57 protein-coding genes, 1 other RNA gene and 2 pseudogenes (1 of these 60 running past the window's edge) are annotated in these 57,671 nt (G+C 51.6%); 26 read left to right on the top strand and 34 right to left on the bottom strand.

Translation table 11 applies throughout. From position 1 onward, the window contains the following. On the bottom strand, window positions 1–1,483 hold the 5' portion of the coding sequence (gene uxaA, locus BEG40_RS10740; protein ID WP_001199401.1) for an altronate dehydratase. Its footprint begins 5 nt before the window's first position; the window shows 1,483 of its 1,488 coding nt (coding positions 1–1,483); its start codon is at window positions 1,481–1,483; its stop codon lies off the left edge, out of view. Between the two features lie 14 nt (window positions 1,484–1,497). After that, a complete protein-coding gene (uxaC, locus tag BEG40_RS10735; protein ID WP_000187442.1) occupies window positions 1,498–2,910 on the bottom strand; it encodes a glucuronate isomerase in 1,413 nt (470 codons plus the stop codon). 478 nt (window positions 2,911–3,388) lie between these two features. Here uxaC and exuT point away from each other — a divergent pair, with 478 nt between their 5' ends. From exuT to BEG40_RS10680, 12 genes are all read left to right on the top strand, one after another. After that, window positions 3,389–4,687 carry a hexuronate transporter ExuT gene (gene exuT, locus BEG40_RS10730; protein ID WP_016159739.1) on the top strand — a complete coding sequence of 433 codons (1,299 nt, stop codon included), beginning with the start codon at window positions 3,389–3,391 and terminating at the stop codon, window positions 4,685–4,687. 129 nt (window positions 4,688–4,816) lie between these two features. Further along, entirely contained in the window at window positions 4,817–5,593 is a 777-nt protein-coding gene (exuR, locus tag BEG40_RS10725) for a transcriptional regulator ExuR (RefSeq protein ID WP_000406484.1), read from the top strand. 187 nt (window positions 5,594–5,780) lie between these two features. Beyond that, on the top strand, window positions 5,781–5,915 hold the full coding sequence (locus tag BEG40_RS22340; RefSeq protein ID WP_423779528.1) for a hypothetical protein: 135 nt from the start codon (window positions 5,781–5,783) through the stop codon (window positions 5,913–5,915). 21 nt (window positions 5,916–5,936) lie between these two features. Beyond that, on the top strand, window positions 5,937–6,599 hold the full coding sequence (gene yqjA / locus BEG40_RS10720; RefSeq protein WP_000422149.1) for a DedA family general envelope maintenance protein YqjA: 663 nt from the start codon (window positions 5,937–5,939) through the stop codon (window positions 6,597–6,599). Between the two features lie 3 nt (window positions 6,600–6,602). Further along, on the top strand, window positions 6,603–6,986 hold the full coding sequence (gene mzrA / locus BEG40_RS10715) for an EnvZ/OmpR regulon moderator MzrA (protein WP_001166775.1): 384 nt from the start codon (window positions 6,603–6,605) through the stop codon (window positions 6,984–6,986). Window positions 6,987–7,132: 146 nt separating this feature from the next. Beyond that, a complete protein-coding gene (gene yqjC / locus BEG40_RS10710) occupies window positions 7,133–7,501 on the top strand; it encodes a DUF1090 family protein YqjC (RefSeq protein WP_010346332.1) in 369 nt (122 codons plus the stop codon). 37 nt (window positions 7,502–7,538) lie between these two features. Next, window positions 7,539–7,844 carry an ElaB/YgaM/YqjD family protein gene (locus tag BEG40_RS10705; protein ID WP_000031409.1) on the top strand — a complete coding sequence of 102 codons (306 nt, stop codon included), beginning with the start codon at window positions 7,539–7,541 and terminating at the stop codon, window positions 7,842–7,844. Window positions 7,845–7,846: 2 nt separating this feature from the next. Further along, window positions 7,847–8,251 (top strand): phage holin family protein, encoded by a 405-nt coding sequence (locus BEG40_RS10700; protein WP_000785727.1) that lies wholly within the window; start codon window positions 7,847–7,849, stop codon window positions 8,249–8,251. Next, the gene (locus tag BEG40_RS10695) at window positions 8,241–8,540 is read left to right on the top strand and encodes a YqjK-like family protein (RefSeq protein ID WP_105285385.1); all 300 of its coding nucleotides are present in this window, start codon (window positions 8,241–8,243) and stop codon (window positions 8,538–8,540) included. Before BEG40_RS10700 ends, BEG40_RS10695 begins: the two co-directional genes overlap by 11 nt. 185 nt (window positions 8,541–8,725) lie before the next feature. Beyond that, the gene (locus BEG40_RS10690) at window positions 8,726–9,118 is read left to right on the top strand and encodes a DoxX family protein (RefSeq protein ID WP_000732237.1); all 393 of its coding nucleotides are present in this window, start codon (window positions 8,726–8,728) and stop codon (window positions 9,116–9,118) included. Window positions 9,119–9,189: 71 nt separating this feature from the next. Continuing rightward, window positions 9,190–10,176, top strand: a complete 987-nt coding sequence (yqjG, locus tag BEG40_RS10685) for a glutathionyl-hydroquinone reductase YqjG (RefSeq protein WP_000531183.1) — start codon at window positions 9,190–9,192, stop codon at window positions 10,174–10,176. A 292-nt stretch (window positions 10,177–10,468) separates the two neighbouring features. Beyond that, window positions 10,469–10,837 carry a DUF805 domain-containing protein gene (locus BEG40_RS10680; protein ID WP_001314179.1) on the top strand — a complete coding sequence of 123 codons (369 nt, stop codon included), beginning with the start codon at window positions 10,469–10,471 and terminating at the stop codon, window positions 10,835–10,837. A 33-nt stretch (window positions 10,838–10,870) separates the two neighbouring features. Here BEG40_RS10680 and yhaJ read toward each other — a convergent pair whose 3' ends face one another. Continuing rightward, on the bottom strand, window positions 10,871–11,767 hold the full coding sequence (gene yhaJ / locus BEG40_RS10675; protein WP_105285384.1) for a DNA-binding transcriptional regulator YhaJ: 897 nt from the start codon (window positions 11,765–11,767) through the stop codon (window positions 10,871–10,873). A gap of 104 nt (window positions 11,768–11,871) precedes the next feature. Between yhaJ and BEG40_RS10670 the strand changes: the two genes are divergently transcribed. Continuing rightward, the gene (locus BEG40_RS10670; protein WP_032226353.1) at window positions 11,872–12,573 is read left to right on the top strand and encodes a pirin family protein; all 702 of its coding nucleotides are present in this window, start codon (window positions 11,872–11,874) and stop codon (window positions 12,571–12,573) included. 22 nt (window positions 12,574–12,595) lie between these two features. Beyond that, window positions 12,596–12,760: a protein YhaL gene (locus tag BEG40_RS10665; RefSeq protein ID WP_010346326.1), complete on the top strand. Its 165-nt coding sequence runs from the start codon at window positions 12,596–12,598 to the stop codon at window positions 12,758–12,760. Window positions 12,761–12,907: 147 nt separating this feature from the next. Here the strand turns inward: BEG40_RS10665 and cyuA are convergent, their stop codons facing one another. From cyuA to tdcA, 9 genes are all read right to left on the bottom strand, one after another. Next, on the bottom strand, window positions 12,908–14,218 hold the full coding sequence (cyuA, locus tag BEG40_RS10660) for a cysteine desulfidase (RefSeq protein WP_000460495.1): 1,311 nt from the start codon (window positions 14,216–14,218) through the stop codon (window positions 12,908–12,910). 27 nt (window positions 14,219–14,245) lie between these two features. Next, window positions 14,246–15,577: an SLC5/6 family protein gene (locus BEG40_RS10655; protein WP_000401617.1), complete on the bottom strand. Its 1,332-nt coding sequence runs from the start codon at window positions 15,575–15,577 to the stop codon at window positions 14,246–14,248. 276 nt (window positions 15,578–15,853) lie between these two features. Further along, window positions 15,854–17,218: an L-serine ammonia-lyase gene (gene tdcG / locus BEG40_RS10650; protein WP_000622148.1), complete on the bottom strand. Its 1,365-nt coding sequence runs from the start codon at window positions 17,216–17,218 to the stop codon at window positions 15,854–15,856. 69 nt (window positions 17,219–17,287) lie between these two features. Next, the gene (locus BEG40_RS10645) at window positions 17,288–17,677 is read right to left on the bottom strand and encodes an enamine/imine deaminase (RefSeq protein WP_105285383.1); all 390 of its coding nucleotides are present in this window, start codon (window positions 17,675–17,677) and stop codon (window positions 17,288–17,290) included. A 13-nt stretch (window positions 17,678–17,690) separates the two neighbouring features. Next, a complete protein-coding gene (tdcE, locus tag BEG40_RS10640; RefSeq protein ID WP_000861697.1) occupies window positions 17,691–19,985 on the bottom strand; it encodes a 2-ketobutyrate formate-lyase/pyruvate formate-lyase in 2,295 nt (764 codons plus the stop codon). A gap of 33 nt (window positions 19,986–20,018) precedes the next feature. Further along, complete coding sequence (tdcD, locus tag BEG40_RS10635; RefSeq protein ID WP_010352086.1) at window positions 20,019–21,227, bottom strand: propionate kinase; 1,209 nt, start codon at window positions 21,225–21,227, stop codon at window positions 20,019–20,021. 25 nt (window positions 21,228–21,252) lie between these two features. Then, complete coding sequence (gene tdcC, locus BEG40_RS10630; RefSeq protein WP_000107716.1) at window positions 21,253–22,584, bottom strand: threonine/serine transporter TdcC; 1,332 nt, start codon at window positions 22,582–22,584, stop codon at window positions 21,253–21,255. 21 nt (window positions 22,585–22,605) lie between these two features. Further along, window positions 22,606–23,595, bottom strand: coding sequence for a bifunctional threonine ammonia-lyase/L-serine ammonia-lyase TdcB (gene tdcB / locus BEG40_RS10625; RefSeq protein WP_000548355.1), 990 nt, complete (start codon window positions 23,593–23,595; stop codon window positions 22,606–22,608). A 98-nt stretch (window positions 23,596–23,693) separates the two neighbouring features. Beyond that, on the bottom strand, window positions 23,694–24,632 hold the full coding sequence (gene tdcA, locus BEG40_RS10620) for a transcriptional regulator TdcA (protein ID WP_105285382.1): 939 nt from the start codon (window positions 24,630–24,632) through the stop codon (window positions 23,694–23,696). A gap of 313 nt (window positions 24,633–24,945) precedes the next feature. On the opposite strand from tdcA, the gene tdcR reads away from it, so the two are divergent. After that, window positions 24,946–25,164, top strand: a complete 219-nt coding sequence (gene tdcR, locus BEG40_RS10615; RefSeq protein ID WP_032159882.1) for a transcriptional activator TdcR — start codon at window positions 24,946–24,948, stop codon at window positions 25,162–25,164. Between the two features lie 477 nt (window positions 25,165–25,641). Here tdcR and rnpB read toward each other — a convergent pair. From rnpB to garL, 4 genes are all read right to left on the bottom strand, one after another. Further along, window positions 25,642–26,018: RNase P RNA component class A (rnpB, locus tag BEG40_RS10610), an RNA gene on the bottom strand. Between the two features lie 32 nt (window positions 26,019–26,050). Further along, window positions 26,051–27,196 (bottom strand): glycerate 2-kinase, encoded by a 1,146-nt coding sequence (gene garK, locus BEG40_RS10605; protein ID WP_105285381.1) that lies wholly within the window; start codon window positions 27,194–27,196, stop codon window positions 26,051–26,053. A gap of 96 nt (window positions 27,197–27,292) precedes the next feature. Then, complete coding sequence (gene garR / locus BEG40_RS10600) at window positions 27,293–28,183, bottom strand: 2-hydroxy-3-oxopropionate reductase (protein WP_016159730.1); 891 nt, start codon at window positions 28,181–28,183, stop codon at window positions 27,293–27,295. 29 nt (window positions 28,184–28,212) lie between these two features. Beyond that, entirely contained in the window at window positions 28,213–28,983 is a 771-nt protein-coding gene (gene garL, locus BEG40_RS10595; protein WP_001058059.1) for a 2-dehydro-3-deoxyglucarate aldolase, read from the bottom strand. Window positions 28,984–29,526: 543 nt separating this feature from the next. On the opposite strand from garL, the gene garD reads away from it, so the two are divergent. Continuing rightward, entirely contained in the window at window positions 29,527–31,098 is a 1,572-nt protein-coding gene (gene garD, locus BEG40_RS10590) for a galactarate dehydratase (protein WP_105285380.1), read from the top strand. Window positions 31,099–31,149: 51 nt separating this feature from the next. Here garD and agaR read toward each other — a convergent pair. Next, window positions 31,150–31,434 (bottom strand): annotated as a pseudogene (agaR, locus tag BEG40_RS10585) (aga operon transcriptional regulator AgaR); the annotation flags it as partial. On the opposite strand from agaR, the pseudogene BEG40_RS10580 reads away from it, so the two are divergent. Next, window positions 31,423–31,881: pseudogene (locus BEG40_RS10580) on the top strand (galactosamine-6-phosphate isomerase); the annotation flags it as partial. The pseudogenes agaR and BEG40_RS10580 overlap by 12 nt on opposite strands. 50 nt (window positions 31,882–31,931) lie before the next feature. Here the strand turns inward: BEG40_RS10580 and rsmI are convergent. Next, window positions 31,932–32,795: a 16S rRNA (cytidine(1402)-2'-O)-methyltransferase gene (gene rsmI, locus BEG40_RS10575; protein ID WP_000809263.1), complete on the bottom strand. Its 864-nt coding sequence runs from the start codon at window positions 32,793–32,795 to the stop codon at window positions 31,932–31,934. A gap of 64 nt (window positions 32,796–32,859) precedes the next feature. On the opposite strand from rsmI, the gene lpoA reads away from it, so the two are divergent. From lpoA to dolP, 4 genes are read left to right on the top strand one after another with little or no spacing between them, the layout of a single operon-like run. Next, entirely contained in the window at window positions 32,860–34,896 is a 2,037-nt protein-coding gene (gene lpoA, locus BEG40_RS10570) for a penicillin-binding protein activator LpoA (RefSeq protein WP_105285378.1), read from the top strand. Beyond that, window positions 34,854–35,249, top strand: coding sequence for a YraN family protein (locus BEG40_RS10565; RefSeq protein ID WP_000246838.1), 396 nt, complete (start codon window positions 34,854–34,856; stop codon window positions 35,247–35,249). The genes lpoA and BEG40_RS10565 overlap by 43 nt, the downstream gene beginning before the upstream one ends. Window positions 35,250–35,268: 19 nt before the next feature. Then, window positions 35,269–35,859, top strand: coding sequence for a DnaA initiator-associating protein DiaA (gene diaA / locus BEG40_RS10560; RefSeq protein WP_001158034.1), 591 nt, complete (start codon window positions 35,269–35,271; stop codon window positions 35,857–35,859). Window positions 35,860–35,868: 9 nt separating this feature from the next. Then, window positions 35,869–36,444 carry a division/outer membrane stress-associated lipid-binding lipoprotein gene (gene dolP / locus BEG40_RS10555; protein ID WP_000646033.1) on the top strand — a complete coding sequence of 192 codons (576 nt, stop codon included), beginning with the start codon at window positions 35,869–35,871 and terminating at the stop codon, window positions 36,442–36,444. Window positions 36,445–36,547: 103 nt separating this feature from the next. Here the strand turns inward: dolP and BEG40_RS10550 are convergent, their stop codons facing one another. Next, window positions 36,548–37,588, bottom strand: coding sequence for a permease (locus tag BEG40_RS10550; RefSeq protein WP_105285377.1), 1,041 nt, complete (start codon window positions 37,586–37,588; stop codon window positions 36,548–36,550). Between the two features lie 72 nt (window positions 37,589–37,660). After that, window positions 37,661–38,296, bottom strand: coding sequence for an NAD(P)H-binding protein (locus BEG40_RS10545; protein WP_001385509.1), 636 nt, complete (start codon window positions 38,294–38,296; stop codon window positions 37,661–37,663). Window positions 38,297–38,423: 127 nt separating this feature from the next. On the opposite strand from BEG40_RS10545, the gene yhbO reads away from it, so the two are divergent. Next, the gene (yhbO, locus tag BEG40_RS10540) at window positions 38,424–38,942 is read left to right on the top strand and encodes a protein/nucleic acid deglycase (RefSeq protein WP_105285376.1); all 519 of its coding nucleotides are present in this window, start codon (window positions 38,424–38,426) and stop codon (window positions 38,940–38,942) included. Here the strand turns inward: yhbO and BEG40_RS10535 are convergent. After that, on the bottom strand, window positions 38,922–39,365 hold the full coding sequence (locus tag BEG40_RS10535; protein WP_105285375.1) for a YhbP family protein: 444 nt from the start codon (window positions 39,363–39,365) through the stop codon (window positions 38,922–38,924). The two genes, yhbO and BEG40_RS10535, sit on opposite strands and share 21 nt — an antisense overlap. Window positions 39,366–39,415: 50 nt before the next feature. On the opposite strand from BEG40_RS10535, the gene yhbQ reads away from it, so the two are divergent. Further along, window positions 39,416–39,718 (top strand): DNA damage response exodeoxyribonuclease YhbQ, encoded by a 303-nt coding sequence (gene yhbQ, locus BEG40_RS10530; protein ID WP_010350072.1) that lies wholly within the window; start codon window positions 39,416–39,418, stop codon window positions 39,716–39,718. On the opposite strand, the gene BEG40_RS10525 is transcribed toward yhbQ, so the two are convergent. Then, the gene (locus tag BEG40_RS10525; protein ID WP_000908554.1) at window positions 39,705–40,208 is read right to left on the bottom strand and encodes a GNAT family N-acetyltransferase; all 504 of its coding nucleotides are present in this window, start codon (window positions 40,206–40,208) and stop codon (window positions 39,705–39,707) included. The genes yhbQ and BEG40_RS10525 overlap by 14 nt on opposite strands. Next, window positions 40,202–40,726, bottom strand: coding sequence for a ubiquinone anaerobic biosynthesis accessory factor UbiT (gene ubiT / locus BEG40_RS10520; RefSeq protein WP_001517154.1), 525 nt, complete (start codon window positions 40,724–40,726; stop codon window positions 40,202–40,204). The genes BEG40_RS10525 and ubiT overlap by 7 nt, the downstream gene beginning before the upstream one ends. Before the next feature lie 208 nt (window positions 40,727–40,934). Between ubiT and ubiU the strand changes: the two genes are divergently transcribed. From ubiU to BEG40_RS10505, 3 genes are all read left to right on the top strand, one after another. Then, window positions 40,935–41,930, top strand: a complete 996-nt coding sequence (gene ubiU, locus BEG40_RS10515; RefSeq protein WP_000421305.1) for a ubiquinone anaerobic biosynthesis protein UbiU — start codon at window positions 40,935–40,937, stop codon at window positions 41,928–41,930. 8 nt (window positions 41,931–41,938) lie between these two features. Next, window positions 41,939–42,817: a U32 family peptidase gene (locus tag BEG40_RS10510; RefSeq protein ID WP_105285374.1), complete on the top strand. Its 879-nt coding sequence runs from the start codon at window positions 41,939–41,941 to the stop codon at window positions 42,815–42,817. An 80-nt stretch (window positions 42,818–42,897) separates the two neighbouring features. Continuing rightward, the gene (locus BEG40_RS10505; protein WP_105285373.1) at window positions 42,898–43,905 is read left to right on the top strand and encodes a luciferase-like monooxygenase; all 1,008 of its coding nucleotides are present in this window, start codon (window positions 42,898–42,900) and stop codon (window positions 43,903–43,905) included. A 72-nt stretch (window positions 43,906–43,977) separates the two neighbouring features. On the opposite strand, the gene mtr is transcribed toward BEG40_RS10505, so the two are convergent. From mtr to rimP, 11 genes are all read right to left on the bottom strand, one after another. Further along, on the bottom strand, window positions 43,978–45,222 hold the full coding sequence (mtr, locus tag BEG40_RS10500; protein ID WP_105285372.1) for a tryptophan permease: 1,245 nt from the start codon (window positions 45,220–45,222) through the stop codon (window positions 43,978–43,980). 153 nt (window positions 45,223–45,375) lie between these two features. Further along, window positions 45,376–47,265, bottom strand: coding sequence for an ATP-dependent RNA helicase DeaD (gene deaD, locus BEG40_RS10495; RefSeq protein WP_010350076.1), 1,890 nt, complete (start codon window positions 47,263–47,265; stop codon window positions 45,376–45,378). After that, the gene (gene yrbN / locus BEG40_RS10490) at window positions 47,258–47,338 is read right to left on the bottom strand and encodes a protein YrbN (RefSeq protein ID WP_010723222.1); all 81 of its coding nucleotides are present in this window, start codon (window positions 47,336–47,338) and stop codon (window positions 47,258–47,260) included. Before yrbN ends, deaD begins: the two co-directional genes overlap by 8 nt. Before the next feature lie 106 nt (window positions 47,339–47,444). After that, window positions 47,445–48,329: a lipoprotein NlpI gene (gene nlpI / locus BEG40_RS10485; RefSeq protein WP_000802080.1), complete on the bottom strand. Its 885-nt coding sequence runs from the start codon at window positions 48,327–48,329 to the stop codon at window positions 47,445–47,447. A 108-nt stretch (window positions 48,330–48,437) separates the two neighbouring features. Beyond that, on the bottom strand, window positions 48,438–50,573 hold the full coding sequence (gene pnp / locus BEG40_RS10480; protein ID WP_000933927.1) for a polyribonucleotide nucleotidyltransferase: 2,136 nt from the start codon (window positions 50,571–50,573) through the stop codon (window positions 48,438–48,440). A 246-nt stretch (window positions 50,574–50,819) separates the two neighbouring features. After that, window positions 50,820–51,089: a 30S ribosomal protein S15 gene (rpsO, locus tag BEG40_RS10475; RefSeq protein ID WP_000059470.1), complete on the bottom strand. Its 270-nt coding sequence runs from the start codon at window positions 51,087–51,089 to the stop codon at window positions 50,820–50,822. Between the two features lie 148 nt (window positions 51,090–51,237). After that, entirely contained in the window at window positions 51,238–52,182 is a 945-nt protein-coding gene (gene truB, locus BEG40_RS10470) for a tRNA pseudouridine(55) synthase TruB (RefSeq protein ID WP_016159710.1), read from the bottom strand. Then, window positions 52,182–52,583, bottom strand: coding sequence for a 30S ribosome-binding factor RbfA (gene rbfA / locus BEG40_RS10465; protein WP_001040205.1), 402 nt, complete (start codon window positions 52,581–52,583; stop codon window positions 52,182–52,184). The genes truB and rbfA overlap by 1 nt, the downstream gene beginning before the upstream one ends. 162 nt (window positions 52,584–52,745) lie before the next feature. Then, window positions 52,746–55,418 carry a translation initiation factor IF-2 gene (gene infB / locus BEG40_RS10460; protein WP_000133059.1) on the bottom strand — a complete coding sequence of 891 codons (2,673 nt, stop codon included), beginning with the start codon at window positions 55,416–55,418 and terminating at the stop codon, window positions 52,746–52,748. 24 nt (window positions 55,419–55,442) lie between these two features. After that, window positions 55,443–56,930 carry a transcription termination factor NusA gene (gene nusA, locus BEG40_RS10455; protein WP_001031044.1) on the bottom strand — a complete coding sequence of 496 codons (1,488 nt, stop codon included), beginning with the start codon at window positions 56,928–56,930 and terminating at the stop codon, window positions 55,443–55,445. 27 nt (window positions 56,931–56,957) lie between these two features. Beyond that, window positions 56,958–57,410, bottom strand: a complete 453-nt coding sequence (rimP, locus tag BEG40_RS10450; protein ID WP_001300397.1) for a ribosome maturation factor RimP — start codon at window positions 57,408–57,410, stop codon at window positions 56,958–56,960. Window positions 57,411–57,671 lie beyond the last annotated feature (261 nt).

The raw sequence follows: 57,671 nt of genomic DNA, 5'->3' as shown, positions 1-57,671 counted from the left end.
GCGTTACGCCGCTTTTGAAGATCGCCAGTTCGCGGAAGTCGTTACGCTCGTTGCAGGTTTGCTTACCGTTGGCAAACTCAACGATGGTATCGATAAATTCTTCCAGCAACTGCGGCATCGCTTTACCGTGGATCAGCTGACCCGCGTCAAAGTCGATCCAGTGTTTTTTCTTCGCCGCCAGTTCACTGTTGGTGGCAATTTTCACTGTCGGCACAAAACCACCATACGGCGTACCGCGACCGGTACTGAACAGCACCATGTGACAGCCTGCGCCCGCCAGGGCGCTGGTCGCTACGGCATCGTTACCCGGCGCGCTTAACAGGTTCAGTCCCGGCGTTTTCAGACGCTCGCCGTAACGCAGCACGTCAACCACTTCGCTGGAACCCGCTTTCTGAGTACAACCAAGTGATTTATCTTCCAGCGTGGTGATACCGCCCGCTTTGTTCCCCGGTGATGGGTTTTCGTAAATCGGCTGGTCATGAGCAATAAAGTACTGTTTGAAATCGTTGACCATGGTGACCAGTTTTTCAAACGTTGCTTCGTCACGGCAATGACTCATCAGCAACTGCTCTGCGCCGAACATCTCCGGCACTTCGGTCAGTACGGTCGTACCGCCGTTAGCAATCACGTAGTCAGAGAAACGCCCCAACATTGGGTTAGCGGTAATACCAGAAAGACCGTCAGAACCGCCGCACTCCAGACCAAACTTCAGTTCGCTGAGTTTGCCTGGCTCGCGTTTATCGTTGCGCATCACGTTATACAACTGATGCAGATGTTCGATCCCGGCCTCGATTTCATCGTCCTGCTGTTGGCAGATCATGAAATGGACACGTTCAGGATCGATATCGCCCAGCGTTTCACGGAAGACATCGACCTGATTGTTTTCACATCCCAGACCAATTACCAGCACCGCACCTGCGTTCGGGTGACGCACCATGTTTTGTAGCATAGTACGGGTATTGATGTGATCATCGCCCAGTTGCGAACATCCGTAGGTGTGGCTGAAGAGGAACACGCCGTCAGTACCTTCGGCATTGTTGGTCTCTTTCAGGAAACGATTCTGGATCTGCCGCGCGATGCCGTTAACACAGCCCACGGTTGGCAGGATCCACAGCTCATTACGCACCCCGACATCACCATTCGCGCGACGATAGATCTGCACTTCACGATCTGCCGCTTGCGCAGGCAGATCGTGAAAATCAGGTTGATAGCGATACTGATCCAGATCGCTCAGATTCGTGCGCGTATTGTGGGCGTGAACGTGTTCACCTGCCGCAATATCCGCCAGTGCATAACCAATCGGCAGGCCGTATTTAATAACGTTGGCCCCTTTTGCGATATCCGTTAACGCAAATTTATGTCCTCGAGCGACATCCTGGCGCAGCGTAACGGTTTGGTTATCGACACTGACTTCTGTGCCTTCAGCCAAATCAGCTAAAGCAACCGCGACGTTATCCAGTGAATGGATCTTGATGTATTGCATATCAACCCCAGACCTTAGTTCAGTTCAATGGCGAAGTAGTCACGCGCATTGTTAAAGCAAATGTTTTTCACCATCTCACCCAGCAGGTTGATGTCCGCCGGTGCTTCGCCCGCTTCCACCCAACGACCGATCATCTGGCACAGAATGCGGCGGAAGTATTCGTGACGGGTGTATGACAGGAAGCTACGGCTGTCAGTCAGCATACCAACAAAGCGGCTCAGCAGACCAAGCTGCGCCAGTTGGGTCATCTGACGTTCCATACCGTCTTTCTGATCGTTAAACCACCAGCCAGAACCGAACTGCATTTTGCCCGGCATACCTTCGCCCTGGAAGTTACCGATCATGGTGCCCAGCACTTCGTTATCGCGCGGGTTCAGGCAGTAGAGAATGGTTTTCGGCAGCAGGTTTTCTTCGTTTTGTTTGCTCAGCAGCTTAGACAGCTCTTCCGCCATCGGACGATCGTTGATGGAGTCAAAGCCTACATCCGGCCCCAGCAGTTTGAACTGACGCAGATTGTTATTACGCAGTGCGCCAATGTGGTACTGCTGTACCCAGCCGCGACGTGCGTATTCTGCGCCGAGGAACACCAGCACCGCAGTTTTGAACTGTGCCACTTCGTGCTCGCTCAGGGTTTCGCCAGCCAGACGGCGCGCCAGAATGCTGTCCAGTTCCGCTTCGTTCGCTTCAGCAAACATCACCACATCCAGCGCGTGGTCAGACACTTTACAACCGTGAGCAGCAAAGTGATCCAGACGTTTGGTCAGAGCAGTTTGCAGGTCTGCAAAGCGGCGAATGTCGGTATCGGAGACTTCACCCAGCTTCGCCATATAGTCGTTAAAGGTCGCCTGTTCGATGTTGAAGGCTTTGTCCGGACGCCAGCTCGGCAGCACCTTAATGGTGAAAGAGCCGTCTTTGGCAATCTCTGCATGATGCTCCAGAGAATCGATCGGATCATCGGTAGTGCCGACCATTTTCACGTTCATCTGCTGCATGATGCCGCGCGCGGAGAAGTTATCCTGCGCCAGCAGTTCGTTACATTCGTTCCAGATTTCATCCGCAGTAGACGGAGAAAGCAGTTTGCCAGTGATGCCGAATGGACGACGCAGTTCGAGGTGCGTCCAGTGGTATAACGGGTTGCCGATAGTGTGCGGAACGGTCGCCGCCCATGCGTCAAACTTTTCACGGTCAGAGGCATCACCGGTACACAGGCGTTCAGCTACGCCATTGGTGCGCATTGCACGCCATTTGTAGTGATCGCCTTTTAGCCAGATGTCATACAAATTCTTAAAGCGATAGTCTTCTGCGATCTGCTGCGGCGGCAAATGGCAGTGGTAGTCGAAAATCGGCTGGTCTTTTGCGTAGTCGTGATACAGGCGGCGGGCAAATTCAGTATCTAACAGGAAATCTTCAGTCATAAACGGAGTCATTATCGTCTTCCTCTTAACGAGTGAGCTAGCTTGCTTATGGTGCGATGCTGACAAAGTTATCACACCAATTTCCAGAGCCAGAAGATATTTTCGTGAGTTAGATCAATAAACGTAGTTAAAAAAATTACTCTCAAAGTGGTAAATATCGCTGCAAACCGCGCCGTTACTGGCCTCGCTATCATCCTGTAATGTCCCTACAAATATTCGCACATTTGTGATGGCTCTCACCTTTTAAAGTTGTATGACAAGTTATCTTTTTGCTGTCGCAAATCATAAGTCGACGGAATGCAAATTGCCGATTCATTCATTGGATAAATCGGGTTGACCGGTACGGAAGCCGAATTAGCACGAAACTTTCATGGCAACGTTCGGGGCATGCCGGTTTTTTTTCGGTTACCCGGTCGTAAGTAACATCTTCAGCCTCTGGCGGGATGATGGCCGCGATTACTGCGGATATAACAAAACGATGAGGTTTTACATGCGTAAAATTAAAGGGTTACGTTGGTATATGATCGCACTGGTGACGCTCGGCACCGTGCTCGGTTACCTGACGCGTAACACTGTGGCGGCAGCTGCGCCAACTCTGATGGAAGAGTTAAACATCTCCACCCAACAGTATTCCTACATCATCGCAGCTTATTCTGCTGCTTATACGGTCATGCAACCGGTAGCGGGTTATGTACTGGATGTTCTGGGTACAAAAATCGGTTACGCGATGTTTGCCGTGTTGTGGGCTGTGTTCTGTGGCGCTACCGCGCTGGCAGGTAGCTGGGGCGGCCTGGCGATTGCTCGTGGTGCGGTAGGTGCTGCTGAAGCAGCAATGATCCCGGCGGGTCTGAAAGCCAGTTCCGAATGGTTCCCGGCGAAAGAACGTTCCATCGCAGTAGGTTACTTTAACGTTGGTTCTTCAATTGGTGCGATGATTGCACCGCCGCTGGTGGTATGGGCAATTGTGATGCACAGCTGGCAGATGGCATTTATCATCTCCGGTGCACTGAGCTTTATCTGGGCGATGGCATGGCTGATTTTCTATAAGCACCCACGCGACCAGAAACATCTGACTGATGAAGAACGCGAATACATTATTAACGGTCAGGAAGCCCAGCACCAGGTTGGCACGGCGAAGAAAATGTCCGTTGGTCAGATCCTGCGTAACCGTCAGTTCTGGGGTATCGCGCTGCCGCGTTTCCTGGCTGAACCGGCGTGGGGTACTTTCAACGCGTGGATCCCGCTGTTCATGTTTAAAGTTTACGGCTTTAACCTGAAAGAGATCGCGATGTTCGCCTGGATGCCGATGCTGTTTGCTGACCTCGGTTGTATCCTCGGTGGTTACCTGCCGCCGCTGTTCCAGCGTTGGTTTGGCGTGAACCTGATCGTCTCCCGTAAGATGGTAGTAACGCTGGGTGCGGTGCTGATGATTGGCCCAGGTATGATCGGTCTGTTCACCAACCCATATGTCGCGATTATGCTGCTGTGTATCGGTGGTTTTGCTCACCAGGCACTGTCTGGCGCATTGATTACGCTCTCTTCTGACGTGTTCGGTCGTAACGAAGTGGCAACGGCAAACGGTCTGACCGGGATGTCCGCATGGCTGGCTAGTACGCTGTTTGCGCTGGTTGTTGGTGCTCTGGCTGACACCATCGGCTTCAGCCCGCTGTTCGCAGTGCTGGCAGTGTTCGACCTGCTGGGTGCGCTGGTTATCTGGACGGTATTGCAGAACAAACCGGCGATTGAGGTTGTGGAAGAAGCGCATAACGATCCCGCGCCACAACATTAACGCTTCGTGTAAGTTTTAGTTTCCCTTCAAAGCCGCCTTCTCAGGCGGCTTTTTCATCACTGCGAGTAGAGCTAAACTCGCAAAAGTGGTATAACAAATATAGTCTGCCGTATCATGCCTGGAGCGCATATGGAAATCACTGAACCACGCCGTTTGTATCAACAGCTCGCCGCTGACCTGAAAGAGCGCATCGAGCAAGGCGTCTATCTGGTGGGAGATAAACTGCCCGCCGAACGTTTTATTGCCGATGAAAAAAACGTCAGCCGCACCGTGGTTCGTGAAGCCATCATCATGCTGGAGGTTGAAGGTTATGTCGAAGTGCGCAAAGGCTCCGGCATTCATGTGATTTCAAACCAGCCTCGCCATCAGCAAGCGGCTGACGATAATATGGAATTTGCCAATTACGGCCCATTTGAACTGCTGCAAGCTCGCCAGCTTATCGAAAGCAATATTGCCGAGTTTGCCGCAACCCAGGTGACCAAGCAGGACATCATGAAATTGATGGCCATCCAGGAGCAGGCTCGCGGCGAACAATGCTTCCGCGATTCCGAGTGGGATTTGCAGTTCCACATTCAGGTAGCATTAGCGACTCAAAACTCCGCGCTGGCGGCCATCGTTGAGAAAATGTGGACCCAGCGTAGCCATAACCCGTACTGGAAAAAGCTCCACGAACACATTGATTCCCGTACCGTCGATAACTGGTGTGATGACCACGATCAAATCCTTAAGGCGCTGATTCGCAAAGATCCTCATGCAGCCAAACTGGCAATGTGGCAGCACCTGGAAAACACCAAGATAATGTTATTTAACGAAACCAGCGACGATTTCGAGTTCAACGCCGACCGTTACCTGTTCGCAGAAAACCCGGTTGTGCATCTGGATACGGCCGCCAGCGGCAGCAAATAAAACGCCCATCCGACAGGCGCTGACGCGCGCCTGTACGCTTTGTCAGTAAGCAAAAAGTATAAAGTGTCAGCCTGTGTAAATCCTCTCGCCACCCTCCCCTGCAATCAGCAAAATCAGACTCCACGGACATGTAATTTTGATAACGAACAACGTTGACCTTTGTTACAATTAGATTCAATTTGAATTTATGCTATTAAATGTTTTCTTATCTCACGTTTTAACAGGGAATAGTTCAGGCCGTGTTGGTGTCTCGACCCGCAATCCATACAAAAACAGCAATAATCTGGCGGGAGTACATCATTTAAAACCGGCGTGGCGTTAACCGATTCACCAGGAATAATGAATGGAACTTTTGACCCAATTACTGCAGGCCCTGTGGGCGCAGGATTTTGAAACGCTGGCCAATCCATCGATGATTGGCATGTTGTATTTTGTCTTGTTTGTAATTTTGTTCCTTGAAAACGGCTTGCTTCCGGCGGCCTTTTTACCGGGCGACAGCTTACTGGTGTTGGTCGGCGTATTGATTGCTAAAGGCGCGATGGGTTATCCACAAACGATTCTGTTACTGACCGTTGCCGCCAGCCTTGGCTGCTGGGTCAGTTACATACAGGGGCGATGGCTGGGCAATACCCGCACTGTGCAAAACTGGCTTTCCCATTTACCCGCACACTATCACCAACGCGCACACCATCTTTTTCACAAACACGGTTTATCGGCGCTATTAATTGGTCGCTTTATTGCATTTGTCAGAACACTGCTGCCGACCATTGCCGGGTTATCAGGGCTGAATAACGCTCGCTTTCAGTTCTTCAACTGGATGAGCGGTCTGCTGTGGGTGTTGATCCTGACAACTCTGGGTTACATGCTCGGCAAAACGCCGGTATTTTTGAAGTACGAGGATCAGCTAATGTCATGCCTGATGCTGCTCCCGGTGGTACTGCTGGTATTTGGCCTGGCAGGTTCTCTGGTCGTGTTATGGAAAAAGAAATATGGAAATCGGGGGTAAGGGATGCAAATACCTCGCATGTCGCTTCGCCAGCTAGTCTGGTCCGGCGCTGCTTTATTGCTGGTCGGCACGCTGCTGCTGGCCTGGTCTGCGGTTCGTCAGCAAGATTCGACGCTGGCGATCCGTGCCGTTCATCAAGGCATGACGATGCCAGACGGTTTTTCCATCTGGCATCACCTTGACGCTCACGGCATTCCTTTCAAAAGCATTACCCCCAAGAACGACACTCTGTTAATTACATTTGACTCCAGCGATCAGAGTGCCGCCGCAAAAGCAGTCCTCGACAGAACATTGCCCCATGGCTACATCATTGCGCAGCAGGACGATAACAGTCAGGCCATGCAGTGGCTGACCCGGCTGCGGGATAATTCTCATCGCTTCGGATAACTTCCTGTTATCCGAAACATATCACTCACTTTGGTGATTTCACCGTTACTGTCTATGATTAATGAGGCGGTGGTTAACACCACCGCTTCGTTGTCTGGACAATCGTTCCTTTGTAATAGGTTCGAGTCACAATGGAAGGTTCAAGAATGAAATACCGCATCGCTTTAGCTGTTTCTCTTTTTGCTCTTAGTGCCGGTAGTTATGCCACTACCCTGTGTCAGGAAAAGGAGCAAAATATCCTTAAGGAGATCAGCTATGCCGAAAAACACCAAAACCAGAATCGTATTGACGGTCTGAATAAAGCCCTGAGTGAAGTCCGGGCCAACTGTTCAGATAGCCAGCTGCGCGCCGATCATCAGAAGAAAATCGCTAAGCAGAAAGATGAGGTGGCGGAACGCAAGCAAGATTTAGCCGAAGCGAAACAAAAAGGCGATGCGGATAAGATTGCCAAACGCGAACGGAAACTGGCAGAAGCGCAGGAAGAGCTGAAAAAGCTGGAAGCGCGCGACTACTAATTCACAATAGTCACTACTTACTCACCTGGAGAAAACTATGTCGAAAGAACACACTACGGAACATCTGCGTGCAGAGTTGAAATCCCTGTCTGATACGCTGGAAGAAGTACTAAGCGCCTCAGGAGATAAGTCGAAAGAAGAGTTGAGTAAGATTCGCAGTAAAGCGGAGCAGGCGCTAAAACAGAGCCGCTATCGCCTGGGTGAAACTGGCGAGGCAATTGCCAAACAGACTCGTGAAGCGGCGGCGCGTGCCGATGAGTACGTGCGTGAAAATCCGTGGACGGGTGTGGGCATTGGCGCTGCAATCGGTGTAGTGCTCGGCGTTCTGCTGTCGCGTCGTTAATTATGGCGGACACTCATCACGCGCAAGGGCCCGGTAAAAGCGTTCTGGGCATCGGGCAGCGAATTGTCACCATCATGGTCGAAATGGTGGAGACACGTCTGCGGCTGGCGGTGGTGGAGCTGGAAGAGGAAAAAGCCAATCTCTTTCAACTGTTACTGATGCTGGGCCTGACGATGCTTTTCGCTGCATTTGGTCTTATGAGCCTGATGGTGCTGATTATCTGGGCGGTTGATCCGCAATATCGCCTGAATGCGATGATTGCCACCACCGTGGTGTTGTTGCTACTGGCACTGATTGGCGGTATCTGGACGTTACGCAAGTCACGGAAATCGACACTGTTGCGTCATACGCGCCATGAACTGGCGAACGATCGGCAACTGCTCGAGGAGGAGTCCCGTGAGCGGTAAAGTCGAACGTGAACGCCGCAAGGCACAGCTACTTAGCCAGATCCAGCAACAACGGCTGGATCTTTCCGCCAGTCGTCGAGACTGGCTGGAAGCAACAGGCGCTTACGATCGTCGCTGGAATATACTGTTGAGTCTGCGCTCATGGGCGCTGGTTGGCAGTAGCGTGATGGCTATCTGGACAATTCGCCATCCGAATATGCTGGTCCGCTGGGCCAGGCGCAGTTTTGGAGTATGGAGTGCCTGGCGTCTGGTTAAAACCACCCTCAAACAGCAACAGCTTCGCGGTTAACGCCTTTCTGGCCGGAGTCATTCCGGCCTTATCCCTCAAAATTTTTGAAAAAATTTGACAGTTTTCCTTGCTAACAATCACCATTCACTACGTTTATGCTTCTCTCCATCGACAGCAACGACGCTAATACCGCGTCAATGCACAAAAAAACAATCAGCAGCCTGAGCGGCGCAGTGGAGAGTAAGATGAAAAAATTAGAAGATGTTGGTGTACTGGTAGCGCGTATTTTAATGCCGATTCTGTTTATTACGGCCGGCTGGGGAAAGATTACTGGCTACGCTGGTACGCAACAATACATGGAAGCGATGGGCGTCCCGGGCTTTATGCTGCCGCTGGTGATTTTGCTTGAATTTGGTGGTGGTCTGGCAATTCTGTTTGGTTTCCTGACTCGCACCACGGCGCTGTTTACCGCTGGCTTTACACTGCTGACTGCATTTTTATTTCACAGCAATTTTGCAGAAGGCATGAACTCGCTGATGTTTATGAAAAACCTGACCATTTCTGGCGGATTCCTGCTGCTGGCGATTACGGGTCCGGGCGCATTCAGCATCGACCGCCTGCTGAATAAAAAGTGGTAAGCACACGCTATACTTAACGATAAAAAAACGAGGAGAAACACTCCTCGTTTTTGCTATTGGAGGAGAGAAAAATGGGTCAACTGATTGACGGCGTCTGGCATGACACCTGGTACGACACCAAATCCACCGGCGGTAAATTTCAACGTTCAGCTTCCGCATTTCGTAACTGGCTCACCGCTGACGGCGCACCAGGACCAACCGGCAAAGGTGGTTTTGCCGCAGAAAAAGACCGTTATCATCTCTATGTTTCACTCGCCTGCCCGTGGGCACACCGCACGCTAATTATGCGTAAACTCAAAGGCCTGGAACCGTTTATCTCCGTTTCCGTGGTGAATCCGCTGATGCTGGAAAATGGCTGGACCTTCGATGACAGTTTCCCGGGTGCAACCGGCGATACGCTCTATCAACATGAGTTTCTGTATCAGCTTTATCTCCACGCCGATCCGCACTATAGCGGACGTGTCACTGTTCCCGTGCTATGGGACAAAAAGAACCACACCATTGTCAGCAACGAATCGGCGGAAATCATCCGCATGTTCAATACTGCGTTTGATGCACTGGGCGCGAAAGCTGGTGATTACTACCCACCAGCCCTGCAAACGAAAATTGACGAACTTAACGGCTGGATTTACGACACCGTCAACAATGGCGTGTATAAAGCCGGTTTTGCTACCAGCCAGGAAGCCTACGACGAGGCGGTGGTGAAAGTGTTTGAATCGCTGGCGCGACTGGAGCAAATCTTAGGTCAGCATCGCTATCTGACCGGTAACCAGTTAACCGAAGCTGATATTCGCCTGTGGACCACGCTGGTGCGTTTTGATCCGGTGTATGTCACCCACTTCAAATGTGATAAGCACCGTATCAGCGATTACCTGAACCTGTACGGCTTCCTGCGCGATATCTACCAGATGCCGGGGATTGCCGAAACTGTCAATTTCGATCACATCCGTAATCACTACTTCCGCAGCCATAAGACCATCAACCCTACGGGGATTATTTCGATTGGTCCGTGGCAGGATCTCGATGAACCACACGGGCGGGACGTTCGCTTCGGCTAGACAAAGGCACCCTTCGTGGTGCCTCTGATTGTTGGCTAAGTGCGTGTTGTTCATGTCGGATGCGGCGTGAACGGCTTATCTGACCTAAAAATATTGTACATTCAATATATTGCAGAGGCCGCGTAGACCAGATAAGCGTAGCGCATCTGGCGATTTTACGCTTGCCATCAGTCTGAAGTTCCGTTCATTGCACCTAATTAATTCACCATGGTGATATTTACTGCCATTTCATTCATGTCTATTCTTAATTTGCTGCTTTAAAAACAAGTGATTGAGCAAAATTGAGGCAAAAATGGACTGGTATCTGAAAGTACTAAAAAATTATGTCGGATTCCGGGGTCGTGCGCGGCGCAAAGAGTACTGGATGTTTATTCTGGTCAACATTATCTTTACGTTCGTGCTGGGGCTGCTGGATAAAATGTTAGGCTGGCAACGCGCCGGTGGCGAAGGCATCCTGACGACAATCTACGGTATTCTGGTTTTTTTACCGTGGTGGGCGGTTCAGTTCCGCCGCCTGCACGACACCGACCGCTCGGCGTGGTGGGCACTGCTGTTCTTGATCCCGTTTATCGGCTGGCTGATTATCATCGTCTTTAACTGCCAGGCGGGTACACCGGGTGAAAACCGCTTTGGACCAGACCCGAAACTGGAACAGGAATAATAATTAAGCACCTTGTGAAAGGTGCTTAATCGTTTATTTTCCGGAGAACAACTTTGGAATTTCCCGCAGACACCAGGATTTTGCTTCTCCCATACTGTCGCGACGCCAGGCCATAATAATATCGATCTCGCTGGTCGATTCCGGGCTGACGACACGCAGCCGGCCTTCAGCAATGTCTTTTTCCACCATCGGATATGGCATAGTTGCCACGCCAAGCCCAGCCAGTAACGCCTGGCGTTTATCTTCAATGGTACTGACCGTTAGACGCGGCTGTTTGTCCAGCAACTGCACCGTCAATACCGGGCGCTCACGAGCGGTATCCGCTACCGCAATTCCGCGATATTTCACGCGCGTCACTTCAGAAAGCGGTTCCGGCTCCTGATGAATCGGGTGATCAGGCGCGGCAACGTAGACGTTCATTAAGGTATAGAGCTTGCGCGAGTTGATCTCCGACGAGGAACGAAAATGCATATCCGGCGCGATAACGATATCCGCTCGCCCCTGCTCCAGCCGCTCCCACGCGCCCGCCAGCACTTCGGTGATGATTGCCAGTTGGGTGTTAGCCTTCACCGCCAGTTTGTCGATCAACGGAAAAAAGGCAGCCGTCGGCACCAGCGCCTCGGTCACAATGGTAAGATGCGTCTCCCAGCCGCGCGCGAGGGCTTCGGCATCGGTAGTCAGCTTATCTGCTGCCTCCAGCAGAACGCGTCCCCGCTCCAGCAACATACGCCCGACATTGGTGAATTTTGTCCGATGACCCGAACGGTCAAACAGCACCACATCCAGCTCTTCTTCCAGTTTTTGCATGGTGTAGCTAAGCGCAGAAGGCACGCGTCCCAGCTCATCTGCTGCCGCCGCAAAACTGCCACGGCGATCGATCGCGTCCATAACACGCAGTGCTTCCAGCGTTAATGCCCTTTCTTTGGCCATGTCGTTCTCATTCAGGAAATTTGAACATACCGGGCAGAATATCTGGCTAACAATGTAGCGTCCAGCCCCTTACCATAAAAGGAAGTAAAGAGAGGTCAATAATTATGATTACTACCCGAACTGCCAGGCAGTGTGGACAAGCAGACTACGGATGGTTACAGGCCCGGTATACTTTTTCCTTTGGACACTACTTCGACCCGAAATTGTTAGGCTACGCCTCCCTGCGCGTGCTCAACCAGGAAGTGCTGGCTCCAGGTGCCGCCTTTCAGCCGCGAACCTACCCAAAAGTCGATATTTTGAATGTGATTCTGGATGGAGAAGCGGAATACCGCGACAGTGAAGGCAATCATGTTCAGGCCAGCGCCGGCGAAGCCTTATTGCTTTCTACTCAGCCGGGCGTGAGTTATAGCGAACATAACATCAGCAAAGACAAACCGTTAACGCGGATGCAGCTTTGGCTGGATGCCTGCCCGCAGCGAGAGAATCCGCTGATTCAAAAACTGGCGCTTAATATGGGCAAGCAGCAATTAATCGCCTCACCCGATGGCACAAAGGGCAGCCTGCAACTGCGCCAGCAAGTGTGGCTACATCATATTGTGCTCGCTAAGGGCGAAAGTGCGAACTTTCAACTGCACGGCCCGCGCGCCTATTTACAATCGATTCACGGCCAATTTCATGCGATTACGCATCATGAAGAGAAAGCGGCACTGACCTGCGGTGATGGTGCATTTATTCGTGACGAGGCTAACATTACGCTGGTTGCTGATTCCCCGCTGCGCGCTTTACTGATAGATTTACCTGTCTAGTTGTTTTTACAGGGAGAAGATGATGAGTAAAAAATCGGCGAAGAAACGCCAGTCAGTGAAGCCCGTTGTGGCGAAAGAAACTACTCGCGCAACTAAAAACTTTGGCTATGAAGAGATGTTGAGCGAGCTGGAAGCGATAGTCGCCGACGCCGAAACGCGGTTAGCCGAGGATGAAGCCGCCGCATAAAGACAGGTTGCCGGATGCGGCGTAAACGCCTTATCCGGCCTACAAAACCCAATAACATCAATAAATTGTGCACCCCGTAGGCCGGATAAGATGCGCCAGCATCGCATCCGGCTTCAGGCATCCGGCACGATACCCAAGACCCGCCGCTTATCTGGCCTTGCTCGCCATAATCTCGATAATCTGCCGATCCGTTTGCTGCATCGAATGGCTTGCCAGCGCACACAGGTTGGCAATCGACTGCTCAACATCATGCGCCACAATGCCTTCATTGCCGGTCACAGCGGTATCATCCAGCGCCATTAGCACCGCTTTCCACGCAGCCGAAGCACTGGTCGAAACCTTCATCGCGCAACTGTTCGACGCACCATCGCAAATCATGCCGCTGACATCGCCGATCATACTGCTGATAGCCATAGAGATCGTTTCATAACGCCCATCCACCAGCCACGCCATCCCGGCGGCAGCCCCCATTGCTGCCGTCGTTGCAGCACACAGCGCGGACAAACGCGGCAACTGATTATGGATGTAAATCGCGCTCAAATGCGAAAGCATCAGCGCACGCGCCAGCCGTTCATCATCCGCCCCGAAGTGTTCCGCGACCACCACCACGGGCATTGTCGCGGTGATCCCCTGGTTACCAGAACCGGAGTTACTCATCGCCGGAAGCGTTGCGCCGCCCATACGCGCATCGGATGCCGCGCTGGTACGAATCACAATCGACGAGGAGAGATCCTTCGCCAACAAACCGCGTGCACACTGTTTTTCCAGCGTTGCGCCAATATGCAGTCCCCAGTTGCCACTCAAGCCTTCCTGCGATAATGCGCAGTTTAGCTTCGCAGAATCGAGAATAAAGCGGATCGCCTCAAACGGGACTTCATTGACGAACTTCAGGATCTCGGCGAGCGTCGTTCTGGAGAGCACCGCCAGCGGCGACTCTTGCTCGCCCTCTGTCACACATGCCTGCTGGGCAAATACCACGCCATTGTGCGTCTCAATATGCACAATGTTGGTATGTCCACCGACAATGGTGACACACGCCCACTTCTCGCCGTTCCAGACTTTGGCGCGTGAGAAGAGGATCTCGTCGCAAGGTTCCTGGATCTTAACCGAGACTTTCCCCGCCGCCAGCAATGCTTTGGCATCGGCAATCGCCTGCGCAGTTGCGTCTTTCAGCACTTCCAGCCCGGCTTTGGCATTTCCGCCTAACGCTCCCAGCGCCGCCGCAATCGGCAGCCCCACCATTCCCGTGCCGGGAACGGTGACGCCCAGACCGTTCTTCATCAGGTTTGGCGAAACCCAGGCTTCTACACGTTCAACCGGACCTTCCAGTTCTGCCGCAGCAACCGCCGCTGCCAGCGCCAGTGAAATAGGTTCAGTACATCCCAGCGCCGGTTTTACTTCCTCCTGAACGGCGAGGATGTAACGCTGCCATAACGGATTTAAAGTCGAATCAAACATAATAAAAACCTTAAAATTTCAGGTAAATCAAGAAAATGCCAGGAACGGAGAAACGCAAAGCAACAAACCGGTGACGATAATCAGGTACAGAGACATCCCTTTGTATTTGTGCAATGCCGGTACTTTGTAAACCAGCCACGCCGGGATCAGGCACCCTACCATGCCGAAAATCGGGCTACAGATAGAGGTGAAGCTCAACACCGGCGCGTTCAGTACGATGGCGCTCCAGGCCAGTAAAATGGCGAAAATCATGATGCCGCGCTGGACGAGATTTTCGTTAATCTTCTCAGCAGGTATCTTGCGGCGCAGGATGTTCATTACGATCCCTTGCGTTGCTTCACGGAAGCCTAAATAGACGCCAAAAAACGCGGTCATTACGGCAAAGATATTGAGAATGACACTAACCACTTTTACCCACGCAGCACCGTCACCACTAATAAACTGTGCGGCAATCGCCAGCGCGGAAATATTCTGCTCGTAGGCTTTTACCGCTTCGTCATGTCCCATCGCCAGCGTGAACGACACGGCGTAGAAAAAGACAGTGACAAACAGAATGCCGAACGCGATGTTCATTGCCCGCAACGCTTTATGCCGCGCTACTTCAATCGATTTTTCCCGCGAGCGATAGGAAATCACCATCGGGCTTAATGTCTGGATAAACAGAATCGACGTCAGGGTAAACGGCAGCGTAATAATGGCGTTTTTCACCAGCAGCCCCAGCGGCGGCAGCGAACCCACGTTATATAGATGCCACATTCCCACCATCGACACGCCCAGCGCAGCGACTACCAGCAGTTTGGTCAGTACCATGCCAGTCGAAATCTTGAATAACAGTTTCTCGCCGCGTGAGGAGATGGCGACCAGAATGCAAATCAGTACCAGTCCATAAAACGGATTATCTGATAGCACGCTTTCCGTCACGCCAAAAGTATGTAAATAGGAGGCGCTATCGTTGGTGATGGCGGTGGAATACACGAACATCCAGATCACCAACATCACGAAATAGAGCGCCCCCAACAGGATGCCCCAGTTTTTGCCTAAATAACCGCTGATGACGCTCGGGTAATCTTTACACTCCGGTGATTCTGCCAGCGTATTAATAAACAACCGCTGAAACAGATACATTGCCGGGTAACCAATCACTGATGAGAGCAAAAATACCCACAATCCCATCAAACCGACCTGCACCGGGAGAAAAACAATCCCCGCGCCAATCGCCATCCCAATACTCATAATTACCCAGCCGGTGTCGGTACTGTCGAATTTGATTGCTTCACGCCATTCACTTTCACTCATTCCAGCACGACCCGCCGGGGTCGAAGCGTCTGCAATGACGCCTTTATTCGTTGCAATTTCCATAATTTCTCGCTCAATATTTTGTAGGGCTTTTTATTTTTTCGAGCCGCATCAAGGCGATACGCGGTCTACGTTTTTTTGCAGGCGAGTTATTAGAATGAAGAAATGATACGCGTGAGGTTAGAGAAAATCTTCACAATCAAGACTTTGAAATAGCAGTTATGGATAATAATTTTCTACCAAATCAACCAAAGAGAAACAGTTATTCTCTATTTGCGGCAGATCACAATAAAAAAGGGTGCACATTTTGTGCACCCAAAGATAAATGCGGATGAAATATCAGCCGCAGACTACTTTTATGGCCAGTCCTCCGCGTGAAGTTTCGCGGTATTTATCGTTCATATCTTTGCCGGTTTCATACATCGTCTCGATCACTTTATCGAGCGAAACACGCGGTGCCGAGGTGCGACGCATCGCCATTCGCGCGGCGTTTACCGCTTTCACAGCGTTGATAGCATTACGTTCAATACACGGAATTTGCACCTGTCCGGCAACCGGATCGCAGGTCAACCCAAGGTTATGCTCCATAGCGATTTCCGCCGCATTGCATACCTGCGCCGGGCTGCCGCCCAACAGTTCGGTTAACCCTGCCGCAGCCATCGAACAGGCCACGCCAATTTCGCCCTGACACCCCACTTCTGCACCAGAGATGGAGGCATTCATTTTATACAGCGCGCCGATAGCGCCAGCCGCCAGCAGAAAACGGGCGATGGATCGCTCATTGAGCGGACGGCGGAATTTATCGTAATAGGCCAGCACTGCCGGAATAATACCGCAAGCGCCATTAGTTGGTGCTGTCACTACACGTCCGCCAGCGGCGTTTTCTTCGCTGACCGCCAGCGCAAACATATTGATCCAGTCGATGACGTTCATTGGATCGTTAGAGATATTGTCACTAGAGACCAGCAAACGGCGCAACGCCACCGCCCGGCGTGGGACATTGAGTGGACCTGGCAATACGCCTTCGGTATTCATGCCGCGTTCAATACCGTCGTGCATCACCTGCCAGATACGAGCAAACCCTGCATCAATTTCCGCTTTGCTGCGCAGCGCCAGCTCGTTATGCATCATCAGGCCAGAAATAGACAGGCCGTTGTAATCACACATTTTCAGCAGTTCGCCTGCCGAGTGGAAGTCATAAGGTACGGGTGTTTCGACATCGTGCGACATGCCGAAGTGTTCTTCTTCAACGATAAACCCGCCGCCGACAGAGTAATAGGTTTTGCTTAATAGCTCTTCCTGCCCGTTCCAGGCAGTAATCCGCATCCCGTTCTCATGACGAGGCAACATTTCGGGATGGAAGATAATGTTCTTTGCTACAGGAAAATCAACAATATGCGCACCAGAAGCCACCGGCAGTCGCCCACTGCGCGTCACAAGTTCAATAAATGCAGGGATCTCATCAATAACAACATCCTGCGGGCTGTTTCCTGCCAGTCCCATAATGATGGCGATATCCGTGGCATGGCCTTTGCCCGTCAGTGACAACGACCCGTAAAGATCGACCACAATATGACTTGTTGCAGTTAATAAGCCACTACTCACCAGTCGGTCGATAAAACTTTTTCCAGCATTCATTGGCCCCACGGTATGCGAACTGGAGGGACCAATACCAATTTTGAAAATATCGAATGCACTAATCATAACCACACTCTCGGATTGCCGTTCTGTGAAGAGGAGCGGGACGACTCTACGGTCGCCCCGCTCCGGGCTTTACACGCTACGTACTGCGATAGCTTCAATTTCCAGCTTCACATCTTTCGGCAAACGCGCGACCTGCACGCAGCTACGGGTCGGGTAGGTCGCCTGATGCTCATCGAAGAATTGCTTATAGACTTCATTGATGGTGGCAAAGTCATTCAGATCGGTGATGAATACCGTCATCTTGATGATATCGCCCACGCTCAGCCCAGCAGCAACCACGATCGCTTTGACGTTTTCAAGGCTTAAACGCGCCTGATCTTTCACATCAGCCGGGATCTCGCCGGTCTGCGGGCAAACCGGAATTTGCCCGGAGGTGAAGACCATGCTGCCTAAATCAACGCCCTGAACATAAGGGCCGATTGCGCCTGGGGCACGTTGCGTTTCGATAATCTTTTTCATACATCCTCCGGCGTCAGAGCGCCTGGGTAAAGGTACGTGAAATCACATCCTGTTGCTGTTCGCGAGTCAGCGCGTTAAAGCGCACGGCGTAGCCTGAGACACGGATTGTCAGGTTCGGGTATTTTTCCGGGTGCTCAATGGCATCCAACAACATTTCCCGATTCATAACGTTAACGTTGAGATGTTGACCGCCTTCGATGTCCGCTTCGTGGTGGAAGTAACCATCCAGCAGGCCAACAAGGTTGGTTTTGCGTACCGGATCTTCTTTACCCAGCGCCGCAGGGACGATCGAGAAAGTGTACGAAATACCGTCTTTGGCGTAAGTAAACGGCAGTTTTGCCACGGAAGTCAGCGAGGCTACCGCACCTTTGCGGTCACGACCGTGCATCGGGTTAGCGCCCGGCGCAAACGGCGTACCCGCGCGGCGACCGTCCGGCGTATTACCGGTTTTCTGTCCGTACACCACGTTAGAAGTGATAGTCAGAATCGACTGCGTCGGCACGGCGTTACGATAGGTTGGCAGGGCTTTAATTTTCTTCATAAAGCGTTCAACCAGGTCACAAGCGATGCTGTCTACGCGCTCGTCGTTGTTGCCGTACTGTGGATATTCGCCATCGATTTCAAAGTCCACCGCCAGACCGTTTTCGTCACGGATGGGTTTCACACGGGCATATTTAATGGCGGAAAGTGAATCCGTCGCCACCGACAGACCCGCGATGCCGCAAGCCATGGTGCGATAGACATCACGATCGTGCAGCGCCATCAGCGAGGCTTCGTAGCTGTACTTGTCGTGCATGTAGTGGATGATGTTCAGCGCGCTGATGTACTGCACCGCCAGCCAGTCCATGAAATGGTCGAGGCTGTCCATTACTTTGTTGTAATCCAGCACGTCGTCCATCAATGGTGCCGTTTTCGGGCCGACCTGAATCTTCAGTTTCTCGTCCACCCCGCCGTTGATTGCGTACAGCAGCGTTTTCGCCAGGTTAGCGCGTGCGCCGAAGAACTGCATCTGCTTACCAATCACCATTGGGCTGACACAGCAGGCAATTGCGTAATCGTCGCTATTGAAGTCAGTGCGCATCAGATCGTCGTTTTCATACTGCAAAGAAGAGGTGACAATAGACACTTGCGCCGCATATTTTTTGAAGGCAATCGGCAATGCTTCTGACCACAGAATGGTCAGGTTCGGTTCCGGCGCTGGTCCCATGGTGTGCAGGGTATGCAGATAGCGGAAGGAGTTTTTAGTCACCAGAGTGCGACCATCCAGCCCCATCCCGCCGATCACTTCCGTCGCCCAGATAGGGTCGCCGGAGAACAGCGAATCAAATTCCGGTGTACGCAGGAAGCGCACCATGCGGATCTTCATGATGAAGTGGTCGATCAGTTCCTGCGCCTGCTGCTCATTAAGCACGCCGGCTTTAAAGTCGCGCTCAATGTAGATATCGAGGAACGATGCGGTACGACCAAGAGACATTGCGCCGCCGTTCTGCGATTTCACCGCCGCCAGGTAAGCGAAGTAGAGCCACTGCACCGCTTCCTGCGCATTCTGTGCCGGACGGGAGATGTCGAAGCCGTATTTAGCCGCCATTTCCTGAATCTGCAACAGCGCATGACGATGTTCTGCCAGCTCTTCACGCAGACGGATGGTGGCTTCCAGATCTTCACCTTTTTCCAGACGAGACTGGAGATCGGCAAATTGCAGTTCGCGTTCACGTACCAGATAACTGATGCCGTACAGCGCCACGCGGCGATAGTCACCGATGATACGCCCACGACCATAACCGTCTGGTAAACCGGTCAGGACACCAGACTTACGGCAGCGCAGCATATCCGGTGAGTAAACATCAAATACGCCCTGATTATGGGTTTTACGCAGATCGGTAAAGATGTACTCAAATTCGCTGTCCATTTCACGGCCATAGGCGTGGAATGAACTTTTAATCATATTAATGCCACCGAACGGATGCAGCGCGCGCTTTAACGGCGCATCGGTTTGCAGACCAACAATTTTTTCCAGCGGCTGATTAATATAACCAGCATCATGGGCGGTAATGGTAGTGGCAATATTAGTATCGAAATCAACCGGCGCGTGGGTCGCATTTTCGATACGAATGCCTTCCATTACTTTTTCCCACAATTCCGTGGTCGCTGGCGTTGCTTCAGCAAGGAAAGATTCATCACCTTCATACGGTGTATAGTTTTGTTGAATAAAATCGCGGACATTAATTTCGTTTTTCCAGTCCGTACCTTTAAAGCCAAGCCATGCGTCGGCGTACAGCTTATCGCCGGTATCAATATCTACCTTCATGAAAAATAATCTCTCTACAATACTTCAACTAAATTATGCAAACTCTGCGGGGGCGTTAACTTTGCCTAAATGAATTGCATCTAAGGCAATCATTTTTTCTTCATTAGTCGGAATAACGGCGCAAATTACGCGCGCATTTTCACTGGAAATAATTCGTTCACCGTAGGAATTAGATTGATTATTCATTTCCACATCAATCTCAACGCCTAATACGGCTAAATGTTCCATGACCAGACGACGAATTAAACTTGAGTTCTCCCCTATTCCACCGGTAAATATAATGCCATCCAGACGATGTAATGAGGCGGCATGTCCGGCAATATGACGGGCAATTCGATGAACAAAAGTTTTAATTGCCAGTTGTGCGCGTTCGTGACCTTCATGCCAGGCTTTTTCCAGAACGCGTAAATCTGAAGACAGACCGGAAATACCTAATAATCCCGACTCTTTATTCACTACGCGTTCCAGATCGCCCAGGCTCTGATTGGTTTGGCTGGCAACCCAGGACATCGCGCCGAAGTCGACATCACCACTGCGCGTCCCCATCATCAAGCCTTCCAGCGGCGTCATTCCCATTGAGGTATCTACGCTCTGACCGTTACGAACCGCGCAGATTGACGCGCCATTGCCAAGATGCGCCACAACCAGCCCGGAGTCATCTTCCACAAGGTTCAGCAGAGAATGCGCTCGCTGGGAAACATAGCGATGTGACGTGCCGTGGAAACCATAACGGCGCACACCTAACTCTTCATAATATTTCCACGGCAGGCCGTATAAATAAGCCTCTGGTGCCATCGTCTGGTGGAAACTGGTATCAAATACCGCCACCTGAGTTACGCCAGGAAATAATTGCTGCGCCGATTCAATGCCACTTAAATTGGCGTAATTATGCAGCGGAGCCAGTGGAGAAACGCGACGGATATTATCAATGACTTCATCGGTAATAATGGCGGACTCGGTAAAAATACTCCCGCCGTGGGCGATGCGGTGGCCAATTAAAGCCACACTGCCATTTAAATTTCGTTTTTCCAGTTCAAATGCGATTGCTTTCAATGCACCTTCGTAGCTGTGGTGAGCCAGCGGTGCTGGCTCTCCCCCATTTACGGATAAGAATGCATTTTCCGAGTTAATACCGTCGGCAATACCTGACATTAATACTTCACAGTCGCTGGCATCAAGCACGGAAAACTTAATCGAAGACGAACCACAGTTAATAACCAAAACAACCGGAAATTCATTCATCTCTTTTCTCATCCTGAGTTATGGATTAAAACAGTTTGTATACGATGTTCAGGATGGTCAGCAGACCAATCACGGTAACAAACACGTTATCCAGACGACCACGGTATTTCGCCAGAGACGGCGCTTTACGGATGGCGTACATCGGCAACAGGCACAGCAAGGATGCGATAATCGGCGCGCCCATGGCTTCAATCAGATCCAGGATGTTCGGGTTGGCGTAGGCAACAACCCAGGTTGAACCCATGATGAAGATCATGCTGATAGTGTTCAGTTTGCCCGCAGAAACTTTGGTTTTGTCGCCTTTATAACCAAACTTCAGAACCAGGCCGTTCAGACCTTCCAGCGTCCCCAGATAGTGACCGAAGAAAGATTTGAAGATAGCAACCAGCGCGATGATGGACGCCGCATATTCCAGAATAATAGCGAACGTCGTTTTGGTGCCGGTCATGGATGCAAAGTGGTTAGCCAGGTAAGAGAGCACCGGAATGTTCTGCGCTTTTGCTTCCGCCATGTTCGCCGGAGACAGCGTAAACAGGCAGCTGAAGGCAAAGAACATGACCACTGCAACCATCAGCATACTGGCGCGAGAGATGATTTGTGAACATTTCTGCTCAGTGAAGTCACGACCAAAGTCTTTCTCATACTCTTCACGCTTAGAAACCACGAAAGAAGAGACGATTGGCGAGAAGTTGAAGGAGAAGACCATGATAGAAATCCCCAGCCAGACGGTGATCAGGATACCGTCATGACCAGTTAACGACAGCGCGCCAAGGTCAACTTGATCGATAACCGCAGAGTTCCAGTAAGGGATCAGCGACAGAGAAATCAGCACCAGGCTGGCGATAAAAGGCCATACCAGGTAGCTCATCACTTTAACCATCAGATCCTTACCAAACCAGATGACGAACGCCATCAGCAGCAGCAGGAACAGCGCCACGAAGCCACGGTTCAGCGGCGCAAAGCCGAGCTGGTTTTCCCAGAAGGTCATAAAGGTGTTGGTGATGGTAACGCCATAAATCCACAACAGTGGGCAAATCGCGAAGAAATACAGGAAAGTGATGACCACACCGCCGGTTTTACCAAAGTGCTCTTCTACCGTTTCCGTAATGTTGCCGGAAGGGTTAGAGCCAGAGAGACACAGACGCGCCAGCGCCCGGTGGCAATAAAACGCAATCGGGTATGCCAATACCAACATCAGAAGAATCGGGATCAGTCCGCCAAAACCTGCGCGGATAGGGAAGAACAGCACCCCGGCGCCGATTGCCGTACCAAACAAGCCTAACGTCCATGTGGTATCTGATTTACGCCAGGACGATTGTTTTGTCTGGCTGGATACAATGCTATCTGAAGTACTCATATCCTATCCTCAACGAATTAATTAAGCGTCAACGAAACCGGTGATTTGAGAGACGCGGGAAAGATCGATATTACCGCCGGAAATAATACTGACGGTTTTTCTGTTTTGAATATATTGGTCTAATTTACCGCTTAATAATGCAGCACATGCCAGAGCGCCAGCGCCTTCGGTGATGACTTTATTACGCTGAATTAAGGCAACCATACTGTTTCTGATTTCGTCTTCGCTGACCAGCACGATGTCATCGACTAATTCACGAACGATTTCGTAAGTTAAATTACCCGGGCGGGCGACATCACAACCATCCGCCAGGGTGCCGGTAGTTCGGTGCGTGGTTATTTCTCCGGAGTGGAAAGAAGCCGCCATGCCGTGAACGTTTTCTGACTGCACACCAATAACACGAATGGTAGGGTTAATAGATTTAATTGCCACCGCAATACCGGCAATTAAACCGCCACCGCCAATTGGCACAATGACGTTATCGACATCATAAAGATCTTCCATAATTTCCAGCCCAATGGTCCCCTGACCGGCAATCACTTTCGGATCATCATAAGGTGGAATAAAGATGCGACCTTCCGTTTCGACAATTTCGCTCACTTTGGCGATGGTGTCGTTGAAGTTATCGCCGTGCAGTACCACTTCAGCAGAGTAGTCACACGTTGCTGCAACTTTGGATTTTGGCGCGCCTTTCGGCATTACAACTTTACCATCAATACCCAACATCGCACAGGAAAGCGAAACCCCTTGCGCGTGGTTCCCTGCTGAACAGGCCACTACACCTTTACGTTTCTCAGCATCAGTTAAGGAGCTTAATTTATTAAATGCGCCACGAATTTTAAATGAACCGGTACGCTGCATGTTTTCAAACTTAAGGAATATTTCACCTTTGCAACGTTCACTAAAATAGTTAGATCGAGGCATTCCTGTTTTATAAATTCGCCCAGCCAGACGTTGTTTTGCTTCAATAATGTCATCAATAGCAACCGGCAGATCGTATGTAATATGCATTATAAAACCTCTTAGCCTGAATTAAATATGTAGGTAACCGTAACCAGCACCTGCAAAAAGGCAGGTGGATTATTTATGTTTAAATAAAAAACAAATAACTAACAAGCTTCTATTAATTGCTTTCGTCTACACCCATTATAAGATGAATATTCTTTGGCTAATTCCACCAAAACCGATGCTGCTTTTTTAATACGATAATTTTTCGACCATACTGCGGCATATTGCGCTACCGGTAATGTTTCCTCAACCGGAATGGTAATAAATTGATTAGAACCAAAAGGTGAAGTCATATCGCAGGGAATCACGGTTAAGAAATCAGCATTGAGAACAAGATTATAAATTGTCACGACTGAGTCGGTTTTAACGATGTTTTCAATACTGATGCCATTCCTTTGTAACGTGGTGAGTAGTTCGCTGTAGTATCCCATATTCGTTTGCGGCAACACCCACTGTTCGTTCTTCAAAGACTCCAGCGTGGTGGTGCCGGTGGATGTTCGGGACTTACTGGCAACCAGCACAAACTCTGACTCGAACAGCGGCTCGACATGCAAATCCTGAAGCTTCATTTCTGCACTTAACGTACCTATCGCAAAATCCAGACGCCCGTCGCGGATAGCCGGTAAGAATGAGGACAATTGCGCTTCATACATTGAGACCTGCGCTTTCGGGAACACCTCTTTGAATTTGTTGATCATCCCGGACATAAAGGTAAAGCCAATCAGCGATGGAAAACCAAATGAGACCTCCACGACTGCATCAGAGGACATACCGCTAATCTCATTAACCATATTTTTCATTTCGCGGGTAATGGATTCGGAGCGTGAGAGCAACAATTGACCAGCTAGCGTCAGCGTTACACCGGTATTTTTCCGCACCACTAATTCCACGCCAAAATAATCTTCGATATCGTTAATGATTTTACTGACCGCTGGTTGAGTTAACCCTAATTCTTTTGCAGCCGAGCCAATAGAGCCACTTCTGATGACTTCCTGAAAGACTACCAAGTGTTGCGTTTTAGGAAGAAGAATAGTGCTCATAACAACCCGCGTTAATTACCTCATTGACGGTATGAAGTGTATCAAAATGCAATGAATAGGATATGTGCGACCACTCACAAATTAACTTTCAATAGTTTTCCAGGCATATCCTTAAAGGCATATAATCATTTAATATCAATTAGTTATATAAATAAAATCAACACAAAGGCTGACTTTTATCAAAAAAACAAGGGGGGATAACCATATTTTATGGCGATAACGGCGCACTTAATTTTTGTTATTAAAAAATGCTCTTAGACGATATTTCAAGCAATTATCGTGTATTTCGCAGACGAATTTTAAGTTAAATTTAATGAGCAAGTTATCAAATTTTATTATAAATAAATCATTTCCACAGATAAATAATGCGGTACGTCACATTTTTTTTCGCCATTTGTTGGAGATAGAACATTTATTTTATCAATATTTTAAAATTTCGAATACAGATATTGATCATCTCGAACAATTGATTAACGTCAATCATTGTCTCTTTTGCAGAACGTCATTTTGTGAATGCAATCGTTTTCCATGATTTATTGTCGCATTCCGGTTGCGGAACAGCATTTTGTGTTGAGGATCACAAAACTAATAATTGCAATTCGCAAGTAAGCTATCAGAAGAGAGCACAGGGTGGCTAAAAAGAGTGTTTATATTGAACCAACAGGCCGCTTTCTTTTGGGTATAGTGTCGTGGACAGTCATTCATCTTACCGCTCGCTCCAAAAGCAAAAACCCGCCAGTCTGCACTGGCGGGTTTTCGTTAAAATAGGTGAAACTGACCGATAAGCCGCTTTCTTTCGGGTATAGCGTCGTGGACAGTCATTCATCTTACCGCCTGCTCCAAAAGCAAAAACCCGCCAGTTTTGCACTGGCGGGTTTTCGTTAAAACAGGTGAAACTGACCGATAAGCCGCTTTCTTTCAGGTATAGCGTCGTGGACAGTCATTCATCTTACCGCTCGCTCCAAAAGCAAAAACCCGCCAGTCTGCACTGGCGGGTTTTCGTTAAAATAGGTGAAACTGACCGATAAGCCGGGTTCTGTCGTGGACAGTCATTCATCTAGGCCAGCAATCGCTCACTGGCTCAAGCAGCCTACCCGGGTTCAGTACGGGCCGTACCTTATGAACCCCTATTTGGCCTTGCTCCGGGTGGAGTTTACCGTGCCACGGACTGTTACCAGCCGCGCGGTGCGCTCTTACCGCACCCTTTCACCCTTACCTGATCCCACTTGCGTGAGCCATCGGCGGTTTGCTCTCTGTTGCACTGGTCGTGGGTTTCCCCCCCAGGCGTTACCTGGCACCCTGCCCTATGGAGCCCGGACTTTCCTCCCCTCCGCCCGTCTCCCCCGAAGAGGACGACGACGAAGCGGCGACTGTCTGGTCAGCTTCGGCGCGCAGTATAGAGGGTTTGCGCGCCCTTGTCACCCCGCGTCGCGCATTCCAATCGCCAGCGTCGCGGCGATATTGCGCGAAGCACGGTAAATATTGTCATAAGCCCCGCTGAAAGCTTCATCCAGCGTAACAATACTGTTCAACACGCTGAATACGGCATCGATGCCATGCTGATGCACAACGCCGACATCCTTCGTCAGACTACCCGCAATACCAATTACCGGTTTATTGTATTTCTTCGCGACGTTCGCTACGCCAATCGGCACTTTGCCGTGAATGCTCTGGCTATCGATGCGACCTTCTCCGGTGATCACCAACGAGCAATCATGAATATGTTCTTCCAGATTGAGCGCCGTCGTCACAATTTCAATGCCGCTCTTTAGCTCTGCTCCAAGAAACGCCATTAGCGCCGCTCCCATACCGCCTGCAGCCCCTGCACCTGGAACGTTTTTCACATCAACATGCAGCGATTTTTTGATGACATCAGCATAGTGAGAGAGATTCTTGTCCAGCTCGATAACCGTGGCTTCATTAGCCCCTTTTTGCGGGCCAAAGATACGCGAAGCACCGTTATCGCCCACCAGCGGATTAGTGACATCGCAGGCGACGCGAATAGCGCAATCTTTTAAACGCGGATCGAGGCCGGAAATATCAATATCATTCAGGGTATTAAGACTGCCGCCGCCAAAACCGATTTCATTACCGTTGACATCGCTTAACTTCGCCCCCAGCGCCTGCATCATCCCCGCGCCGCCGTCGTTGGTGGCACTGCCACCGATGCCAATAATAATGCTGGTCGCGCCACTCTCCAACGCCTGTAAAATTAACTCCCCCGTGCCGCGAGAAGTCGTCACCAACGGATCACGCTTTTCCGACGGTACTAACGCCAGCCCACTGGCCGCCGCCATTTCAATAAACGCGGTTTTACCATCGCCAGAGATCCCCCAACTGGCATTCACCTTTTCGCCCAGTGGCCCTGTAACCCAGGCGTGACGTTCGAAACCCTGGGTGGCTGCAATCATCGCTTCCACCGTTCCTTCGCCGCCATCAGCAACCGGAACCGAAACGTACTGTGCATCAGGAAAAATTTCCCGAAATCCTTTTTCTATCGCCTGCGCAACCTCGCTGGCAGATAAACTTTCTTTATAAGAGTCTGGGGCGATTACGATTTTCATACCTGTGCCTGTTACCACATGACGCCGGAGGGCGTTTCTCTTATTCGGCCTGGATTCCAGACCCGGATTGCAATACGCCATCCGGGCGCGACGCCATTAACGAGTAACTTCGACTTTTGCCAGTTTTTCGTAGTAGCACGCCAGGGCGCTATGATCCGCCGTTCCCAAACCATCGGCACGCAGTGCCTGCATCATCTCCATAACCGCAGCAGTTAGCGGCAATTGCGCACCAACGCCGTGAGAGGTATCCAGCGCATTCGCCAGATCTTTAATATGCAGATCAATACGGAAGCCTGGCTTGAAGTTTCTGTCCATGACCATCGGCGCTTTAGCATCAAGAACGGTACTGCCAGCCAGCCCACCGCGAATTGCCTGATAAACCAGCTCCGGGTTTACGCCCGCTTTGGTTGCCAGCGTTAACGCTTCTGACATCGCGGCAATATTCAGCGCCACAATGACCTGATTTGCCAGTTTAGTGACGTTACCTGCACCGATCTCCCCGGTATGCACCACGGAACCCGCCATCGCTTTCATCAAATCATAGTATTTGTCGAAAATAACCTTGTCACCGCCCACCATCACAGACAGCGTACCGTCGATGGCTTTCGGTTCACCGCCGCTCACCGGGGCGTCCAGCATATCAATACCTTTCGCTTTCAGTGCTTCGCTGATTTCACGGCTTGCCAGCGGAGCGATTGAACTCATATCGATCAATACCGTACCTGGCTTCGCGCCTTCAATGATGCCATTTTCACCCAGCGCCACTTCTTTCACATGAGGGGAGTTTGGCAGCATGGTTATGATGACGTCGCACTGTTCAGCGACAGCTTTAGCCGTAGACGCTGTTTCTGCGCCTGCGGCAATCACTTCAGCAATGGCTTCAGGGTTACGGTCAGCAACCACCAGCGAGTAACCTGCTTTCAGGAGGTTTTTACTCATTGGTTTACCCATAATACCCAGGCCAATAAAACCAACTTTCATAGTCATATCAATCATCTCTCTTGTTGCGGTGGTGGTTATTTTTTAAAGGTATCTGCCAATTTCTGCGTGGCGGAACGGAATACGCCGAGATCGCTGCCGACGGCCACAAACGTAGCGCCCCATTCCAGATAACGACGCGCATCGGCCTCGACAGGGGCAAGGATGCCGCAGGGTTTGCCGTTGGCTCTGGCGCGATTAAAAATATGTTGAATCGCTTTTTGCACATCCGGATGTGACGCATTGCCGAGATGACCTAATGCCGCCGCCAGATCGCTGGGGCCAACGAAGATACCGTCAACGCCTTCAGTTGCGGCGATAGCATCAACGTTATCAACGCCTTGCTGGCTTTCGATTTGCACCAGAATGGTGATGTTCTTATTCGACTGAGCGAAGTAATCCACCACGGTGCCAAACATATTGGCGCGGTGAGAAACAGAAACGCCGCGAATACCTTCTGGTGGATAACGGGTAGATGCCACCGCCTGCACTGCTTCTTCTTTCGTTTCGACAAAGGGGATCAGGAAGTTATAAAAACCGATATCCAGCAGACGCTTAATAATTACCGGTTCGTTGGTCGGTACACGCACCACTGGCGCGCTGACGCTCCCCTTCAGAGCCATCAACTGAGGAATGAACGTGGAGATATCGTTTGGCGCATGTTCGCCATCCAGCACCAGCCAGTCAAAGCCAGCTAAACCAAGAACTTCAGTGCTAATTGGGTTAGAAAGTGCTGACCAGCAGCCAATCTGTACCTGTTTCGCTGCCAACGCGGCTTTGAACTTATTTGGGAAAATATCGTTATTCATCGCTTATACCTTTGCTTATTTCTGCAATTCCATACGTTTAATGTCGCCAGTCAGGCTTCCCGGTGCAGTATTGAAAGAGGGCAATCTCTTCGATGACAATAAAAATAGGCAGTAAGATTAAAAAGGCACATGCGTTCCTTATTCAGCAATCCCACTAATTATGTTTATATTCCGTCGATAGCAAAAAGGTCAGTGCTATTTATTAAATATTCTCTTAACGAATATTGACCCTGTTCAATAATAAATCTGTTTTCGACAATGAGTATAATCAGACCAGAAATAATAGGCATTGTGCAAATGCTCATTATGATTGCCTGATATAAATATTATTTTGAGCATATGCCTATCACGCTGCGTGCCAATGCACATATTTACGCTTTGCCGGCCCCTGTCGCCCTGCTATCACGATAATTAGTGATGTTGATCACATACTGACTTTTCATCTCCTGACACTCTTATTCCATCTCACAGATGAAATTATTTCTGTCATCAGAATCACTCAACATAAATTTATTATTACCAGCGACCGGAGAAAACGGGATAATGGCCAACATCGAAATCAGGCAAGAAACGCCGACTGCGTTTTATATAAAAGTTCACGACACAGATAATGTGGCAATTATTGTTAATGATAATGGCCTGAAAGCAGGAACACGTTTCCCGGACGGACTGGAATTAATTGAACATATACCCCAGGGGCATAAAGTCGCATTAGTTGATATCCCTGCGAATAGCGAAATTATTCGTTACGGTGAAGTGATTGGTTATGCCGTGCGCGCAATCCCACGCGGAAGTTGGATCGACGAATCAATGGTCGTACTGCCGGAAGCGCCGCCGTTACACACGCTGCCACTGGCAACTAAAGTGCCGGCCCCCTTACCGCCGCTTGAAGGTTATACCTTTGAAGGCTATCGCAATGCCGATGGCAGCGTGGGTACCAAAAACCTGCTCGGCATCACCACCAGCGTGCATTGTGTGGCAGGTGTTGTCGATTATGTGGTGAAAATTATTGAACGCGACCTGCTGCCGAAATACCCGAACGTCGATGGTGTGGTGGGGCTGAATCACCTGTACGGTTGTGGCGTGGCGATTAACGCTCCGGCGGCGGTGGTACCTATTCGTACCATTCACAACATTTCGCTGAACCCAAACTTTGGCGGCGAGGTGATGGTGATCGGTCTGGGTTGCGAGAAATTGCAGCCTGAGCGCCTGCTGATCGGCACGGATGATGTACAAAGTATTCCGCTGGAGAACGCCAGTATTGTCAGCTTGCAGGATGAAAAGCATGTCGGTTTTCAGTCAATGGTCGAGGATATTTTGCAGGTTGCCGAGCACCACCTGCACAAATTAAATCAACGGCAGCGAGAAACCTGTCCGGCTTCAGAACTGGTTGTCGGTATGCAGTGCGGCGGCAGCGATGCGTTTTCTGGTGTAACGGCAAACCCGGCAGTGGGCTATGCATCTGATCTACTGGTGCGCTGCGGCGCAACGGTGATGTTCTCAGAAGTAACGGAAGTGCGTGACGCGATCCATCTGCTGACACCGCGCGCTATTAATGAAGAGGTCGGCAAGCGCCTGCTGGATGAGATGGAGTGGTACGACAACTATCTTGATATGGGAAAAACCGACCGCAGCGCCAACCCTTCGCCGGGCAACAAGAAAGGCGGTCTGGCAAACGTGGTGGAAAAGGCACTCGGCTCCATTGCCAAATCAGGTAAAAGCGCGATTGTTGAAGTGCTGTCACCCGGACAGCGCCCGACCAAACGCGGATTAATTTACGCCGCGACGCCAGCCAGCGATTTCGTCTGTGGCACCCAACAGGTGGCTTCAGGGATTACCGTGCAAGTATTTACCACCGGTCGCGGCACACCATACGGTCTGATGGCAGTGCCGGTCATTAAAATGGCAACCCGCACCGAACTGGCGAACCGCTGGTTTGATTTGATGGATATTAATGCGGGCACTATCGCCACCGGCGAAGAGACCATTGAAGAGGTGGGCTGGAAGCTGTTCCACTTTATTCTTGACGTCGCCAGCGGGAAGAAGAAAACCTTCTCGGATCAATGGGGACTGCATAACCAACTGGCAGTATTTAACCCGGCACCGGTGACCTGATAATTCAATTCATATTATGCCCGATAGCACACGTTTATCGGGCATATTGAGTCACAGCGAAGACGCGTGATCCCCGACCAGAATCACTTCAACCCCAGCCTTTCGCAGTCCTTCCAGACTATCCGCAGGAATGCCTTCATCAACAATGATCATGTCGATACGTTGAGTATCAATGATCTTATGTAAACTGGAACGATTGAACTTACTGGAATCGGTGACCACGATAATCCGTTCCGCAACTTCGCACATCCGGCGGTTTAAACGAGCTTCATCTTCATTATGCGTACTGACGCCGCGCTCCAGATCGATAGCATCTACGCCGAGAAACAGCATATCGTGCAGCCGCTGGGGTTACGTGAAGACCAGCTCATCAGCTTTCGCTCCGAAGAGATAAACGAGAGAGAGTGCGAGCGGGTAACGAATCTGATTGCGCGCAAAGGCGGTCTCGATTTGTGCGTTCTCGGACTAGGGAAAAACGGTCATCTTGGGCTGAACGAACCGGGAGAAAGCCTGCAACCGGCCTGCCATATCAGCCAACTTGATGCGAAAACCCAGCAGCATGAGATGTTAAAAACCGCTGGTCGTCCCGTGACTCACGGGATCACCTTAGGCTTGAAGGATATTCTCAATGCCCGCGAAGTTTTGTTACTGGTGACTGGCGAAGGAAAGCAGGATGCGACAGAACGTTTTCTCACGGCTAAAGTCTCCACCACTATCCCGGCGTCGTTTTTATGGCTGCATAACCATTTCACATGCGTAATTGATGAGATGTGTCGTCGTTAACTCGCCAGGAACAGGCGTTGCAGCTCTTATTCCTGCTGCAACGCCTGTAATTACTCCCCTTGCTGCTCCAGCGCATACTTATACAGCGCATTTTTCTTCACGCCGTGAATTTCTGCTGCCAGCGCCGCCGCTTTTTTCAGCGGCAGTTCTGCCTGTAACAGCGCCAGCGTGCGCAGCGCATCGGCAGGCAAGTCCTCTTCCTGCGCTTTATGTCCTTCGACAATCAGTACCATCTCACCTTTGCGGCGGTTTTCATCTTCTTTTACCCACGCCAACAGCTCACCAACGGGCGCGCCGTGAATAGTTTCCCAGGTTTTGGTCAGTTCTCGCGCCAGCACCACGTAGCGGGACTCACCCAGCACCGCGACGATATCTTCCAGGCTATCTAACAGACGGTGGGTTGATTCATAAAAAATCAGCGTGCGCGGTTCCGCTTCAATCGCTTTTAGCGCATCACGGCGGCCTTTCGATTTAGCGGGCAGAAAGCCTTCATAACAAAAACGGTCGGATGGTAAACCAGCGGCACTTAATGCAGTAATGGCAGCACACGGTCCCGGTAGCGGCACCACGCGAATCCCCGCTTCACGGCAGGTACGCACCAGATGGTAACCAGGGTCGTTAATCAGCGGCGTTCCGGCATCAGAAACCAGCGCAATGTTTTGTCCCTCTTGCAGCTTCGCCAGCAGCGTTTCGGCTTTCTGTTGTTCGTTATGGTCGTGCAGGGCGAACAGTCGGGCGTTTATCCCAAAATGTTGCAGCAGTAAACCGGTATGACGCGTATCCTCGGCGGCAATCAGATCAACGGCCTGTAATACCTCCAGCGCACGCTGGGTGATATCCGCCAGATTGCCGATTGGCGTCGGTACAATGTAGAGCTGACCTTGAGAATTATCCGCCGATTGGTGTTGTTTCATTGTGTCGTCCGTATTGCCGATTTAATATTGAGAATTGCGTAAAAAAAATATCACTGGATACATTATGGTACCCTCAACATTTTCTCGTTTGAAAGCCGCGCGTTGTCTGCCTGTTGTTCTGGCAGCCCTGATTTTCGCCGGTTGTGGCACCCATACCCCCGATCAGTCCACTGCCTATATGCAGGGCACGGCGCAGGCCGATTCTGCCTTTTATCTTCAGCAGATGCAGCAAAGCTCTGATGATACCAGGATCAACTGGCAATTACTCACCATTCGTGCACTGGTGAAAGAAGGTAAAACCGGGCAGGCGGTTGAACTGTTTAACCAGCTGCCGCAAGAACTGAACGATATCCAGCGTCGTGAAAAATCTCTGCTGGCGGTAGAGATTAAGCTGACACAAAAAGATTTTGCTGGCGCGCAGACCTTGCTGGCTAAAATTACTCCGGCAGATTTAGAGCAAAACCAGCAGGCGCGTTACTGGCAGGCAAAAATCGATGCCAGTCAGGGACGTCCTTCCATTGATTTATTGCGCGCATTAATTGCTCAGGAACCGTTACTCGGTGCGCAAGAAAAACAGCAGAATATCGATGCCACCTGGCAGGCGCTCTCCGCCATGACCCAGCAGCAGGCGAATACGCTGGTGATCAACGCCGACGAAAACATCCTGCAAGGCTGGCTGGATCTGCAACGCGTCTGGTTTGATAACCGCAATGACCCCGAGATGATGAAAGCCGGGATCGCTGACTGGCAGAAACGTTATCCGAATAATCCGGGTGCGAAAATGCTGCCAACGCAATTGGTAAACGTAAAAGCGTTTAAACCAGCGTCAACCAACAAAATCGCCCTGCTGTTACCGTTGAATGGTCAGGCCGCAGTGTTTGGTCGCACTATTCAGCAAGGCTTTGAAGCGGCGAAAAATATCGGCACCCAGCCAGTAGCGGCTCAGGTAGCAGCCGCGCCTGCCGCTGACGTAGCAGAACACCCCCAGCCGCAAACCGTAGACGGCGTTGCCAGCCCGGCACAAGCGTCTGTTAGCGATCTGACAGGTGAAGAAACCGCCGCACAGCCGGTGCCTGTAAGCGCCCCTCCGGCAAGCACCGCAGCGGTAAGCTCTCCGGCGAATCCATCCGCAGAACTGAAAATCTACGATACCTCATCACAACCACTTAGCCAGATCCTCAACCAGGTTCAGCAGGATGGCGCGAGTATTGTAGTCGGTCCACTGCTAAAAAATAACGTTGAGGAGTTGCTCAAGAGCAACACCCCGCTGAACGTGCTGGCACTCAATCAGCCGGAAAATATCGAAAACCGCGCCAATATCTGTTACTTCGCGCTATCGCCAGAAGATGAAGCGCGCGATGCAGCGCGTCATATTCGTGACCAGGGTAAACAAGCACCGCTGGTACTGATTCCACGCAGTTCGTTGGGCGATCGCGTAGCCAATGCGTTTGCGCAAGAGTGGCAGAAACTCGGCGGCGGCACCGTTTTGCAACAAAAATTTGGTTCCACCAGCGAATTACACGCGGGTGTTAACGGCCGTGCAGGTATCGCTTTAACAGGTAGCCCGATTACACCCAGAGCGACAACCGACTCCGGCATGACGACCAACAATCCAACCCTGCAAACCACGCCGACCGGAGACCAGTTCACCGATAATGGCGGCCGTGTCGATGCGGTGTACATTGTGGCAACGCCAGCCGAAATCGCCTTCATCAAACCGATGATCGCCATGCGTAACGGCAGTCACAGCGGTGCAACGTTGTACGCCAGCTCCCGCAGCGCAGGAGGCTCTGCTGGTCCGGATTTCCGACTGGAGATGGAAGGCTTGCAGTACAGCGAAATCCCGATGCTGGCAGGCGGTAATCTGCCGTTAATGCAGCAGGCGCTCAGTGCGGTAAATAATGATTATTCGCTGGCGCGCATGTATGCGATGGGCGTCGATGCCTGGTCACTGGCGAATCATTTCTCGCAAATGCGCCAGGTTCAGGGTTTTGAAATCAACGGTAATACCGGAAGTCTGACGGCTAACCCGGATTGCGTGATTAACAGGAAGTTATCATGGCTACAGTACCAACAAGGTCAGGTAGTCCCCGCCAGTTAACCACTAAACAGACCGGCGATGCGTGGGAGGCACAAGCGCGTCGCTGGCTGGAAGGCAAAGGACTGCGCTTTGTCGCCGCTAACGTGAACGAGCGTGGCGGCGAGATTGATCTGATAATGCATGAAGGCCAGACCACCGTTTTTGTTGAGGTGCGCTACCGCCGCTCTGCCCTATATGGTGGCGCAGCAGCCAGTGTGACCCGCAGCAAACAACACAAATTATTACAGACTGCCCGCTTGTGGCTCGCACGTCATAATGGGAGTTTTGATACTGTGGATTGCCGGTTCGATGTGATAGCCTTCACCGGGAATGAGGTTGAGTGGATTAAGGACGCCTTTAATGACCACTCATAATTAAGGTTTAAGGATTAGCGTGCAAGAAAGAATCAAAGCTTGCTTCACTGAAAGCATTCAAACTCAAATTGCAGCGGCAGAGGCGCTTCCGGATGCCATCTCCCGTGCAGCCATGACGCTGGTTCAGTCTCTGCTCAATGGCAACAAAATCCTCTGTTGTGGTAATGGAACCTCCGCTGCCAATGCACAGCATTTTGCTGCCAGCATGATCAACCGTTTCGAGACGGAGCGGCCCAGCCTACCTGCCATTGCACTAAATACCGATAATGTTGTCTTAACGGCGATTGCCAACGATCGCTTACATGATGAAGTGTATGCAAAACAGGTGCGGGCGCTGGGACATGCGGGAGATGTGTTGTTAGCTATTTCTACTCGTGGCAATAGCCGCGATATCGTAAAAGCTGTTGAAGCCGCCGTTACGCGTGATATGACCATTGTGGCATTAACCGGCTATGACGGCGGTGAACTTGCAGGTTTGTTAGGGCCACAGGACGTGGAGATCCGCATTCCCTCGCATCGTAGTGCTCGCATTCAGGAAATGCATATGCTGACGGTAAATTGCCTGTGCGATCTGATCGATAACACGCTTTTCCCTCACCAGGATGATTAAGGAGAATACATGAAGGCATTATCGCCAATCGCAGTCCTTATTTCCGCGCTGCTGTTGCAAGGTTGTGTTGCTGCTGCCGTAGTAGGTACTGCCGCTGTGGGTACTAAAGCGGCGACCGACCCCCGCAGTGTCGGCACCCAGGTGGACGATGGTACTCTGGAAGTGCGCGTGAACAGCGCATTGTCAAAAGACGAACAGATTAAGAAAGAAGCGCGCATTAATGTAACGGCCTATCAGGGCAAAGTGCTGCTGGTTGGGCAGTCACCAAACGCTGAACTTTCGGCTCGCGCCAAACAGATTGCTATGGGCGTAGACGGTGCCAACGAAGTGTATAACGAGATTCGTCAGGGTCAGCCGATTGGTCTGGGCGAAGCGTCTAACGATACGTGGATCACCACCAAAGTGCGTTCGCAACTGTTAACCAGCGACCTGGTGAAATCGTCCAACGTGAAAGTGACCACCGAAAACGGCGAAGTGTTCCTGATGGGGCTGGTGACTGAACGTGAAGCAAAAGCGGCGGCAGATATTGCCAGCCGGGTGAGCGGCGTGAAGCGGGTGACCACGGCGTTTACGTTTATTAAATAACTGTCCCTTGTAATGCCTGATGCGACGCTTGCCGCGTCTTATCAGGCCGACAACGACACAAACCGTAGGTCGGATAAGGCGTTTACGCCGCATCCGACATGTTTCAGGCCAACAGCGCCAGACTACCGACAATCACGCCTGACACCGCCACCATCGCTCCGGTCAGCCATAATGCTTTTGCCGGAAATGCTTTACGCAACATAATCAGTGACGGCAAACTCACCGCCGGGAGCGTCATCAACAATGCCAGCGCCGGAGCGGTTCCCATACCTGCCAGCATCATCGTTTGTACAATCGGAATTTCTGCTGCCGTGGGAATGACAAACAAGCATCCCGCTACCGCCATCGCAATCACCCACATCAGGCTGTTATCGACAGCACCATCGGCATGGGGGAATAACCAGACGCGAGCGGCACCCAACGCCAGCACCGCCAGGATATAAACCGGGATCGTACTCCAGAACAGAGTCCACAGCGCCCTTCCCCAGCGGGTAAAAAATCCGCCCTGCGCTTCCGGCATGTCAATTTCAACTGGAGCATGGGTTTGCGGTGTCTCATGCACCCATTTTTGCACCAGCGTCGCAATCAGCAACACCATCACCAGCCCCGCCACCAGACGAATCGCCGCAAAACCCCAGCCGAGGACAAACCCCATAAACACCAGCGTCGCCGGGTTTAACAACGGATTCCCCATCCAGAATGCCAGCGCACCGCCCATCGACACTTGCTGGCGACGCATTCCCGCCGCGACCGGTGCCGCACAGCAGGTACACATCATACCTGGTAGCGAAAACAGCGTTCCCAGCAGCGTGCCGCGAAAGCGCGATTGCCCAAGCGTACGCAGCAACCAGTCACGCGGGATCAGCACCTGAATCAACGAACCGAGGATCACCCCCAGCACCGCCGCTTTCCATACCGCGAGGAAATAGATCATCGCGTAATCCAACGCCGCCTGCCACGGATTAGCATCCGCCTGCGCAAGGATAGATTTACCGATACTGTGGGTTTCGGCAGCAGTAAACGCTTTGCCGTAGTAGGGTTGCCATTTCACATACCAGAGACCAGCAATGACAACGAGAAAGAAAAGCGCGGGTTTCCACCACTGAATGGGCGTTGCCGCCTGAGATGAAGACTGACCAGTCATAGCATTCCCCAGGAATAAGTTATGATAATTGAGCGCGTGAATATTACGCTCACTATCAATCCTTGGGAATAATTATTCAGCTCTTTTGCGTAGTTCTGAAGAGCTTAAAATAGTCACCCCTTCATGTTCAGGCCGCATGGCTTCAGCCAGCATGACCCGCGCCACATCCCGTGCATCAATGGATTTCCAGTTGCCAGGCAGCAAACGAAACAGCGGCGCAAAAAGCGTTTCGTTCATCCTCTGCTTGCTACGATCGCCCAGCAACATCGACGGACGCGCAATGGTCAGTTTCGGCCAGTTCTGGGCGATTAACGCTTCTTCCATCTCCCCTTTGACGCGGTTATAGAAAAACGGCGAATGCGCGTTTGCGCCCATCGCACTGACCACTAGCATATGCTGTGCACCCAGCCGCCGTCCGGTTAACGCGGTGTCCACGACCAGCGTGTAATCGGCATGAATAAATGCCTCTTTGCTACCCGCTTCCCGCCGCGTGGTGCCGAGACAACAAAACACAATGTCGATGGGATCGGTAACCTGCGCCAGCGCGTCGGTCAGTTGTGGATCATGGGGATTGAACACGCCTGGCATATCGCCCAACGGGCGTCGCGTCGGCGCGACTATGGCGTTTACTTTCGGTTCGTTAATCAACATCCGCAGCAGGTGACCGCCCACCAGCCCCGTTGCGCCTGTAATCAGTACCTGACTCATCTTCGCTCCTTTACAGAATTGTCCGCCTTGCACTCCCCGGTACATGCACCAGGCTTAATAGTCTACGAGGTAATTATCCCCGATTGTGGGAAATTCGCCTCATCCAATGCAACAACGCGGAGGAAGCATGAGTAAAAAGATTGCTGTTTTAATCACTGATGAATTTGAGGATTCAGAATTTACTTCACCCGCAGACGCATTTCGTAAAGCCGGGCACGAAGTTGTCACTATTGAAAAGCAAGCGGGTAAAACGGTGAAAGGGAAAAAAGAGGAAGCCAGCGTCACCATTGATAAATCCATCGATGAAGTGACGCCAGCAGAGTTTGATGCCCTGCTGCTTCCAGGTGGCCATTCACCAGATTATCTGCGTGGTGATAATCGTTTTGTCACCTTCACACGAGATTTTGTGAATAGCGGTAAACCGGTCTTCGCTATCTGCCACGGCCCGCAACTGCTGATTAGCGCCGATGTTATTCGCGGTCGTAAGCTGACCGCCGTTAAACCGATCATTATTGATGTTAAAAACGCAGGAGCGGAATTTTACGATCAGGAAGTGGTGGTCGATAAAGATCAGCTGGTTACCAGCCGAACGCCAGACGATCTGCCAGCATTTAACCGCGAGGCGTTACGCCTGCTCGGTGCCTGAGCCGCGTAGCCAGACCAGTTTTTTACCAAAGCCCAGCGTGTTGTCGGTGAATTTGATTTCATCGAGCCGGATTTCCCAAACCGGTGCCGACATCATTCTGGCAACCGGAAAGCGACGATTATACGCCTTGCGCGCAAGGTCGCTTTCCTCACCTTCCAGCCTGCGGATCTCGCCTTTAAACTGTACGCCACGGATTAACGCCACCGTTTTCGGCTGACCGTTTACCGTACCGGCAACCGGAGCCTGCGACCCGCTCATCTGTGCATGACGCGTTTTATCTTCCGTGAGAATGTAAAGAGCAACCTTTTGCGAATCAAAGAGATAAAAGGCATTGGCGCACCATAGTTCCCCTTCCTGCTGCACACACCAGGTGACAACATGTTGTTTTGCCAGCCAATGGCTAATAGCGGTGAGTGTTTCCATTTTTGTTCTCTTTTATACTGGTGGCCTGACCTTAACATGTGACACAAACGATGACACCCTGGTATCTCTATTTGATTCGTACCGCCGATAATAAGCTTTACACCGGGATCACCACGGATGTCGAACGCCGCTATCAGCAGCACCAGAGCGGCAAAGGCGCGAAAGCACTGCGTGGGAAAGGAGAACTAACGCTGGCGTTTTCCGCGCCAGTAGGCGACCGTTCGCTGGCACTACGGGCGGAATATCGCGTTAAGCAGTTAACCAAACGGCAAAAAGAGCGTCTGGTAGCGGAAGGCGTAGGGTTTGCAGAGTTATTAAGGAGTCTGCAAACCCCGGAGATTAAAAGCGATTGAAATGCTCGTGGTACTCAACCAGACCAGTTACGCCATTCAGCGCGTCATCCGCTAAACGATGTACCTGGAAGGCGCTTTCAGTGCCCGGCCAGCGACAACGCAGATCGTGATGCGCAGCCAGCTCAAAGCCGAAACGACTGTACAGCGCCGGATCGCCCAGCGTCACCACTGCGGCATAGCCAAACTCATTAAGCGAATCTAGTCCTTCATAGACCAGTTGGCGTGCCAGCCCCTGTCCACGGTATTTTTCATCAACCGCCAGCGGCGCCATGCCAACCCATTGCAGGTCTTCGCCCTGCACATCAACCGGACTAAATGCCACATAGCCAATGACCTGACCTTCGTCATCTGTCGCCACCAGCCCCAGCGTCAGAAAGCCATCTTCACGCAGATCGTGAACCAGCTTCGCTTCCGCATCGCTTTCGAATGAACGACGCAGCAGGGCATCAATACCCGGCGCATCAATGGGAATTTCTACTCGAATTAGCATGGTTCACCTACCGATGTCTGTTTGGTTTCAGGCGTGGTTTTCATTCCCGCCTCAACAAAATCCGCCAGTTGCAGCAGCATCATGCGTAAGGCTTTCGGCATTTGCTCCAGCTCAATGGCGTCCATCAGGTTTTTCACATACAGCCCCAGCTCCGTATCGCCTTCAATCACCAGCCGACGCTGGAAAAAAAGCGTATCCGGATCTTGTTTACGCGCCGCAATCATCAGCAGATCGCTGGCGTCGGCACTAAAACTCACATCAGCTTGCGCGTTCTGGCTGACCACCAGTTTGCCATTCACCACCGAGGTAAACCACTGCAGATCAATATCACGCACATGAATACTTAACCAGCGACCTTCAAGGAACTCCAGCTCGCCGTCGTCCAGCGCCTGGCGAAATTGCCAGCTTAAGACCTGCTCAAGAACCTGGCGTTTTAGCGCAAATGGCGTCAGTTTTACCGGTACACTCAACAGAGATGGCCCCAAATGCACAATACGGGAACGCAGTTTATCCAACACGAGTTTTACTCCCTGTTTCAACAATCGTCCTATTTTGCCATATCAGGAAAATAACATAGCGGTATAAATCAACAATTCCATATGAAATTGCTGATACCACCAATACAACTTTAACTGCCTTAAATCAAAAATTGTCGCAGCAAGGTTAACTAAAATCCCAGTTCGTTAACATTTTTGCGCTTTGATAGCGCAACCTTCAGGAAAAATTATGGAGCTGCTCTGCCCTGCCGGAAATCTCCCGGCGCTTAAGGCGGCCATCGAAAACGGCGCAGATGCTGTTTATATCGGGCTAAAAGATGATACCAATGCCCGCCACTTCGCCGGCCTTAACTTTACCGAGAAAAAATTGCAGGAAGCGGTGAGTTTTGTCCATCAACATCGCCGCAAACTTCACATCGCAATTAACACTTTTGCGCACCCGGACGGCTATGCCCGCTGGCAGCGCGCCGTGGACATGGCGGCGCAATTGGGTGCCGACGCGCTGATCCTCGCCGATCTCGCCATGCTGGAGTACGCCGCCGAGCGTTATCCGCATATTGAGCGCCACGTATCGGTGCAAGCTTCGGCGACCAATGAAGAGGCGATTAACTTTTATCATCGCCATTTTGACGTTGCCCGCGTGGTACTGCCGCGCGTGTTGTCGATTCATCAGGTGAAACAACTGGCACGGGTTACCCCTGTACCGCTGGAAGTGTTCGCTTTCGGCAGCCTGTGCATTATGTCGGAAGGGCGCTGCTATCTGTCGTCGTATCTGACAGGTGAGTCGCCCAACACCGTCGGTGCGTGTTCTCCGGCTCGCTTCGTGCGCTGGCAACAAACGCCGCAGGGGCTGGAATCCCGTCTTAACGAAGTGCTGATCGACCGTTATCAGGACGGCGAAAACGCAGGTTATCCGACGCTGTGTAAAGGGCGTTATCTGGTAGACGGCGAACGCTATCACGCGCTGGAAGAACCAACCAGCCTCAATACCCTGGAACTACTGCCAGAGTTAATGGCGGCAAATATTGCTTCGGTGAAAATTGAAGGTCGCCAGCGTAGCCCGGCGTATGTCAGCCAGGTGGCGAAAGTCTGGCGTCAGGCTATCGACCGTTGTAAAGCCGATCCGCAAAACTTCGTACCGCAAAGCGCGTGGATGGAGACGCTCGGGTCGATGTCCGAAGGCACGCAAACCACGCTTGGCGCGTATCACCGTAAATGGCAGTGAGAAGAGCAATGAAATATTCCTTAGGGCCGGTGCTGTGGTACTGGCCAAAAGAGACGCTGGAAGATTTTTATCAGCAGGCCGCTGCCAGTAGCGCCGATGTGATTTATCTCGGTGAAGCCGTGTGCAGCAAGCGTCGGGCAACCAAAGTTGGCGACTGGCTGGAAATGGCAAAATCGCTCGCAGGTAGCGGCAAGCAGATTGTGCTCTCCACGCTGGCGCTGGTTCAGGCATCCTCCGAACTTGGCGAGCTGAAACGTTATGTTGAGAACGGCGAATTTCTGATTGAAGCCAGCGATCTCGGCGTGGTGAATATGTGCGCTGAACGCAAACTGCCGTTCGTCGCCGGGCACGCGCTGAACTGCTACAACGCAGTGACGCTGAAAATATTACTCAAACAGGGCATGATGCGCTGGTGTATGCCGGTGGAACTTTCCCGCGACTGGCTGGTGAATCTGCTCAATCAGTGCGATGAACTGGGCATTCGCAACCAGTTTGAAGTGGAAGTCTTGAGCTACGGTCATCTGCCGCTGGCCTATTCCGCCCGCTGTTTTACCGCGCGTTCGGAAGACCGCCCGAAAGATGAGTGTGAAACCTGCTGCATTAAATATCCGAACGGGCGCAACGTGCTGTCGCAGGAGAATCAGCAAGTGTTTGTACTCAACGGTATTCAGACTATGAGCGGCTACGTGTACAACCTCGGTAACGAGCTGGCATCCATGCAGGGGCTGGTTGATGTGGTTCGTCTGTCGCCGCAGGGTGCTGACACTTTCGCTATGCTCGACGCCTTCCGCGCCAATGAAAATGGCGCTGCGCCACTGCCGTTGACGGCAAACAGCGATTGTAACGGCTACTGGCGACGGCTGGCAGGACTGGAGTTGCAAGCGTAAGTAAATAGCTCACTTTGTTAACAACTTTAACTATTCTTTAATGCAGTATTAAAGATTAATCGGTAACAAAGTGAGCTGTTATGACTGATAAAACTATTCCTTTTTCGCTACTCGATCTGGCTCCCATCCCCGAAGGTTCTTCAGCACGAGAAGCGTTCTCCCACTCTCTCGACCTCGCCCGTCTGGCTGAAAAGCGCGGCTATCATCGCTACTGGCTGGCGGAACACCACAATATGACCGGCATTGCCAGTGCTGCCACATCGGTGTTAATTGGCTATCTGGCGGCGAACACCACCACGCTGCATCTGGGTTCCGGCGGCGTGATGTTACCTAACCACTCACCGTTGGTGATTGCCGAACAGTTTGGCACGCTCAATACGCTCTATCCGGGGCGAATCGATTTAGGGCTGGGTCGTGCACCGGGTAGCGATCAACGGACAATGATGGCGCTACGTCGACATATGAGCGGTGATATTGATAATTTCCCCCGTGATGTTGCAGAGCTGGTGGACTGGTTTGACGCCCGCGATCCAAATCCGCATGTGCGCCCGGTGCCTGGCTATGGCGAGAAAATCCCGGTGTGGTTGTTAGGCTCCAGCCTTTACAGCGCACAACTGGCGGCGCAGCTTGGTCTGCCGTTTGCGTTTGCCTCACACTTCGCGCCGGATATGTTGTTCCAGGCGCTACATCTTTATCGCAGCAACTTCAAACCGTCGGCACGGCTGGAGAAACCATACGCGATGGTGTGCATCAATATTATCGCCGCCGACAGCAACCGCGACGCCGAATTCCTGTTTACCTCGATGCAGCAAGCCTTCGTGAAGCTGCGCCGTGGCGAAACCGGGCAACTGCCGCCGCCGATTGAAAATATGGATCAGTTCTGGTCACCGTCCGAGCAGTATGGCGTGCAGCAGGCGCTGAGTATGTCGTTGGTAGGTGATAAAGCGAAAGTGCGTCATGGCTTGCAGTCAATCCTGCGCGAAACCGACGCCGATGAGATTATGGTTAACGGACAGATTTTTGACCACCAGGCGCGGCTGCATTCGTTTGAGCTGGCGATGGATGTGAAGGAAGAGTTGTTGGGGTAAGTGCATTTTCCGCGCCGGGCAGTCCCCTCTCCCTGTGGGAGAGGGTTAGGGTGAGGGCATCAGACCTCACCCTTACTGATACACCGCCAGCAAATTAAAGCTCGATAAAATATGGATCAGAGCATTGCCAATGCCAAACACCAGAATCAGGACAATCATCGGCTTACCGCCCCAGACGCGGAATTTCGGGCTACCGAAGCGTTTACGCGATGCGCGAGCCAGCAGCGCCGGAACAATTGCCGCCCAGATGGTAGCCGCTAAGCCAGCATAACCAATGGCATACAGGAATCCGTTCGGGAACAGCAGGCCACCAACAACAGGCGGTGCAAAGGTCAACAGTACCGTTTTAAAGCGACCCAGAGCCGAGTCGTCGAAACCAAACAGATCTGCCAGATAGTCGAACAGACCAAGCGTAACGCCAAGGAACGAACTCGCTACCGCAAAGTTTGAGAACACCACCAACAGCAGATCCAGACTACGACTGTTCAGTACACCGCTTAACGCCTGTACCAGCACATCAATATTACCGCCCTTCTCGGCGATGCCGATAAACTCCGGACGCGGGATGTTACCCATCGTCGCCAGCAACCAGATGGTATACAGCGCCAGCGCCATCAACGTACCGTACACCAGACATTTGACGATGGTTTTCGGATCTTTGCCATAATATTTCATCAGGCTCGGCACGTTACCGTGATAACCAAACGACGCCAGGCAGAACGGCAGCGTCATCAGCAGATAAGGCGCATAAGACGCATTGCTTTCGGCGACGTTGAGCAATGTCGCAGGCTGTACATGCCCCAGCAGGCTGCCGAAAGTGAGGAAAAAGGTAATGACCTTCGCCCCCAGCACTAAAGCCGTCATTCGGCTGACGGCTTTAGTGCTCAACCACACCACAAACGCCACCAACAGTGCAAAACCAAAACCCGCCGCCCGTGCCGGGACATTTAGCGACATCTCTGCGAAGGTATGATGCAAAATCGAACCGCTGGCAGAGATATAAGCGTAAGTCAGGATATAGAGCACAAAGGCAATGGAAATGCCATTGACCACGTTCCAGCCTTTGCCCAGCAAGTCTTTGGTGATGGTGTCAAAGCTCGAACCGATTCGATAATTCAGGTTAGCTTCCAGAATCATCAAACCGGAATGCAACATACAAAACCAGGTGAAGATTAGCGCCGCCATTGACCAGAAGAACCACGCACCGGACATGACCACAGGCAGAGAAAACATTCCTGCGCCAATAATGGTGCCGCCGATAATCACCACGCCGCCAAGTAGCGACGGTGACGTTTGGGTGGTGGTTAGTGTTGCCATAAGGGCTTCTCTCCAGTGAAAAATAGTGCGACTGCGTTGTTATGTGTTGCACTGTACCAGTACGCGAGTACAAAAGACAGAAAAAAAGCCCCGATTGTTAAAATCGGGGCTGTATATATTATTTTACAGATTGTGTTCGATGGTCAGCGTGTATTACGCATCACCACCGAAACGACGACGACCGGTAGAGTCATCACGACGCGGTGCGCGGCCTTCACGACGTTCGCCGCTAAAACGACGACCATCACCACGACCACCTTCACGGCGTTCACCGCTGAAGTTACGACCGCCTTCACGACGCTCGCCACCGACACCACGACCACCGCCACGACGCTCACCGCCAGTATGCGGCTGTGCATCGCCCAGCAACTGCATGTTCATCGGTTTGTTGAGAATGCGAGTGCGCGTAAAGTGTTGCAGCACTTCACCCGGCATACCTTTCGGCAGTTCGATGGTGGAGTGAGAAGCAAACAGCTTGATGTTACCAATGTAACGGCTGCTGATGTCGCCTTCGTTAGCAATCGCGCCAACGATATGACGAACTTCAACGCCATCATCACGACCCACTTCAATGCGGTACAGCTGCATGTCGCCAACATCACGACGTTCACGACGCGGACGATCTTCACGGTCGCCACGCGGGCCACGGTCGTTACGATCGCGCGGACCACGGTCATCACGGTCACGGAATTCACGTTTCGGACGCATCGGCGCATCTGGCGGAACAATCAGAGTACGTTCACCCTGTGCCATTTTCAGCAGTGCGGCTGCCAGAGTTTCGAGATCCAGTTCTTCACCTTCTGCGGTCGGCTGAATTTTGCTCAGCAGTGCACGGTATTGATCCAGATCGCTGCTTTCCAGCTGCTGCTGTACTTTAGCGGCAAATTTTTCCAGACGGCGTTTGCCCAGCAGTTCTGCGTTCGGCAGTTCTACTTCTGGAATGGTCAGCTTCATAGTACGTTCAATGTTGCGCAGCAGACGACGCTCGCGGTTCTCAACGAACAGCAGCGCGCGGCCAGCACGACCCGCACGACCGGTACGACCGATACGGTGAACGTAAGACTCAGAATCCATCGGGATATCGTAGTTAACTACCAGGCTGATACGCTCAACGTCCAGGCCACGAGCCGCAACGTCGGTTGCAATCAGGATATCCAGACGACCATCTTTCAGGCGTTCCAGAGTCTGCTCACGCAGCGCCTGGTTCATGTCACCGTTCAGCGCGGCGCTATTGTAGCCGTTACGCTCAAGGGCTTCAGCCACTTCCAGAGTCGCGTTTTTGGTACGAACGAAGATAATCGCCGCATCAAAATCTTCTGCTTCCAGGAAACGTACCAGTGCTTCGTTTTTACGCATACCCCAGACAGTCCAGTAGCTCTGGCTGATGTCAGGACGGGTAGTCACGCTGGACTGAATGCGCACTTCCTGCGGCTCTTTCATAAAGCGGCGGGTAATGCGACGAATCGCTTCCGGCATGGTGGCAGAGAACAGAGCGGTCTGATGACCTTCCGGGATCTGCGCCATAATGGTTTCAACATCTTCAATGAAGCCCATGCGCAGCATTTCGTCAGCTTCATCCAGAACCAGACCGCTCAGTTTAGAGAGATCCAGAGTGCCACGTTTCAGGTGGTCAAGCAGACGGCCCGGAGTACCGACAACGATCTGCGGCCCCTGACGCAGGGCGCGTAATTGCACGTCATAACGCTGACCGCCGTACAGGGCAACCACGTTTACGCCGCGCATGTGTTTAGAGAAATCCGTCATTGCTTCAGCAACCTGTACCGCCAGTTCGCGGGTCGGTGCCAGCACCAGAATCTGTGGTGCTTTCAGCTCAGGATCAAGATTCTGCAGCAGAGGTAAAGAGAATGCTGCAGTTTTTCCGCTCCCCGTCTGGGCCATACCCAGTACGTCGCGGCCATTCAGCAGATGTGGAATACACTCTGCCTGAATTGGAGATGGTTTTTCGTAACCCAGATCGTTAAGGGCTTCAAGGATAGGAGCCTTCAGGCCCAGATCTGCAAAAGTGGTTTCGAATTCAGCCATGTAGTACGTGTGCCTCAAAATTAATGGCGGCCAGTCTACATAACTCATCATGAAATTGATCAGCAATTTTCATTGAAAAGTGTGAACCGGCTCAAAGTAGGTGTATTAACGAACAACAACGCCCTCACCCGTTAAGGTGATGGCAATCAAATAAGATTACGGGCTGATGTGTACGTCAGCTATTGCTGGTCCGATTCTGCCAGGTCATCTTGGTCCTGGCCCAGGAGCGATAATTCCAACAATGCGTATCGGTGCTCAACAAAGTTATGAACGTTGTTGGCAACCGCCAGTTTGAACAGTGCCGTGGCGCTGTCCAAATCCCCCAGACTTAGGTAGTACTTACCTAAATAGAAGTTGGTTTCACTGAGATGCTCAGCGAGCGAGGTGTTATCCGTTGCGTCCGCCTTGAGCCTTTCCATTAACGTTTGTTCGCTAATGTTGCCCAGGTAGAACTCGACAATGTTCCATCCCCACTGCTCCTTGTCCGATTTTTCGAAGTGCTGTTTCAACACTTCTTTAGCCTGCTTCTCATCGAGCTTCTGCTCGGCGAGATAAAGCCACAGACTACGGAAAGGATCATTGGGATCGTCTTGATAAAACGCCAGCAGATCATCTTGCGCTAACTTGTCACGACCGCCGTAATATAATGCGATCCCGCGATTCAAGTGCGCGTAGTTGTAAGTTGGATCAAGCTCAAGTACAGAATCAAACGCTTCATAGGCAGCATCAAAATTGCCTGCCTGCGTTAAATATATGCCTAAGTAATTGAATACTTCAGGCATATCCGGTCGGATTGCCAGCGCCTGCGAAAAATCGTTACGCGCTAATGCCCTCAGACCGAGACTATCATACAACACTCCGCGCTCATATAAAAGCTGTGCGCGTTCGTCATCGGTTAAAGCCCGACTGGCAAGGATCTGTTCCATACGTGCCAGAATCACTTCCTGCTGTAAAGTCGGTTGCAATGGTACTGCGAGGACTTCACTTTTACGCCAGGAAGTATTACTGCATCCTGCAAGCGTAAGTGCTGTCGCAACGAAACACCAGCGCAAAAAAGGCTTCATTTCCCACTCCCGAAGACCACGGTTGAATGAACGTCCTGTTCCCGGTTGCTAACAAGGCGTCCTGCCTGGTTAAAAGCCCCCCGCCGCAGCGGAGGGCAAATGGCAACCTTACTCGCCCTGTTCAGCAGCCGGAGCTTCCGGTGCCGCAGCAGGTTGAGACTGCTCAGTCGCTTCTTTAATGCTCAGACGGATACGGCCCTGGCGATCAACTTCCAGAACTTTCACCGGTACTTCCTGACCCATCTGCAGGTAATCGGTCACTTTCTCAACGCGTTTGTCAGCGATTTGAGAGATGTGTACCAGACCTTCTTTACCGCCGCCGATGGCAACAAATGCGCCAAAGTCAACGATACGGGTCACTTTACCATTGTAGACGCGGCCCACTTCGATTTCCGCCGTGATCTCTTCGATACGACGAATGGCGTGTTTTGCTTTCTCGCCGTCGGTCGCTGCGATCTTCACAGTACCGTCATCTTCGATTTCGATGGTGGTGCCGGTTTCTTCGGTCAGGGCACGGATAACTGAACCGCCTTTACCGATAACGTCTTTGATCTTGTCCGGGTTGATCTTGATGGTATGGATACGCGGAGCGAACTCAGAGATATCACCGCGCGGCGCGTTGATCGCCTGTTCCATTACGCCAAGGATATGCAAACGCGCACCTTTAGCCTGGTTCAGCGCAACCTGCATGATCTCTTTGGTGATACCTTCAATTTTGATATCCATCTGCAGTGCAGAGATACCGTCGCGGGAACCCGCAACTTTGAAGTCCATATCGCCCAGATGGTCTTCGTCACCCAGAATGTCAGACAGTACAACGTAGTTGTCGCCTTCTTTCACCAGACCCATTGCGATACCCGCAACGGCGGCTTTGATCGGCACACCTGCGTCCATCAGCGCCAGAGAAGCGCCGCACACGGAAGCCATAGAAGAGGAACCGTTGGATTCGGTGATTTCAGATACAACACGTACGGTGTACGGGAATTTGTCCATATCCGGCATTACTGCCAGCACGCCGCGCTTCGCCAGACGACCGTGACCAATTTCACGACGCTTCGGAGAACCGACCATGCCAGTTTCGCCTACGGAGTACGGAGGGAAGTTGTAGTGGAACAGGAAGGTGTCAGTACGTTCGCCCATCAGTTCATCAAGAACCTGCGCGTCACGTGCAGTACCCAACGTTGCGGTAACCAGCGCCTGAGTTTCACCACGGGTGAACAGCGCAGAACCGTGAGTACGCGGCAGCACGCCAGTACGGACATCAAGACCACGGATCATATCTTTTTCACGGCCGTCGATACGCGGTTCGCCTGCCAGTACGCGGCTACGAACAACGTTTTTCTCGATAGCGTGCAGAATTTCACCCAGTTCGTTTTCGTCCAGGGTTTCGTCTTCAGCAAGCAGCGTCGCGATGGTTTCAGATTTGATCACGTCAACCTGTGCATAACGCTCTTGTTTGTCGGTGATGCGGTAAGCATCGCTCAGACGAGCTTCAGCCAGTGCAGCAACGCGTGCGTTCAGCTCTTCGTTTACCGGCTCTGGCTGCCAGTCCCAACGCGGTTTACCGGCTTCTTTCACCAGTTCATTGATGTTCTGAATAACAACCTGCTGTTGTTCATGACCGAACACCACTGCGCCCAGCATCTGGTCTTCGCTCAGCAGTTCAGCTTCAGATTCAACCATCAGTACAGCGGCTTCAGTACCCGCAACAACCAGATCCAGTTTGCTCTCTTTCAGTTCGTCCTGGGTCGGGTTCAGTACGTACTGATCATTGATGTAACCCACACGGGCAGCACCAATCGGACCATTGAACGGAATACCAGACAGAGACAGTGCTGCAGAAGCGCCAATCATCGCGACGATATCCGGGTTAACCTGCGGGTTAACAGAAACTACGGTGGCGATAACCTGAACTTCGTTGACGAAGCCTTCCGGGAACAGCGGGCGAATCGGGCGGTCAATCAGACGCGCGATCAGGGTTTCGCCTTCGCTTGGGCGGCCTTCACGACGGAAGAAGCTACCCGGGATACGACCAGCAGCGTAGGTACGCTCCTGATAGTTAACGGTCAGTGGGAAGAAGTCCTGACCTGGTTTGGCTTTTTTCTGGCCAACAACGGTAACAAATACCGCAGTGTCATCCATGCTAACCATAACAGCGGCAGTGGCTTGACGCGCCATCATGCCTGTTTCCAGAGTTACGGTGTGTTGGCCGTACTGGAATTTACGAACGATCGGATTAAGCAATGTAATATCCTTTCTCTTTCTTAGACAGCACCTTAACGGCACTGGTGTTAATACCCGATCTTCTGCGCATCCTCGCGACTAATGACAACCCTAACCCAGCCTGATGTGGGTAAAGCCTCTCATTAGCCGCGCGAACCTCTGCAACGGAAGATCATTCATAGCAACAATACATTAGTTTCCAGTGAATTGCTGCCGTTAGCTTGAAAAAAGGGGCCACTCAGGCCCCTTTTCTGAAACTCGCAAGAATTAGCGACGCAGACCCAGGCGCTCGATGAGCTGGGTGTAACGTGCTACATCTTTACGTTTCAGGTAGTCGAGCAGTTTACGACGCTGAGAAACCATGCGCAGCAGACCACGACGGCTGTGGTGATCTTTTTTGTGCTCTGCAAAGTGACCCTGCAGGTGGTTGATCTGTGCAGTCAGCAGTGCTACCTGAACTTCGGTAGAACCGGTGTCGTTTTCACCACGACCAAACTCAGAAACGATTTTAGCTGTTGCTTCAGTACTTAGAGACATTTTAAAACTCCAAAGTATATAGAATGAAAGGACGCCGATCTCTAATTCAGCGATCCCAGTGTACGTTACGTAAAGTGTTAAACAATTTACGTGACGTTAAGCGGCAGTATTCTACTCGTAGCGACCTGTTATCGCAAGACGGTTAACATTACGCCGGGTATTCAACCACCAGCCGACGAGGCGCGACGCGGCCTTCATCGTCAATTTCGCCCATACCGATAAACTTGCCGTTCTCACCTTCTGTAACACGAACCAGTCCTTCCAGCGGCGCACCAGATGTACGAACCGGGTTACCATTTTTGAAGTAAACAGAAGACGTTAACGGAAGATTCACCACCGGATAGTCCGAAGCTGGACTGTCCATTGGCATCAGTAATGGATCAAGTAACTCCGCAGCCGGAATATCCTGCTGTTCAGCTTGCTCAACCAGTTCACGCAGATGTTCCAGGGTCACCATCCGTTCGACTGGATATTTACTTACTGTCAGACGGCGCAGGTAAATAACATGCGCGCCACAGCCGAGTTTTTCACCCAGGTCGTCAATGATGGTGCGGATATAGGTGCCTTTTGAGCAATGAATTTCCAGCTCCAGCTCATTGCCTTCATGACGAATAAACAGCAATTCATAAACGGTAATCGGACGCGCTTCGCGTGGGACTTCAATGCCCTGACGCGCGTACTCGTACAGTTTTTTGCCCTGATATTTCAGCGCCGAATACATCGAAGGGATCTGTTCGATATCGCCACGGAAAGTATCCAGTGCTGCCGCCAGTTGCTCTGCACTAAAGGTTACCGGACGCTCCTCAACGATTTGTCCGTCAGCGTCGGAAGTATCGGTACGCTGCCCAAGACGCGCAATCACCCGATAGCGTTTGTCGGAGTCCAGCAGATACTGGGAAAACTTCGTCGCTTCCCCGAGGCAAATCGGTAACATGCCGGTCGCCAGCGGATCCAGCGCGCCGGTGTGTCCGGCACGGTTGGCGTTATAAATGCGTTTCACTTTTTGCAGCGCATCGTTGCTGGACATGCCCTGCGGTTTATCCAGCAACAAAACGCCGTTAATGTCGCGACCGCGACGACGAGGACGACTCATTAGTCCTCCTTGCTGTCGTCCGGGTTAACACGACGTTCTTCGTCATGTTTGACCACGCTGGTCACCAGGTTTGACATACGCATCCCTTCAACCAATGAGTTGTCGTAGAAGAAGGTCAGTTCCGGCACGATACGCAGACGCATCGCTTTGCCCAGCAGGCTGCGGATGAAACCAGAGGCTTCCTGCAACGCTTTGATGCCCGCTTTTACCGCATCTTCATCTTTGTCGTTGAGGAAAGTGACATACACTTTGGCATACGCCAGGTCACGAGACATTTCGACACCGGAAACGGTGGTCATCATGCCCAGACGAGGATCTTTAATTTCGCGTTGCAGGATGAGAGCGATCTCTTTTTGCATTTCCTGCGCTACGCGCTGCGGGCGACCAAATTCTTTCGCCATAATAAATTCTCCTGACAAAAAAGGGGCCATAAGCCCCTTTTTAAAATTAATTTCAGGTGGAAGGGCTGTTCACGTAGGCCTGATAAGACGCGCCAGCGTCGCATCAGGCAACGGCTGCCGGATGTGGCGCAAACGCCTTATCCGGCCTACACCCAATCAGCCTTAGGCAATCGTACGCTGAATCTCGATGATTTCGAATACTTCGATCACATCGCCAGTGCGGACGTCGTTGTAGTTCTTAACGCCGATACCACATTCCATACCGTTACGGACTTCGTTAACGTCATCTTTGAAGCGGCGCAGGGACTCCAGCTCGCCTTCGTAGATCACCACGTTGTCGCGCAGAACGCGGATCGGGTTGTGACGTTTAACCACACCTTCGGTAACCATACAACCTGCGATGGCGCCGAATTTCGGTGATTTGAACACGTCACGCACTTCTGCCAGACCGATGATCTGTTGTTTCAGTTCCGGAGACAGCATACCGCTCATCGCCGCTTTAACTTCATCAATCAGGTTATAGATGACGGAGTAGTAACGCAGATCCAGGCTTTCAGCCTCAATCACTTTACGCGCAGAGGCATCAGCACGAACGTTGAAGCCAACCAGAATCGCGTTGGATGCAGCGGCCAGGGTCGCGTCGGTTTCGGTGATACCACCTACGCCAGAACCGATGATCTTCACTTTAACTTCGTCAGTAGACAGTTTCAGCAAGGAATCGGAAATCGCTTCCACAGAACCCTGAACGTCAGCCTTCAGTACGATGTTCACTTCATGAACTTCGCCTTCGGTCATGTTGGCGAACATGTTCTCGAGTTTAGATTTCTGCTGACGCGCCAGTTTAACTTCACGGAATTTACCCTGACGGTACAGTGCAACTTCACGTGCTTTTTTCTCGTCACGAACAACGGTCACTTCGTCACCCGCAGCCGGAACACCGGACAGACCAAGGATTTCCACCGGAATGGACGGACCTGCTTCCAGCACTTCCTGACCCAGTTCGTTACGCATTGCACGAACACGACCGTATTCGAAGCCACACAGAACGATGTCGCCCTTGTGCAAAGTACCTTCACGTACCAGTACAGTTGCAACCGGACCACGACCTTTATCGAGGAAGGATTCGATTACCGCACCGCTCGCCATCCCGTTACGCACAGCTTTCAGTTCCAGGACTTCAGCTTGCAGCAGGATCGCATCCAGCAGTTCGTCGATACCTGTACCCGCTTTTGCAGATACGTGTACGAATTGGCTTTCACCGCCCCACTCTTCCGGCAGAATGCCGTACTGGGACAGTTCGTTCTTAACGCGATCCGGATCGGCTTCTGGCTTATCGATTTTGTTCACAGCAACCACAACCGGCACACCCGCCGCTTTCGCGTGCTGGATTGCTTCAATGGTCTGCGGCATTACGCCGTCATCTGCAGCGACAACCAGAACTACGATATCCGTTGCCTGCGCACCACGTGCACGCATTGAAGTAAACGCGGCGTGCCCCGGGGTGTCCAGGAAGGTGATCATGCCGTTTTCAGTTTCAACGTGGTATGCACCGATGTGCTGGGTAATGCCGCCTGCTTCGCCAGAGGCCACTTTCGTTGAACGAATGTAGTCCAGCAGAGAAGTTTTACCGTGGTCAACGTGACCCATGATGGTCACGACCGGTGCACGCGGTTCAGCCGCAGCGCCAGTATCACGGTCGCTCATTACCGCCTCTTCCAGTTCGTTTTCACGACGCAGGATAACTTTGTGGCCCATCTCTTCGGCAACCAGCTGTGCGGTTTCCTGGTCGATGACCTGGTTGATGGTTGCCATTGCACCCAGTTTCATCATCGCTTTGATGACCTGAGAGCCTTTAACCGCCATCTTGTTAGCCAGTTCGCCAACGGTGATGGTTTCACCGATCACCACGTCACGGTTAACGGCCTGAGCTGGCTTCTGGAAGCCCTGCTGCAGTGAAGAACCTTTGCGTTTTCCGCCTTTACCGCCACGAACCGCTGCACGCGCTTCTTCACGATCGGCTTTAGATTCTGAATGTTTGTTGCCTTTCTTCGGACGAGCGGCTTTCGCGTTACGACCACGGCCACGACCGCCTTCGACTTCACGATCGCTTTCGTCTTCTGCCTGGCGAGCATGTTGAGAGGTTGTAACGTGATAATCGCTGGAATCTTCGGTCGGTTCCGCGCTATCAGTCCATTTGTTTTCTTCCGCCATACGACGTGCTTCTTCAGCAACGCGACGTGCTTCTTCTTCGAGTTTACGACGCGCTTCTTCTTCAGCTTTACGCTTGAGCTCTGCAGCTTCCTGCTCACGGCGGGCTTTTTCAGCCTGGGCGTTTTTAGTCATATCGTCTTGTTGATTGCTCACTTTGTCTTTTTCCGCAGCTTCACGTTTCGCTTGTTCAGCGGCTTCACGTTTAGCTTGTTCTGCGGCCTCACGTTCAGCTTTTTGTTGCGCCTCGCGTTTGGCCAATTCTTCTGCCTCACGACGGGCTTGCTCTTCCGCTTCACGCTGCGCTTGCTCTTCCGCTGCAAGGCGTTCAGCCTCTTGCGGATCGCGTTTCACAAAGGTGCGTTTCTTGCGGACTTCGATTTGTACCGATTTGCTTTTTCCACCGGTACCAGGAATGTTAAGGGTGCTACGTGTTTTACGTTGCAGCGTTAATTTGTCCGGTCCTGAATTTTTCTGATTCAGGTGGTCAATTAAAGTCTGTTTCTCTTGTGCAGTCACAGAGTCGTCAGCAGACTTCCGGATACCTGCATCAGCAAATTGCTGTACCAGGCGTTCCACGGAGGTCTGTCGCTCTGCGGCCAGCGTTTTAATCGTTACATCTGTCATGCTGTTCCTTCCTGCTACAGTTTATTACGCTTCGTCACCGAACCAGCAAATATTACGGGCAGCCATAATCAGTGCTCCGGCTTTTTCGTCGGTCAACCCTTCGATATCAGCCAGATCATCAATGCCCTGTTCGGCGAGATCTTCCAGCGTACAAACGCCACGGGCGGCCAGTTTGAATGCCAAATCACGATCCATCCCTTCAAGGTTCAGCAGATCGTCAGCCGGTTTGTTATCACCGAGGCTTTCTTCCTGGGCCTGTGCAATGGTGGCCAGTGCATTTTTAGCACGCTCGCGCAGTGCTTCAACAGTCGGCTCATCAAGGCCTTCAATTTCCAACAGCTCTTTCATCGGCACATAGGCCAGTTCTTCCAGCGTCGAGAAGCCTTCTTCTACCAGGACAGTGGCAAAGTCTTCGTCAATGTCGAGATAACGGGTGAAGGTATCGATCGCTGCGTGTGCTTCCGCCTGATGTTTAGCCTGCAGGTCGTCAACGGTCATTACGTTGAGTTCCCAACCACTCAGCTGCGAAGCCAGACGCACGTTCTGACCGTTACGGCCAATTGCTTGCGCCAGATTACCAGCTTCAACGGCGATATCCATGGTGTGTTTATCTTCATCCACCACGATAGAAGCAACGTCTGCCGGTGCCATCGCGTTGATCACGAACTGCGCCGGGTTATCATCCCACAGGACGATATCGATACGCTCGCCACCGAGCTCGGTGGAAACTGCCTGAACACGGGCACCGCGCATACCGACACAAGCACCTACCGGATCGATACGTTTATCGTTGGTTTTCACCGCGATTTTCGCACGAGAGCCCGGATCGCGAGCTGCAGCTTTAATTTCAATCACTTCTTCGCCGATTTCCGGCACTTCAATGCGGAACAGTTCGATCAGCATTTCCGGCTTGGAACGGGTTACGAACAGCTGCGCGCCACGCGCTTCCGGGCGAACGGAATAAAGTACGCCACGAACGCGGTCGCCAGGGCGGAAGTTTTCACGCGGCAGCATGTCTTCTCGCAGGATGACAGCTTCAGCATTGTTACCCAGATCCAGAGAGATATTATCGCGGTTTACTTTTTTCACCACGCCGGTGATGATTTCACCTTCGTGTTCACGGAACTGATCAACAACCATCGCGCGTTCGGCTTCACGAACTTTCTGCACGATAACCTGTTTTGCCGTCTGGGTCGTAATGCGGTCAAAGGTGACAGACTCAATCTGATCTTCAACGTAATCGCCCAGGTTCAGGCTTTCATCTTCAAAACGCGCAGCTTCAAGGGTGATTTCTTTGGTCGGCTGAGTGACTTCATCAACAATCAGCCAGCGACGGAAGGTGTCAAAATCACCGCTTTTGCGATCGATCTGTACGCGGACGTCGATCTCTTGTTCATATTTTTTCTTGGTTGCTGTAGCCAATGCGCTTTCCAACGCTTCGAAAATTTTCTCGCGAGGCAGCGCCTTTTCATTGGAGACGGCTTCAACTACAGCCAAAATTTCTTTGTTCATCGCGGGGTTTTCACCTCATCCAGACTATTAAAAGTGGGGAACCAGGTTCGCCTTCTGGATATTACTCAGCGCGAACACTTCATCTTTACCTTCGACGGTAACTGTGATCATTTCACCGTCTACCGCTTTGATAACGCCCTGCCATTTACGACGGTTTTGTACCGCCATACGGAGAACCAGAGTCACCTCTTCTCCGACGAAACGGGCGTAGTGTTCAGCCGTGAACAGTGGGCGATCGAGACCCGGTGAGGAGACTTCCAGGTTATAAGCAACGGTGATGGGATCTTCAACATCCAACACGGCACTTACCTGGTGGCTCACATCAGCACAATCATCAACATTGATGCCATCTTCACTATCAATATAGATGCGCAGTGTGGATGTGCGACCGCGAATAAACTCGATGCCAACCAGTTCAAAACCCAGGGCCTCAACTGGCGCAGTAATCATCTCTGTTAATTTTTGCTCTAATGTGGACAAGCCCACCCCCAAGACATAAAAAAAGGGCCTAAAGCCCAGTTATTCTGTAGTCAGATAACAAAAAACCCCGATAAATCGGGGCTTTATATAACTGAACCCTATAACCGCAAATGCGGTCTGGAGCACTTTCCAGAAGGATTTTTTCAAATCCCACTACGAAGGCCGAAGTCTTCACAGTATATTTGAAAAAGAACTCTAATGGAAAGTGGTTGCGGGGGCCGGATTTGAACCGACGACCTTCGGGTTATGAGCCCGACGAGC

The organism is Escherichia sp. MOD1-EC5495 (assembly GCF_002965965.1).
GTDB lineage: Bacteria > Pseudomonadota > Gammaproteobacteria > Enterobacterales > Enterobacteriaceae > Escherichia > Escherichia ruysiae.
This window is presented reverse-complemented; position numbering and strand designations above follow the sequence as displayed.

Coding starts and splice junctions, on each gene's coding strand:
- uxaC (WP_000187442.1), bottom strand. CDS start 2,910: ATGACTCCGTTTATGACTGAAGATTTCCTGTTAGATACTGAATTTGCC.
- exuT (WP_016159739.1), top strand. CDS start 3,389: ATGCGTAAAATTAAAGGGTTACGTTGGTATATGATCGCACTGGTGACG.
- exuR (WP_000406484.1), top strand. CDS start 4,817: ATGGAAATCACTGAACCACGCCGTTTGTATCAACAGCTCGCCGCTGAC.
- BEG40_RS22340 (WP_423779528.1), top strand. CDS start 5,781: ATGCTATTAAATGTTTTCTTATCTCACGTTTTAACAGGGAATAGTTCA.
- yqjA (WP_000422149.1), top strand. CDS start 5,937: ATGGAACTTTTGACCCAATTACTGCAGGCCCTGTGGGCGCAGGATTTT.
- mzrA (WP_001166775.1), top strand. CDS start 6,603: ATGCAAATACCTCGCATGTCGCTTCGCCAGCTAGTCTGGTCCGGCGCT.
- yqjC (WP_010346332.1), top strand. CDS start 7,133: ATGAAATACCGCATCGCTTTAGCTGTTTCTCTTTTTGCTCTTAGTGCC.
- BEG40_RS10705 (WP_000031409.1), top strand. CDS start 7,539: ATGTCGAAAGAACACACTACGGAACATCTGCGTGCAGAGTTGAAATCC.
- BEG40_RS10700 (WP_000785727.1), top strand. CDS start 7,847: ATGGCGGACACTCATCACGCGCAAGGGCCCGGTAAAAGCGTTCTGGGC.
- BEG40_RS10690 (WP_000732237.1), top strand. CDS start 8,726: ATGAAAAAATTAGAAGATGTTGGTGTACTGGTAGCGCGTATTTTAATG.
- yqjG (WP_000531183.1), top strand. CDS start 9,190: ATGGGTCAACTGATTGACGGCGTCTGGCATGACACCTGGTACGACACC.
- BEG40_RS10680 (WP_001314179.1), top strand. CDS start 10,469: ATGGACTGGTATCTGAAAGTACTAAAAAATTATGTCGGATTCCGGGGT.
- yhaJ (WP_105285384.1), bottom strand. CDS start 11,767: ATGGCCAAAGAAAGGGCATTAACGCTGGAAGCACTGCGTGTTATGGAC.
- BEG40_RS10670 (WP_032226353.1), top strand. CDS start 11,872: ATGATTACTACCCGAACTGCCAGGCAGTGTGGACAAGCAGACTACGGA.
- BEG40_RS10665 (WP_010346326.1), top strand. CDS start 12,596: ATGAGTAAAAAATCGGCGAAGAAACGCCAGTCAGTGAAGCCCGTTGTG.
- cyuA (WP_000460495.1), bottom strand. CDS start 14,218: ATGTTTGATTCGACTTTAAATCCGTTATGGCAGCGTTACATCCTCGCC.
- BEG40_RS10655 (WP_000401617.1), bottom strand. CDS start 15,577: ATGGAAATTGCAACGAATAAAGGCGTCATTGCAGACGCTTCGACCCCG.
- tdcG (WP_000622148.1), bottom strand. CDS start 17,218: ATGATTAGTGCATTCGATATTTTCAAAATTGGTATTGGTCCCTCCAGT.
- BEG40_RS10645 (WP_105285383.1), bottom strand. CDS start 17,677: ATGAAAAAGATTATCGAAACGCAACGTGCCCCAGGCGCAATCGGCCCT.
- tdcE (WP_000861697.1), bottom strand. CDS start 19,985: ATGAAGGTAGATATTGATACCGGCGATAAGCTGTACGCCGACGCATGG.
- tdcD (WP_010352086.1), bottom strand. CDS start 21,227: ATGAATGAATTTCCGGTTGTTTTGGTTATTAACTGTGGTTCGTCTTCG.
- tdcC (WP_000107716.1), bottom strand. CDS start 22,584: ATGAGTACTTCAGATAGCATTGTATCCAGCCAGACAAAACAATCGTCC.
- tdcB (WP_000548355.1), bottom strand. CDS start 23,595: ATGCATATTACATACGATCTGCCGGTTGCTATTGATGACATTATTGAA.
- tdcA (WP_105285382.1), bottom strand. CDS start 24,632: ATGAGCACTATTCTTCTTCCTAAAACGCAACACTTGGTAGTCTTTCAG.
- tdcR (WP_032159882.1), top strand. CDS start 24,946: ATGAGCAAGTTATCAAATTTTATTATAAATAAATCATTTCCACAGATA.
- garK (WP_105285381.1), bottom strand. CDS start 27,196: ATGAAAATCGTAATCGCCCCAGACTCTTATAAAGAAAGTTTATCTGCC.
- garR (WP_016159730.1), bottom strand. CDS start 28,183: ATGACTATGAAAGTTGGTTTTATTGGCCTGGGTATTATGGGTAAACCA.
- garL (WP_001058059.1), bottom strand. CDS start 28,983: ATGAATAACGATATTTTCCCAAATAAGTTCAAAGCCGCGTTGGCAGCG.
- garD (WP_105285380.1), top strand. CDS start 29,527: ATGGCCAACATCGAAATCAGGCAAGAAACGCCGACTGCGTTTTATATA.
- rsmI (WP_000809263.1), bottom strand. CDS start 32,795: ATGAAACAACACCAATCGGCGGATAATTCTCAAGGTCAGCTCTACATT.
- lpoA (WP_105285378.1), top strand. CDS start 32,860: ATGGTACCCTCAACATTTTCTCGTTTGAAAGCCGCGCGTTGTCTGCCT.
- BEG40_RS10565 (WP_000246838.1), top strand. CDS start 34,854: ATGGCTACAGTACCAACAAGGTCAGGTAGTCCCCGCCAGTTAACCACT.
- dolP (WP_000646033.1), top strand. CDS start 35,869: ATGAAGGCATTATCGCCAATCGCAGTCCTTATTTCCGCGCTGCTGTTG.
- BEG40_RS10550 (WP_105285377.1), bottom strand. CDS start 37,588: ATGACTGGTCAGTCTTCATCTCAGGCGGCAACGCCCATTCAGTGGTGG.
- BEG40_RS10545 (WP_001385509.1), bottom strand. CDS start 38,296: ATGAGTCAGGTACTGATTACAGGCGCAACGGGGCTGGTGGGCGGTCAC.
- yhbO (WP_105285376.1), top strand. CDS start 38,424: ATGAGTAAAAAGATTGCTGTTTTAATCACTGATGAATTTGAGGATTCA.
- BEG40_RS10535 (WP_105285375.1), bottom strand. CDS start 39,365: ATGGAAACACTCACCGCTATTAGCCATTGGCTGGCAAAACAACATGTT.
- yhbQ (WP_010350072.1), top strand. CDS start 39,416: ATGACACCCTGGTATCTCTATTTGATTCGTACCGCCGATAATAAGCTT.
- BEG40_RS10525 (WP_000908554.1), bottom strand. CDS start 40,208: ATGCTAATTCGAGTAGAAATTCCCATTGATGCGCCGGGTATTGATGCC.
- ubiU (WP_000421305.1), top strand. CDS start 40,935: ATGGAGCTGCTCTGCCCTGCCGGAAATCTCCCGGCGCTTAAGGCGGCC.
- BEG40_RS10510 (WP_105285374.1), top strand. CDS start 41,939: ATGAAATATTCCTTAGGGCCGGTGCTGTGGTACTGGCCAAAAGAGACG.
- BEG40_RS10505 (WP_105285373.1), top strand. CDS start 42,898: ATGACTGATAAAACTATTCCTTTTTCGCTACTCGATCTGGCTCCCATC.
- mtr (WP_105285372.1), bottom strand. CDS start 45,222: ATGGCAACACTAACCACCACCCAAACGTCACCGTCGCTACTTGGCGGC.
- deaD (WP_010350076.1), bottom strand. CDS start 47,265: ATGGCTGAATTCGAAACCACTTTTGCAGATCTGGGCCTGAAGGCTCCT.
- yrbN (WP_010723222.1), bottom strand. CDS start 47,338: ATGAAAATTGCTGATCAATTTCATGATGAGTTATGTAGACTGGCCGCC.
- nlpI (WP_000802080.1), bottom strand. CDS start 48,329: ATGAAGCCTTTTTTGCGCTGGTGTTTCGTTGCGACAGCACTTACGCTT.
- rpsO (WP_000059470.1), bottom strand. CDS start 51,089: ATGTCTCTAAGTACTGAAGCAACAGCTAAAATCGTTTCTGAGTTTGGT.
- truB (WP_016159710.1), bottom strand. CDS start 52,182: ATGAGTCGTCCTCGTCGTCGCGGTCGCGACATTAACGGCGTTTTGTTG.
- rbfA (WP_001040205.1), bottom strand. CDS start 52,583: ATGGCGAAAGAATTTGGTCGCCCGCAGCGCGTAGCGCAGGAAATGCAA.
- infB (WP_000133059.1), bottom strand. CDS start 55,418: ATGACAGATGTAACGATTAAAACGCTGGCCGCAGAGCGACAGACCTCC.
- nusA (WP_001031044.1), bottom strand. CDS start 56,930: ATGAACAAAGAAATTTTGGCTGTAGTTGAAGCCGTCTCCAATGAAAAG.